Annotated in this window: 45 protein-coding genes and 2 pseudogenes (2 of these 47 running past the window's edge); 27 read left to right on the top strand and 20 right to left on the bottom strand. The window is 71.0% G+C overall.

The window, feature by feature from the left end; genetic code table 11:
* Window positions 1–88, bottom strand: the start of a protein-coding gene (locus tag OHS82_RS03770; protein WP_328433265.1) for an APC family permease. The gene continues 1,184 nt to the left of window position 1, outside the view; the window shows 88 of its 1,272 coding nt (coding positions 1–88); its start codon is at window positions 86–88; its stop codon lies off the left edge, out of view.
* 84 nt (window positions 89–172) lie between these two features.
* Between OHS82_RS03770 and OHS82_RS03765 the strand changes: the two genes are divergently transcribed.
* The 8 genes from OHS82_RS03765 (at window position 173) to OHS82_RS03730 (ending at window position 7,085) form a co-directional block, all read left to right on the top strand.
* Window positions 173–964 (top strand): arsenate reductase/protein-tyrosine-phosphatase family protein, encoded by a 792-nt coding sequence (locus OHS82_RS03765; RefSeq protein ID WP_328433264.1) that lies wholly within the window; start codon window positions 173–175, stop codon window positions 962–964.
* A complete protein-coding gene (locus tag OHS82_RS03760) occupies window positions 961–1,149 on the top strand; it encodes a hypothetical protein (RefSeq protein WP_328433263.1) in 189 nt (62 codons plus the stop codon). The genes OHS82_RS03765 and OHS82_RS03760 overlap by 4 nt, the downstream gene beginning before the upstream one ends.
* 131 nt (window positions 1,150–1,280) lie before the next feature.
* The gene (locus OHS82_RS03755) at window positions 1,281–2,171 is read left to right on the top strand and encodes an alkaline phosphatase family protein (RefSeq protein ID WP_328433262.1); all 891 of its coding nucleotides are present in this window, start codon (window positions 1,281–1,283) and stop codon (window positions 2,169–2,171) included.
* A 5-nt stretch (window positions 2,172–2,176) separates the two neighbouring features.
* A complete protein-coding gene (locus OHS82_RS03750) occupies window positions 2,177–3,529 on the top strand; it encodes an MFS transporter (RefSeq protein ID WP_328433261.1) in 1,353 nt (450 codons plus the stop codon).
* Entirely contained in the window at window positions 3,526–4,548 is a 1,023-nt protein-coding gene (locus OHS82_RS03745) for a TolB family protein (protein WP_057581959.1), read from the top strand. The genes OHS82_RS03750 and OHS82_RS03745 overlap by 4 nt, the downstream gene beginning before the upstream one ends.
* Window positions 4,549–4,699: 151 nt before the next feature.
* Window positions 4,700–5,632 (top strand): hypothetical protein, encoded by a 933-nt coding sequence (locus OHS82_RS03740; RefSeq protein WP_328433260.1) that lies wholly within the window; start codon window positions 4,700–4,702, stop codon window positions 5,630–5,632.
* 306 nt (window positions 5,633–5,938) lie between these two features.
* Window positions 5,939–6,592, top strand: coding sequence for a DUF4232 domain-containing protein (locus OHS82_RS03735; protein WP_057581957.1), 654 nt, complete (start codon window positions 5,939–5,941; stop codon window positions 6,590–6,592).
* Between the two features lie 115 nt (window positions 6,593–6,707).
* Window positions 6,708–7,085 (top strand): hypothetical protein, encoded by a 378-nt coding sequence (locus OHS82_RS03730; RefSeq protein WP_057581955.1) that lies wholly within the window; start codon window positions 6,708–6,710, stop codon window positions 7,083–7,085.
* Between the two features lie 130 nt (window positions 7,086–7,215).
* On the opposite strand, the gene OHS82_RS03725 is transcribed toward OHS82_RS03730, so the two are convergent.
* Entirely contained in the window at window positions 7,216–8,421 is a 1,206-nt protein-coding gene (locus tag OHS82_RS03725) for a helix-turn-helix domain-containing protein (RefSeq protein ID WP_328433259.1), read from the bottom strand.
* Window positions 8,422–8,670: 249 nt separating this feature from the next.
* Here OHS82_RS03725 and OHS82_RS03720 point away from each other — a divergent pair, with 249 nt between their 5' ends.
* Together OHS82_RS03720 and OHS82_RS03715 are read left to right on the top strand one after the other, a co-directional pair.
* Window positions 8,671–9,021: a VOC family protein gene (locus OHS82_RS03720; protein ID WP_057582055.1), complete on the top strand. Its 351-nt coding sequence runs from the start codon at window positions 8,671–8,673 to the stop codon at window positions 9,019–9,021.
* A 204-nt stretch (window positions 9,022–9,225) separates the two neighbouring features.
* On the top strand, window positions 9,226–9,780 hold the full coding sequence (locus tag OHS82_RS03715) for a hypothetical protein (RefSeq protein ID WP_057581951.1): 555 nt from the start codon (window positions 9,226–9,228) through the stop codon (window positions 9,778–9,780).
* Between the two features lie 182 nt (window positions 9,781–9,962).
* Here the strand turns inward: OHS82_RS03715 and snpA are convergent, their stop codons facing one another.
* Window positions 9,963–10,643: a snapalysin gene (gene snpA, locus OHS82_RS03710; protein ID WP_057581949.1), complete on the bottom strand. Its 681-nt coding sequence runs from the start codon at window positions 10,641–10,643 to the stop codon at window positions 9,963–9,965.
* Between the two features lie 183 nt (window positions 10,644–10,826).
* Here snpA and OHS82_RS03705 point away from each other — a divergent pair, with 183 nt between their 5' ends.
* Window positions 10,827–11,798 carry a LysR family transcriptional regulator gene (locus tag OHS82_RS03705; RefSeq protein WP_057581946.1) on the top strand — a complete coding sequence of 324 codons (972 nt, stop codon included), beginning with the start codon at window positions 10,827–10,829 and terminating at the stop codon, window positions 11,796–11,798.
* A gap of 105 nt (window positions 11,799–11,903) precedes the next feature.
* On the opposite strand, the gene OHS82_RS03700 is transcribed toward OHS82_RS03705, so the two are convergent.
* Window positions 11,904–12,536 carry a hypothetical protein gene (locus tag OHS82_RS03700; RefSeq protein ID WP_079041471.1) on the bottom strand — a complete coding sequence of 211 codons (633 nt, stop codon included), beginning with the start codon at window positions 12,534–12,536 and terminating at the stop codon, window positions 11,904–11,906.
* 221 nt (window positions 12,537–12,757) lie between these two features.
* Here OHS82_RS03700 and OHS82_RS43415 point away from each other — a divergent pair.
* From OHS82_RS43415 to OHS82_RS03680, 4 genes and pseudogenes are all read left to right on the top strand, one after another.
* Window positions 12,758–12,964 (top strand): annotated as a pseudogene (locus OHS82_RS43415) (TetR family transcriptional regulator C-terminal domain-containing protein); the annotation flags it as partial.
* 297 nt (window positions 12,965–13,261) lie between these two features.
* Window positions 13,262–16,567, top strand: a complete 3,306-nt coding sequence (locus OHS82_RS03690) for an ABC transporter permease (RefSeq protein ID WP_328433257.1) — start codon at window positions 13,262–13,264, stop codon at window positions 16,565–16,567.
* A 1-nt stretch (window position 16,568) separates the two neighbouring features.
* Window positions 16,569–19,328, top strand: coding sequence for an FtsX-like permease family protein (locus tag OHS82_RS03685; RefSeq protein ID WP_328433256.1), 2,760 nt, complete (start codon window positions 16,569–16,571; stop codon window positions 19,326–19,328).
* A gap of 265 nt (window positions 19,329–19,593) precedes the next feature.
* Window positions 19,594–20,550, top strand: coding sequence for an ABC transporter ATP-binding protein (locus tag OHS82_RS03680; protein WP_057581942.1), 957 nt, complete (start codon window positions 19,594–19,596; stop codon window positions 20,548–20,550).
* 96 nt (window positions 20,551–20,646) lie between these two features.
* On the opposite strand, the gene OHS82_RS03675 is transcribed toward OHS82_RS03680, so the two are convergent.
* The 5 genes from OHS82_RS03675 to OHS82_RS03655 all read right to left on the bottom strand — a co-directional run bounded on the left by OHS82_RS03675 (window position 20,647) and on the right by OHS82_RS03655 (window position 29,225).
* Window positions 20,647–21,372, bottom strand: coding sequence for an ABC transporter ATP-binding protein (locus tag OHS82_RS03675; RefSeq protein ID WP_057581940.1), 726 nt, complete (start codon window positions 21,370–21,372; stop codon window positions 20,647–20,649).
* Window positions 21,373–21,518: 146 nt separating this feature from the next.
* A complete protein-coding gene (locus tag OHS82_RS03670) occupies window positions 21,519–23,027 on the bottom strand; it encodes a DUF4246 domain-containing protein (protein ID WP_328433255.1) in 1,509 nt (502 codons plus the stop codon).
* A gap of 255 nt (window positions 23,028–23,282) precedes the next feature.
* Window positions 23,283–26,945 carry a LamG-like jellyroll fold domain-containing protein gene (locus OHS82_RS03665; RefSeq protein WP_328433254.1) on the bottom strand — a complete coding sequence of 1,221 codons (3,663 nt, stop codon included), beginning with the start codon at window positions 26,943–26,945 and terminating at the stop codon, window positions 23,283–23,285.
* Window positions 26,946–27,400: 455 nt separating this feature from the next.
* Entirely contained in the window at window positions 27,401–27,715 is a 315-nt protein-coding gene (locus OHS82_RS03660; RefSeq protein WP_057581934.1) for a hypothetical protein, read from the bottom strand.
* A gap of 163 nt (window positions 27,716–27,878) precedes the next feature.
* Complete coding sequence (locus OHS82_RS03655; RefSeq protein ID WP_328433253.1) at window positions 27,879–29,225, bottom strand: HEAT repeat domain-containing protein; 1,347 nt, start codon at window positions 29,223–29,225, stop codon at window positions 27,879–27,881.
* A gap of 173 nt (window positions 29,226–29,398) precedes the next feature.
* Between OHS82_RS03655 and OHS82_RS43410 the strand changes: the two genes are divergently transcribed.
* A protein-coding gene (locus OHS82_RS43410; RefSeq protein ID WP_443041925.1) for an IS630 family transposase occupies window positions 29,399–30,483 on the top strand; the annotation gives its coding sequence in 2 pieces (ribosomal slippage) (window positions 29,399–29,924 and window positions 29,924–30,483; 1,086 coding nt in all).
* Window positions 30,484–30,781: 298 nt separating this feature from the next.
* On the opposite strand, the gene OHS82_RS03640 is transcribed toward OHS82_RS43410, so the two are convergent.
* Window positions 30,782–32,581 (bottom strand): ABC transporter ATP-binding protein, encoded by a 1,800-nt coding sequence (locus tag OHS82_RS03640; protein WP_328433252.1) that lies wholly within the window; start codon window positions 32,579–32,581, stop codon window positions 30,782–30,784.
* 328 nt (window positions 32,582–32,909) lie between these two features.
* On the opposite strand from OHS82_RS03640, the pseudogene OHS82_RS03635 reads away from it, so the two are divergent.
* The 3 genes and pseudogenes from OHS82_RS03635 to OHS82_RS03625 all read left to right on the top strand — a co-directional run.
* Window positions 32,910–33,321, top strand: a pseudogene (locus tag OHS82_RS03635) (DUF418 domain-containing protein); the annotation flags it as partial.
* 135 nt (window positions 33,322–33,456) lie between these two features.
* Complete coding sequence (locus OHS82_RS03630; RefSeq protein WP_057581926.1) at window positions 33,457–34,107, top strand: DUF7691 family protein; 651 nt, start codon at window positions 33,457–33,459, stop codon at window positions 34,105–34,107.
* Window positions 34,108–34,435: 328 nt separating this feature from the next.
* A complete protein-coding gene (locus OHS82_RS03625; RefSeq protein WP_057581925.1) occupies window positions 34,436–34,849 on the top strand; it encodes a VOC family protein in 414 nt (137 codons plus the stop codon).
* 575 nt (window positions 34,850–35,424) lie between these two features.
* Here OHS82_RS03625 and OHS82_RS03620 read toward each other — a convergent pair.
* On the bottom strand, window positions 35,425–35,844 hold the full coding sequence (locus tag OHS82_RS03620; protein WP_057581923.1) for a winged helix-turn-helix transcriptional regulator: 420 nt from the start codon (window positions 35,842–35,844) through the stop codon (window positions 35,425–35,427).
* 74 nt (window positions 35,845–35,918) lie between these two features.
* On the opposite strand from OHS82_RS03620, the gene OHS82_RS03615 reads away from it, so the two are divergent.
* A complete protein-coding gene (locus OHS82_RS03615; protein WP_057581921.1) occupies window positions 35,919–36,572 on the top strand; it encodes an NADPH-dependent F420 reductase in 654 nt (217 codons plus the stop codon).
* Between the two features lie 181 nt (window positions 36,573–36,753).
* Here the strand turns inward: OHS82_RS03615 and OHS82_RS03610 are convergent, their stop codons facing one another.
* On the bottom strand, window positions 36,754–39,822 hold the full coding sequence (locus OHS82_RS03610) for an FG-GAP-like repeat-containing protein (protein WP_057581920.1): 3,069 nt from the start codon (window positions 39,820–39,822) through the stop codon (window positions 36,754–36,756).
* Between the two features lie 547 nt (window positions 39,823–40,369).
* Here OHS82_RS03610 and OHS82_RS03605 point away from each other — a divergent pair.
* Complete coding sequence (locus OHS82_RS03605; protein WP_079041468.1) at window positions 40,370–41,068, top strand: alpha/beta hydrolase; 699 nt, start codon at window positions 40,370–40,372, stop codon at window positions 41,066–41,068.
* A 202-nt stretch (window positions 41,069–41,270) separates the two neighbouring features.
* Here OHS82_RS03605 and OHS82_RS03600 read toward each other — a convergent pair whose 3' ends face one another.
* Together OHS82_RS03600 and OHS82_RS03595 are read right to left on the bottom strand one after the other, a co-directional pair.
* Complete coding sequence (locus OHS82_RS03600; RefSeq protein ID WP_328433251.1) at window positions 41,271–43,223, bottom strand: RICIN domain-containing protein; 1,953 nt, start codon at window positions 43,221–43,223, stop codon at window positions 41,271–41,273.
* A gap of 485 nt (window positions 43,224–43,708) precedes the next feature.
* On the bottom strand, window positions 43,709–44,170 hold the full coding sequence (locus OHS82_RS03595; protein ID WP_157876416.1) for a hypothetical protein: 462 nt from the start codon (window positions 44,168–44,170) through the stop codon (window positions 43,709–43,711).
* A 585-nt stretch (window positions 44,171–44,755) separates the two neighbouring features.
* Between OHS82_RS03595 and OHS82_RS03590 the strand changes: the two genes are divergently transcribed.
* On the top strand, window positions 44,756–45,175 hold the full coding sequence (locus OHS82_RS03590; RefSeq protein WP_157876415.1) for a hypothetical protein: 420 nt from the start codon (window positions 44,756–44,758) through the stop codon (window positions 45,173–45,175).
* Between the two features lie 465 nt (window positions 45,176–45,640).
* Here the strand turns inward: OHS82_RS03590 and OHS82_RS03585 are convergent, their stop codons facing one another.
* Entirely contained in the window at window positions 45,641–46,249 is a 609-nt protein-coding gene (locus tag OHS82_RS03585; protein ID WP_328433250.1) for a dihydrofolate reductase family protein, read from the bottom strand.
* 437 nt (window positions 46,250–46,686) lie between these two features.
* Here OHS82_RS03585 and OHS82_RS03580 point away from each other — a divergent pair, with 437 nt between their 5' ends.
* Both OHS82_RS03580 and OHS82_RS03575 read left to right on the top strand, forming a co-directional pair.
* Window positions 46,687–47,073, top strand: a complete 387-nt coding sequence (locus OHS82_RS03580) for a hypothetical protein (RefSeq protein ID WP_328433249.1) — start codon at window positions 46,687–46,689, stop codon at window positions 47,071–47,073.
* Between the two features lie 208 nt (window positions 47,074–47,281).
* Window positions 47,282–47,503 carry a DUF7489 domain-containing protein gene (locus OHS82_RS03575; protein WP_063894303.1) on the top strand — a complete coding sequence of 74 codons (222 nt, stop codon included), beginning with the start codon at window positions 47,282–47,284 and terminating at the stop codon, window positions 47,501–47,503.
* Window positions 47,504–47,642: 139 nt separating this feature from the next.
* Here the strand turns inward: OHS82_RS03575 and OHS82_RS03570 are convergent, their stop codons facing one another.
* Window positions 47,643–48,542 carry a LysR family transcriptional regulator gene (locus OHS82_RS03570; RefSeq protein WP_057581913.1) on the bottom strand — a complete coding sequence of 300 codons (900 nt, stop codon included), beginning with the start codon at window positions 48,540–48,542 and terminating at the stop codon, window positions 47,643–47,645.
* A gap of 134 nt (window positions 48,543–48,676) precedes the next feature.
* Between OHS82_RS03570 and OHS82_RS03565 the strand changes: the two genes are divergently transcribed.
* From OHS82_RS03565 to OHS82_RS03555, 3 genes are all read left to right on the top strand, one after another.
* Window positions 48,677–49,510 (top strand): inositol monophosphatase family protein, encoded by an 834-nt coding sequence (locus OHS82_RS03565; RefSeq protein ID WP_057581910.1) that lies wholly within the window; start codon window positions 48,677–48,679, stop codon window positions 49,508–49,510.
* A 40-nt stretch (window positions 49,511–49,550) separates the two neighbouring features.
* Complete coding sequence (locus OHS82_RS03560; protein WP_057581908.1) at window positions 49,551–50,147, top strand: NADPH-dependent F420 reductase; 597 nt, start codon at window positions 49,551–49,553, stop codon at window positions 50,145–50,147.
* 260 nt (window positions 50,148–50,407) lie between these two features.
* Entirely contained in the window at window positions 50,408–52,462 is a 2,055-nt protein-coding gene (locus OHS82_RS03555) for a WD40 repeat domain-containing protein (RefSeq protein WP_328433248.1), read from the top strand.
* Between the two features lie 13 nt (window positions 52,463–52,475).
* On the opposite strand, the gene OHS82_RS03550 is transcribed toward OHS82_RS03555, so the two are convergent.
* From OHS82_RS03550 to OHS82_RS03535, 4 genes are all read right to left on the bottom strand, one after another.
* Window positions 52,476–53,774 carry a hypothetical protein gene (locus OHS82_RS03550; protein WP_328433247.1) on the bottom strand — a complete coding sequence of 433 codons (1,299 nt, stop codon included), beginning with the start codon at window positions 53,772–53,774 and terminating at the stop codon, window positions 52,476–52,478.
* Window positions 53,775–53,858: 84 nt separating this feature from the next.
* A complete protein-coding gene (locus OHS82_RS03545) occupies window positions 53,859–54,875 on the bottom strand; it encodes an aminotransferase class I/II-fold pyridoxal phosphate-dependent enzyme (RefSeq protein ID WP_057581907.1) in 1,017 nt (338 codons plus the stop codon).
* Window positions 54,872–56,212: a radical SAM protein gene (locus OHS82_RS03540; protein WP_242433301.1), complete on the bottom strand. Its 1,341-nt coding sequence runs from the start codon at window positions 56,210–56,212 to the stop codon at window positions 54,872–54,874. The genes OHS82_RS03545 and OHS82_RS03540 overlap by 4 nt, the downstream gene beginning before the upstream one ends.
* 291 nt (window positions 56,213–56,503) lie before the next feature.
* Window positions 56,504–57,671: the 3' portion of a hypothetical protein gene (locus tag OHS82_RS03535; RefSeq protein ID WP_057581903.1), read on the bottom strand. The gene runs 191 nt beyond the window's last position; only the last 1,168 of its 1,359 coding nucleotides appear in the window; the start codon falls outside the window, past its right edge; it ends in the stop codon at window positions 56,504–56,506.

Here is a 57,671-nt window from a genome sequence, read left to right as displayed (position 1 = left end):
TCATCGAGCCCAGTCCGACGAGTACGGCGTCCGCGACGCCGAGTCGCCGCTGCAGCTGCGGTGACGCGGGCTCGGTGGGCTGGTTCATGACGTGCCTCCGTCTTCCGGCGTGGAGGGTCGGGACTCCCGGGCAGCAAGGTACATCAACATGCTTTGATGTATTTTTGGATCCATGAGGCACTCTGGTGCTGCCGCGCCGGCGTTCGTGCGGCTGGCCGCCCACCCGCTGCGGTGGAGGCTGCTGGCCGAACTCGCCGCGAGCGACTACCGGGTCCGCGACCTGGTGCAACGGGTCGGCCGGCCGCAGAACCTGGTCTCCTACCATCTGCGGCTGCTGCGCGGCGCGGGGCTGGTCACCGCACACCGCAGCAGTTACGACGCCCGCGACAGCTACTACCACCTGGACCTGGAGCGATGCGCCCATGCGCTCGCCGACGCGGGTGGCGCCCTGCACCCGGCGTTGGGCTTCGCCCCCACCCCGCCACTGGCACCGCCCTTCCCGACGCGCACGGCCGGCCGACCCGCCGTCCTCTTCGCCTGCACCGGCAACAGCGCCCGCTCACCGATCGCGGAGGCACTGCTGCGTCACCGCACCAGAGGCCAGGTCGAGGTGACCAGCGCCGGCAGCCACCCCAAACCCGGTGTCCATGTCGACGCCGTACGCGTCCTGCGTGAGCAGTACGGCGTCGACATCTCGGGGCAGCGCCCACGACACCTGGACACGCTGCCCGGCCGCCGGTTCGACTACGTGATCAGCCTGTGCGACAAGGTCCGCGAGGTCTGCCCCGACGTCGGCGACGACCGGCCACGGCTGGTCCACTGGAGCATCCCCGACCCGACCGCAGCCAACGGACCGGGCCCCGTCGGCCGCTCCGCGTTCGTCCGCACGGCAGCAGAGATCGACACCCGCATCCGCTACCTGATGCCTGTGCTCGTCCCCACGCCACAAGCGGTCAACCAGTGACGACGACCGGCCGGTTCGCGAATGTCCGCCACCTCGTCGGCGGCCTGCGGGAAGCCGTCGGCTTCTCCACCGGCCACCTCGTCGGCGGCCTGCGGGAAGCCGTCGGCTTCTCCACCGGCCACCTCGGCCTCACCCTCCTGGAAGGGCGGATCGCGGCGCCGCCCATGGACTTTTCCTGTGCGTGACCTGTGCCTGGGGGGATCTTTGCCCGTCGGAGTCCACGGTTCGTCTGGCCTTCACCCGGCGACGGCCCGTTGCCCCTAGTGTTGCGGCGCCGCCCCCTCGAACGTCCGTCGCTTCTGTCCGGAGGACAGTCATGGCCGCCGTCAAGGCTCCCCAGCGCAACCGACGTTGCCTCTCCGCACTCGCCGGAGCCGTCGCCCTCACCGCCGCCTCGATCGGCCTGTGGACCGTCACGTCCACCACCGCCCAGGCCGCCGCTCTCCCGGCCCCCGACCACGTGGTGGTCGTGGTGATGGAGAACCACGCCTACACCCAGGTCATCGGCAGCTCCAGCGCCCCGTACATCAACAACACCCTCAAGGCGGGTGGCGCCAACCTCACCCAGTCCTACGGCCTCACCCACCCCAGTGAGCCGAACTACTACATGCTCTTCTCGGGCTCCAACCAGGGCCGCACCGACGACAGTTGCGTCAGCGTCGGGTCCATGTCCGCACCCAACCTCGGCTCCGAGCTGATCGCCGCGGGCAAGACATGGAAGAGCTACAACGAGTCGCTGCCCAGCCAGGGTTCGACCACCTGCAGCAGCGGCAACTACGCGCAGAAGCACAACCCGTGGTTCGGCTTCTCCAACGTGCCGACCAACACCGCGATGACCATGGCGCAGTTCCCGACCGACTACACGACCCTGCCCAAGGTCTCCTTCGTCGTCCCGAACCTGTGCAGCGACATGCACGACTGCTCGGTCTCCACGGGCGACACCTGGATCAAGAACAACCTGGGCGCCTACGCGACGTGGGCCAAGACCCACAACAGCATCCTCGCCGTCACCTTCGACGAGGACAACAAGCTGTCCGGCAACCGCATCCCCACCGTCTTCTACGGCGAGCACGTCACGGCCGGCAGTTCCACCGCCACCACCTACAACCACTACAACGTGCTGCGCACACTCGAGGACCTGGCCGGCCTGTCCACGCACGCGGGCAACGCCGCGTCGGCGTCCGACATCACCGGCATCTGGAACTGACGCCCGTGTACCTCGCGGACTCCCGCAGTACGGATTCCGGCAGCACCAAGGCCGTCGTCGTCCCGGACACCCGTCCGGGGCGGCGGCCGGCCGCCGTGCCCGCCACCGTGCTGGCCCTGGGCGCGGTCAGCCTCATCACCGACATCTCCTCGGAGATGGTCACCGCGGTGCTGCCCCTCTACGTGGTCGCGGGCCTCGGCCTGTCGCCGCTCGGGTTCGGTCTCCTCGACGGCATCAACAACGGCGTCGGGGCCCTGGTCCGGCTGGCCGGCGGCCACCTCGCCGACCGCGGCGGCCGCCGGCACAAGGTAGTGGCGGGCCTCGGCTACGGCCTCTCGGCGCTGTGCAAGCCGCTGCTGCTGCTCGCGCACACCCTGCCCGTGATCAGCGCCGTCCTCGCGGTCGACCGCACCGGCAAAGGCCTGCGTACCGCCCCCCGGGACGCGATGATCTCGCTGGCCACCGAGCCCGGGCGCCGGGGGCGGGCGTTCGGCGTGCACCGGGCCATGGACACCACCGGCGCGCTCCTCGGCCCGCTCGTCGCCTTCGCCGTGCTGCGGGCCACCGTCGACGGATACGACGCGGTCTTCGCGGTCAGCGGCTGCATCGCCGCGTTCGGCGTCCTGGTGCTGGTGCTTTTCGTGCCCCGCCGGATCTCTGCCCCCGCCGACGCCGTACGGCAGCCGGAGCACCGTGACCCGGTACCTGGCGATGCCCTGCGGCGGCCCGAGCCGACCCGGCCGCCGACGCTGCGGGACGCCATCGGGCTGCTGCGCCGCCCGCAACTGCGCCGGCTCACGGTGTGCGCGGCCCTGCTCGGCCTGACGACCGTCAGCGACGCCTTCCTCTATCTGCTGCTCCAGCGCGAAGGGAACCTTCCCGCCCACCTGTTCCCGCTGCTGCCACTGGGCACCGCCGCCTTCTTCCTGCTGCTCGCCGTGCCGCTCGGCGCGCTCGCCGACCGCGTCACCCGCCGCCGGCTCTTCCTGGCCGGCCACGGCGTCCTCCTGCTCGCCTACGGACTGGTGCTCTCCCCGTGGCACGGCGTTCCGGCCGTGGTGGCCGTCCTCGTCCTGCACGGCACGTTCTACGCGGCCACCGACGGCGTGCTCGCCGCCGCCACCGCGGGGGTGGCGCCGGCCCGGCAACAGGGCGCCGGACAGGCGCTGGTGGCCACCGGGCAGGCGCTGGCCCGGTTCGTCTGCTCGCTCGCCTTCGGCGCCGCGTGGAGCCTGTGGGGCGGCCGGACCGCGCTCGCCGTCACCGCCGCCGCACTGGCCGTCAGCGCCGTCGTCGCCGCGTTTCTCCTCCGTACCGCCGACGAGGCGCCCTTCGCCACTGATGAGGTGCGCGCATGACCCGGACAACCCGCCTGGTGATCCTGCTGGTCGCCGTCGCCCTGCTCGGCGCGGTCGGCACGGGGGCAGTGCTCCACGCCGCCCACCGGTCGGGCATGCGGGACGAGCAGCAGGCGGACGGTCCGACCGTGCGCGCCGGACCCGTCTCGCTGCGGCCGACGGCCGAACGCCGACTGCTGGTACGCAACCTGGCGTGGGGGCCGCACCGCGACGAGATCGCCACCGTGCCCGCCGACGATCCGCAGGGCCCGCGAACCGTGTCGGGCGTGAAGTGTCTGCGCTTCCACGCGGCGGCCGGCACCGGTATCTGCCTCCAGGCCGTGCACGGCCCACTGGAGGACACCTACCGCGCGGTGGTGCTCGACGCCCACCTGCGCGAACGGCACCGCTTCCCGGCGGCCGGCATCCCGACCCGGGCCCGGGTCTCGCCCTCCGGCCATCTGGTCGCCTGGACGGTGTTCGTCAGCGGAGACTCGTACGCCGGGACCGACTTCTCCACCCGCACCGCCATCGTCGACACCCGCACATGGGCGATCGACGACAACCTGGAGACGTTCGACGTCATCCGGGACGGCCGGTCCTTCCACGCGGCGGACGTCAACATCTGGGGCGTCACCTTCGCCGACGACCAGCGCTTCTACGCGACGCTGGCGACCGGCGGCCGTACCTACCTCGTCCGGGGCGACGTCACCGCACGCACGCTCACCACCTTGCACCGCAACGTCGAATGTCCGTCGCTCTCACCCGACGGCACCCGGATCGCCTACAAGAAGCGCGTCGAAGGCGCCTCCCCCGACGCTCCTTGGCGCCTGTACGTCCTGAACCTGCGGACCATGCGGGAGACCGCGACCGCCGAGGGCCGCAACATCGACGACCAGGCCCTGTGGGCCGACGGGGCCACCCTCGTCTACGCCCTGCCCGGCGACTACGGCTCGGACCTGTGGACCGTCCCCGCCGACGGCACCGGCAGAGCCCGTCGTCTGATGAACTCCGCGGTCGCCCCCGCCTATCTGGGGTGACGCCCGCCGCGCCCGCCGTCCCGGCCCGGGAGCGGGTGGGGGGCCAGCGGGTGGGGGGCGAAGTCGACGGTGAGGCAACGCTCCGTGCCCGGATGCCGTCTGGTCAACCGAGATGGCGCTGAGTCGGTGCCCATCAGGAACGGAGCGAATCGTGTTGATCGGCTTGGTGACAGCCGTTGCGGCGTCCGTCTGTTACGGCACGGGCTCGGTCCTGCAAGCCGTCGGGTCCCGCAGGTCCGCGCGGAGCGACGCGGCCACCTCGGCCCGCACCCAGTACGGGGGGCCGAGCCTCTCCTCGACCGCGAAGGCCGCGATGACCTGGGAGTTCGTCGTCGGTACCGTCCTGGACCTCGTGGGCTTCGGGCTCGGCGCACTGGCGGCTCGGCTGCTGCCGCTGTTCCTCTCGCAAACCGTGATCAGCGCCAACCTCATCATCACCGCGGTGCTGAGCGTGCGGCTCCTCGGCGTCCGGCTGACTCGCGCCGAATGGACGTCCATCGGCGTGGTCTGCGCGGCGCTCGTCCTGCTCGCGACGGCGGCGGGGGAGGAGGGCAGTGGACACGGCATCCCGATCGCCACGCACTGGTGGCTTCTCGCGGTCTCGCTCGCTCTGACGGTGGGCGGCACGGTCGCGGTACGCCTCGTCGGTCCCCGCGCGGCGATCCTGGCCGGCCTGCTGTCCGGCCTCAGTTTCGGCGCGCTCGGCGTGGGCGTGCGGATCCTGGGCGGCGTCGCCCCCTTCGACTTGACCGCGCTGCTCACGGATCCCGCCCTGTACGCGATCGTGACGGCGGGCGTAGGGGGGATGTACCTGCACACCGTCGCCTTGCAGATCGGTTCGGTCAACGGCGCCACCGCGGCCCTGGTCGTCGGCGAGACCGTGTTGCCGGGGGCCATCGGCGTGCTGTGGCTCGGCGACGCCTCGCGGGCCGGTCTCGCCTGGATGGCGGTGCTCGGCTTCGTCCTGGCGGTGGCGGGCGCGGTCGCCGTGGCATGGTTCGGCGGGCCCGAGGCGCACGAGACGCAGGAGACGCACGAGGCGGAGCAGCCGGAGCAGGTGCCGGAACCGGCTCCCACGCGCTGAACGCCCCACCTCCGGAGGGGTCCCGCATCCCGGACGGGCATCCCAGGCTGCCTTGTTCGTGCAGGTCGTCGGGGGTGGGATCGTCCCACCGTTGCAGGGTGGCGGTGGCTGTTGTCCCAGGCCCGGAAGGCGTCCGAGGCTGTGTGTGTCGCACCGGCTGAAGCGGTGGACGGCCCGACAGCACCACGACACCCGACCCACCCGGCAAGAGAGACATCCGTCCCTACGGGGGGCCGGGACGCAGGCGGTGTGCCGGGCCGCGGGCAGGTGCGACGACCTCGTACCGATCGGAAATGGAGCATGCAAATGAACGTGAAGTCTTTCGGTGGCCGCCGTGTGGCCGTGGCCGCGGGTCTCGTCCTGGCTCTCGGGTGGGGCGTGTCGGCGCAGGCCTCCGTCGCCGGGCCGCGGACGGTCGGCGGCAAGACCGAAGACGCGGTGGCGCACCGCTCGGACGCCGCCGCCGCGAAGAGCGCCCCCGCCGCGAAGAGCGCCGCCGCCGGGAAGGGCACCGTCGCCGCCTGCTCCCAGGACGTTCTCGGGGTGTCCGCGGTCAAGGAGCCCGCGGACAGCAAGGAGGCCAGGCACCTCCTCCTGATCGTCCAGAACGCCGGCGACAAGAAGTGCAATCTCTACCGCCACCCGCTGGTGCGGCTGGGCGCCGATGCCCGGACCACGGTGCCCGTGATCAAGGAGAGCGACGCGAACCCGGGGGTGCCCGTCACTCTGGCTCCGGGTGAAGAGGCCTACGCCGCCCTGCTCGTCAGCGGTGGCGCCAGGGACGAGTACGAGGCGAAGAGCATCACCCTCGGCCTCCAGGGCCGCAGGCCCGGCAGCAGCGCGGGCCGGCCGATCGACGTCCCCATGCCTGCCCCGACGCTGTACGCGGACGACGGTCAGCTCGTCACCTACTGGACGACCGCTTCCGGTTTCGCCCTGGACTTCATCATGTCGAAGTGACGGAGCTCGACCGGGACCGTTGCCCAGCGGCCGACCAGAACGCCCACCCGTACTGAACGCCCGCCGCACACAGGCGGGACACTTTCGAATGATGACTCGAGTTCTTGGAGGATTGATGAAGTCTGCCATCCGGAAGGCCGTCGGCTCTGCGGGGGTGGGCGTGGCTGTCGCGGCCATGTCCCTGACCGGCGCGTCCGCGGCCCACGCGGAGTCCCCCACCCAGGGCTGCCCGTACCCCTACGTCTGCTTCTACGTGGACAACGACGCCTTGCTCGCGGGCAAGCCGATGTCGAAGTACAAGGACGTCACCACCTCCTTTCAGGCGGTCACGCCCCGGCCGCACTACGGGGTCCTGAACACCCGGAACGACGACGTGGTGTACCTGCGGCTCCAGGGCGGAGGCTCGATCTGCCTTCCGCCGAACAGTTCGACCGTGTTCGCCAACTCCGCGGTCGTCAACGGGATAAAGATCTCCAGCAGCGCGACCTGCTAGATCCGCCGGATCCGGGGGATCGGCCGGCAGGCGTGTGGGACCGCGCCTGCCGCCGGGCCCCGGGCGGAACAGCGAGAGGCACGGCCTGTTGTTCCGTCAGCCACGGGTCCGGACCCTGCCTGACAGATGGTCAGGTCATGGGGACCCAGCCGCGGGGATCGCGGTACCAGTAGTGCGGTAGTCCTTTGATGCTGGTGGTGCGGAACGGACGGCCGTGGTCGTCGATGCGCACTGTGCCGGACCGGCCCTGCGAGGACCAGTCGAGGTCGAGGTACCAGTCGCAGGTGCAGGACTCGGTACGTGCGGCAAGCAGCAGGACCTCCGGATCCCGCAGGGACACCTGGTAGGGGAATCCGATCGCGGGGGCCGGTCGGTCCGGGTCGTTGCCGGGCCTGGACCGTGCCAGGGGCCGGCGTGCGTCGAGGTCCACGGCGAAGTAGCGGGGGACGAGGACGGCGCCGCAGCCTTCGTACATGGAGTAGGCGGACCCCGAGCGGTCGGCGGGGGTGACGCGGTCGACCACGCGCACATGCAGTGCCTCCAGCACCACGGCGGCGGAGCCGCGCCCCTGCACGGAGATCCGCAGATTGGTGGTCTGCCCGTGCACCGCCTTCTGGGACGTGGCCCACACCGAGGCGTCTGCCGGCGTCGGCGGCGGCGGGACCTGCTCCGGAGGCTTGGCGATGACGTAGTCATGGTCGCAATCGAGCTGCCAGAGCTGGGAGTCGGCCGTCCAGGTGAGCGGGGCCGGCGGCGCTGCCTTGCCCGCGTGGTCGTTCTGCGGGCTGCCGCCGCTGGGCGCGGCCGGCGCAGAGGGCTTCGGTGCGGCGCGGGCGGAGGTTGACGACCCACCGTCGTCAAAGGGGGGACCGGCAGCGGATGTGGTGAGGCCGGCGAACGCGAGGGCGAGCGAGGCCGCCAGCACCATCGATCGCACGGGCCGCCGTCGAGGCCCGGCGGACATGGTCTGCTCGGGCGCCTCGTCGGTCCGGTCGCCGTGGTCGACGGGTGCGGAGGAAGGCACAGGGCTCGCGGTGTCGTGGCGCGTCGGCGCCCGTCGGCCGTCGGAAGGGCGTGATCGTCGCCGTGCCGCGACCGCCAGGATCCACCTGCGGTGCAACTCCACGCGTTCCTCGGGGGAGGCTCCGCAGAGTGCGGCGAAGCGCTCGATCCCGCTGAAGTCCAGGGGAACGGCCTCCCCGGCGCAGTAGCGGTGCAGCGTGGAGGCGTTCATGCCCAGACGGCGGCCCAGCGCCGCGTAGCTGCGGTCCGTGCGCTCCTTCAGACGTGTCAGCAGCAGCGCGAACTCCACTACGTCGTCGTGGATTGCATCCATGTGGTCCGTACCCGCATCCATCCGTCGGCCCGTGCAGTCATGTCCCGATCCGGGACGGCATCCCGGGCACTCCCCATACCTGCACGTCGACGAGGCCGGGATGGTTCCAGAGTCGTGCCGCGGCATGTGGACTGCCCGACCGGGGACGAACCTCGTGTCGCCCCGTGCCGACGAAGGCATCTCGCCCCCGGGGCAGCGAGGATGTCGGAGGAACACGACCGCCAGCACGTCCAAGGGCAGGAGCCGGCCATGATCAGTGGTGCGCATGTCATCCTCTACAGCCAGGACGCGGAGGCGGACCGTGCCTTCATCCGTGACGTCCTCGGCTTTCCCGGCGTCGACGCCGGCGGCGGCTGGCTCGTCTTCAAGCTGCCTCCGGCCGAGGCGGCCGTTCACCCGACCGACGGCCCGCCCCGGCACGAGTTCTTCCTGATGTGCGATGACCTTGACGCCCAGCTCAGCGGGTTGCGCGCGCAGGGGGTCGAGATCACCCGGCCGGTCAGTGAGCAGCGCTGGGGCAAACTGGCCGCGATCCGGCTTCCCAGCGGCGCCGAACTCCCGCTGTACGAACCACTCCACCCCACGGCCCACAGCCTGTGACCCCACAACACCGGTCTCGGTGCCGGCCGGTTGAGGTGGGACGGCTCGCGGCGGTCAGGGCGATGCGACCGTCGGCCTCGGAATCCTCCCCGGGTAATCCCTGCGAAGAGCGTCGCCCTGGCTGCTACTCTTCGGCGTCTCGTCGCACATTCGTGCGCACACATCACGCCACTTGTCGCATCAGTCCCGTGGGGGGATCCTGTCATGACCCAGTCAGCGCCGCCGCCGTCCGACGGCAACCCGTTCGCCCAGCAGCCCCCCGTGGGCGCCCCCGGCGCTCCCCAGCCCACCGACGGCAATCCCTTCGCCCAGCAGGCCGGTGGCACTCTGCCGCCCCCGGTCCCGGCCGTGCCTGCCCGCAACAACGTCGCCCTGGGCCTCGTCGTCGCCGTCGTCGTGGCTCTGGTCTCGGCCGGCATCTACGGTGCGATCGTCGGCGCGACGGAGTACGAGATCGGCTACGCGGCCGTCGGCGTGGGTTTCCTCATCGGCTTCGCGGCGGGCAAGATCGGCGGCGCCAACCCGGTGCTGCCCGTGGTCAGCGCCCTGCTGTCGCTGGGCGCGGTCTACCTCGGCCAGCTCATCGGCATCGCGGTGATCGGCGGCGACGAACTCGGCGTCTCCGCGACCTCGCTGTTCACCGAGCACTTCGACGTGCTGACCGAGGGCTGGAGCGAGACGGCCGACGCGATGACCTTCCTCTTCCTCGCCATCGGCGCGTTCGCCGCGTTCTCCGGCGCGAAGAAGGGCGCCCTCTGACACGCGGGCGCCGTATGAACGCGTGACCGGCGCCGGCGAGGTGGCCGGTGCCGGTCATCGCGCTGCACAACCCCTGCGCCGGATGCCACCGCCGCAAGTGCCGGTGGCGCGGCGACGGCGAAGCGGGCCGTGCCGTCGGCGGCACGGCCCGCCTGCGTGACGGGCGAGGAGTCCTCGGGCGGTCAGCGCACCTTGTTCAGCTTGTCGAGGGCCTTGGCGAGACCGTTGGCCCACAACTGGTTGACGCGCGACCGCTCGGTCGTGTTGGGGTAGCGGTTCGTGCACGACGTGCCGGGTCCGCCGCCCGACATCAGTTCACTGCACGGGCCGGTGTAGTGGTCCGGCAGTCCCAGCACGTGACCGGTCTCGTGCGCGGCGACGCGGATCGAGTCGTACTGCCGGTTCTGGGCGTAGTCGAGGAAGATGTAGCCCCTGCCGTGCCCGTTGGTGGAGGCGTACGAGCCCCGGGAGTCGTTGCCCTCGTAGTACGAGAAGTCGCCGGCGCCCGAGGTGGACTGCAGCTTGACGTTGCTCACGGAGCTGTTCCATATCGAGGCCGCGCTCGATATCTGGGAGCGGAAGTTCGGCGCCTGCGAGGCGTTGTAGTAGACGGTCACCGACTGCAGGCCGGGGTTGGCGGCCTGCTTCTGGGCGACCGAGTCGAGGACCGCTTCGAAGAACGCCTTGTTGTTCGCCGACTCCTGCGCCGAACCGGTGTAACCGGCGACCGGGGCGGCGGAGCCGGTGGTCTGGGCGCTCGCCGGGACCGCGCAGCCGAGCGCCGCGAGCGTCACGCCCAGACCGAGCGCCGGCAGTCTCCTGAAGGCCTTCGCGAACGTGGACGACGTACGGGTGGACGTCATGTGGGGGGCTCCTACTCGTTCGTGTGGGGTGGTGAACGATCGGTAGAGCCGAGTGTGGGGCCGCCGGACGGCCGCGGGGATGATGTCAACCGGGGATAGCACACGGCTATCGGAGCGACTCCTGTCGTCATGTCGCTGTTGCCTGTCTGGCGTCTCATCAGGCCCAGCCCTTACGCTCCGCGCATGGAGCTCGAGGTGAGGCACTTACGCGTGCTGTGCGCCATCGCCGACGCCGGCAGTCTGCACAAGGCCGCCCGTGAACTGGGCATGGCCCAGCCTTCGTTGAGCACCCAGCTGCGCCGCATCGAGCAGCTGCTGGGCGGCCGGCTCTTCATCCGGGGCGCCACGGGCAGCCGTCCCACGCCGTTGGGGCAGATCGTGGTCAGCCGGGCCCGGCCACTGGTCGCCGAGTTCGCCGCGATCGTGACCGAGACCCGGGCCGCGGCCGCCCACACGGCGGGCGGTCCGCGGCTGCGCATCGGCGCCACGGCCAGCCGGGCGATCCCGGGGTGGCTCAGCCGACTGCGTGCCCGCCTGCCCGCTGTCGAGCCCAGCCTGCAGATGGACGTGTCCGCGAACGCCCTGCTTCGGCAGGTGGCCGAGGGCACGCTGGACCTGGCGTTCGTGCACGAGGTCGAGGGCAGCCCGCTGCGCGTCCCGAACGGGCTGTGTCTGCGCATCCTGGTGGAGCGCGAACCCCAGTTCGTCACCATGGCCGCCGACCATCCCGCGGCGGCCCACCGCGAGGTACGTCTCGCGGACCTCGCCCACGACCGCTGGATGGTGGACGCCACCGTCGACGGCGAGTGGGACGGGGTGTGCCGGGTACTGCGCGCCGCCGGGATCAAGCCCGACCTGCTGCACGGTGACTACCTCACCGCCTACCTCCTGGCCGCCATCGGTGAGGTCGTCACGGTCAGTCAGCCGACCGCGCTCCCGCCTCGCTCCGACCTGGTCATCCGGCCCCTCCACGGCGACCCGATAGGAGTACGTCTGTTGCTCGCGGCTCGCACGATGGCCGAACTCGACGCCGAATCGGCGGAGTTGGAGGAGGCCTACTGGGAGGCGGCCTGTCAGGCTCCGGCGTACCAGGAGTGGCTGACACGGGGAGCGGCCGGGCGGCCCGCACAGACACTGCGTGCGGTGGGCGCCTGAGCGGCGACGGGGTCCCCGCGGACGCGCAGTCCGGGTCGAGGACCGCGCGGCCGCCCGACGCCCGGTGGGCGGCGGCGCCCCTGGCTCCGGCTCCGTGCGGCGCGCTCAGGGGCAGCTCTCGCCGAACTTGACCGCGGTGAACTCGACGGGCTGCCCGTTCAGTTTCGCTCCGGCGGCAGGCTTTTGCGTGCACACCTGCCAGTTCGACTCGACGAGCACGAACCGGTCCTCGGCGGCGTCCTTCACGGAGATCGACGTACCTGAGTCGAGGGCGACACGGGCGGCCTTCACGCTCTTGCCCGCGAAGTCGGGCATCGTGCCGCCGGCCTCGGCAGGCGTGGTCCGGTCCTTGGCGGGGCAGGTCTCGTCGAGCTTCACCGCGCCGAAGTCGAGCTCGGTGTCCACGGGCACCACTTTTCCGGCGGCGATGTTCTGGCTGCAGACCTTCCAGTTGCGGTCGAACGCCTGCATGCGGTCGCGGCCGAGGGAGTCATGGGAGGAGAGGCTGTGGAAACCGGCCGACTGGGCGCTGTCCTGAGCGGACTGCAGGCCCATGCCGATGAAACCGGGGACGGTCTTCGTCTCCGCCTTGTCGTCCTTGCCGCCCGCGGTCTTCGCCGCGCCGGCGGTGGGTGTCGTGTTCTTGCTGCTGCCCGCGTCGTCGGGACCGCAGGCCGACATGGTGCCGACGATGACGAGCACGCCGATCGCTGCGCCGATGGTGGTCCGGCTGACCATGATTGCCCCCTGGTTGTGCAGACGGTGATCCTGGTCAGCGTAGGACCGGCCGGGGAGCGCGTGCAGGGCGTGACGGCGCTGTGACCCGAATGAGCGGATCCGGGCGTATGTGCGCACGGCTCGGCGCTGCCCGGGATGCCCACGCCGGCGACAGCTTCCCGAACATCGCCCCGTTCGCGAGCGGCGCGCCACGGATGCTGCCTCCTCCGCGCCGCTGGTGGGCCCTCCAGACCCGCCTCGTCCGGCTCATCACGCAGGCTGCCGAGAGCGGCCCGGCCGACGAAGGCGCCACGCCGCCCGACCCGCGGCGCGAAGCCTGCACTCTGCTCGCCCTCGCCGACGGCCTCACCACCCATGTACTCGTAGGCCACTTGACCGCAGAGGAAGCAGAGGAGGTCCTGCACGCGCACCTGGTCGGCCTCTGGGAACGCCTCGGCGCAGGCCGCCCCCCAAGGCCGTCTGACACTCGGAGCGCATATCGCCTCGCGCTTGCCGGGTTGCTTGTCACCTGGTTCGCCGCTCGCCAACGGCACCCCGACCCGGCCTGCAAACGACCGCGGAGTCCGCAGAGTTGTATCCGAGGCCCGGATTCCGGTCAGAGGGTGCCGATTTCCGGTCACAATCCGATCAAGCCCGCTTCACCAGCGCCTACTTCACCACTGCCGGTCTGACAACATCACCTGAGGGTGTGGTCAACGGTGTCAACGGAGGCTTGGGGGAGCCGGGTGGCGGCTTACGGGGGGCGTTTCGCGGTGCGTTCGGGGCGGGCCGCGCTGGTGCTGGCGAGGGCGCGAGCGCATCGGGCGCTGATCACCGCCGCGCTCGTCACCGTCCTGCTGACCACGTCCGTGCTGGCGGCCCTGACCGCCTACTCGACCGCGATCGGCGACGCGGCGCTGCGCCACTCGCTGGCCGAGCCCCGCAACGCCGCCGACGCCGCGCTGGTCGTCAAGGCCGAGGTGGCGGGCGCCGACCGCCGGGTCGCCGACACGGCCGTGCGCGACGGGGCGCGCCGGACCTTCGACGGGTTGCCGGTGACCGTGCGGACGCTGGTGCGATCCGGCCCGTACGCCCTGCCCGCGACCACCCTGGCCGCCACCACCGGGACGGCGGCCACCGGGCCCGGTGACAAGCCCGACCTCACGCACTTCGCGGCGCTCGACTCCTCGCAGGTGCGGTTCAGCCAGGGGCGTGCCCCGTACGCGGGCACACCCGACGTCGAGGTGGCGCTGCCCGAGACCGCCGCACGGCGGCTGAAGTCGACGCCGGGCGCCCGCCTCACCGTCACCGACCGGCTCGGCGGTCCGTCCGTGCGGATCGTCGTCACCGGCGTCTACCGGCCCATCGAACCGGCCGACCCCTACTGGCTGACGGACGAACTGGGCGGTCGGGGCGTACGGCGGACCTCCGACTTCACGACCTACGGCCCCTTGCTGACGGCTCCCTCCGTAGTCACCGGCGGCCGGGTGAGCGAGGGACCGTCAGCGTGGCTCGCCTCCGCAGACTTCACCCACCTCACCGCCGACCGCATCGACGCCCTGCGCGCCTCCGCGCGCACCGGCCCCGCCGCCCTGCTCAAGCTGCGCACCGGGGACGACGGCGAAGGCGGGACGACTGCGAGCACCGCGCTCCCCGAGGTACTCGATCGGGTCGAGCGCTCCCTGCTCGTCTCCCGCTCCACCCTCCTGATCGTCGCCCTCCAGCTCGCCCTGCTCGCGGCCTGCGCGCTGATGCTCGTGGCCCGGCTGCTCGCCGCCCAACGCACCGGCGAGACCCGGCTGCTGCGCGCCCGCGGCGCCTCCCGCGCCGCCCTCGCCCGCCTCGCCGCCCTCGAGGCGCTGCTGCTGGCCGGGCCCGCGCTGCTGATCGCCCCGCTGCTGGCGGGCCCGCTGACCCGGCTGCTCGCCGGGCACGGGGCGCTGGCCCGGATCGGGCTGGAGCTCGAGGCGCCGGCCGGCGGACGGCTCGCGGTGTGGCTGACGGCGGCCGGCGTGGCCCTCGGATGCGCGCTCGCGGTGACCCTGCCGGCGGTCGCGTCGACCGGGTTCCGCACGCTGCGCGCCCGCGCCCTGCCCGCGTCGCTGCGGGCCGGGGCGGATCTGGGTCTCGTCGCGGTGGCCGGCGTCGCCTACTGGCAACTGGACCGCCGTACGTCGGGCGCGGTGAGCGCGGACACGACCGGCGCCCTGGGCGTCGATCCACTGCTGGTCGCCGCGCCCGCCCTCGCGCTGCTGGCCGGCGCCGTCCTGACCCTGCGTCTGCTGCCGCCCGCCGCCCGCCTCGCCGAACGCCGGGCGACGGGCGGTCGGGGCCTGGCCACGGCCCTGGCCGGCTGGCAGCTCAGCCGCCGCCCAGGGCATGGCGCCGGCCCGGTACTGCTGCTCGTCCTGGCCGTCGCGCTCGGCGTACTGGCGATCGGTCAGGGCTCCTCCTGGGGGCGCTCGCAAGACGACCAGGCCGACTTCGCGGCGGGCGCGCCGATCCGCATCCTGGGCACCGGCGGCGGCGAGCTCGGCCTCACCCAGGAGTACGCGGCCGTCCCTCATGTGCGCGAGGCCGCCCCCGCCGTGCGGACGACGCTGCCGCTGTCCGGCGACCGCACGGCGACGGTTCTGGCGCTGGACACCGCGCACGCGGCCGACACCGTCCTGATGCGGCCGGACCTCGCGCCCGCCCCGATGAAGGGGCTCTTGGCGGGGCTCGGGCCGACGGGTGAGTCGGCGGGCGCACGTGTCCCCGCCGGGGCGTCCCGGCTGACGCTGACGGCGACCCTGCGCAGTTCGGCGAGGGACACGCAGAGCGCGGCGACCGTGACCCAGACGCTGGAGGACGACCACGGCGTGCCCTACTCGTTGCCGTCCGGCAGCCTCCCCGCCGACGCGCGCCCGCACACGCTGTCGGTCCGACTACCCAGCGGCCACGGACCGTTGACGCTCACCGGAGTGCAGCTCGTGCTGCCCGTGCCGTCCTCCCGCGCGCAAGAGCACACCCTGACCCTCGACGCCCTGACCGCGACGACCGCCGCCGGCACGGCACAGAGCGTGCCCCTGCCGGCGGAGTCCTGGACGGTGGCCTCCGGCACCGACGCACAGAGCTCGGCCGACGCCGCGACCGAGCCGGCCCGCCCGCGCGTCCGCCCCGCCGCGCACCCGACCGCGGTGTACGGCACGGGGTACGTCCCGTCCGACCAGCCCTGGCTGAGCCCGTCGCTGACGCTGCGCATGCAGGTGGCACAGCCCCGGACCACCGCCGTGGACGCCCTCGCCACCGACCGCTTCCTCGCCTCCACCGGCGCCCGCCCCGGACAGACGATGGACATCGCCTTGGACGGGCAGAACGTGCCCGTGCGGATCGTGCGCGCCGTACGGGAGCTCCCGACGACCCAGGGCGGCGACGGCGGTGCCGTGCTCGTCGATCTGCCTGCCGTGAACCGGGTACTCCAGGCGCGCTACGGGCTCGCCCTGGCTCCCACCGAGTGGTGGCTGCGGCCGGACTCGCCCTCGGCCGGCGCGGACGTCGCCACCGCTCTGCGCGCCCGGCCCGACCTCGATCCCGAACAGATCGTCGTGCGCGACGAGATCGCCGCCGAACTGCGCGACGATCCGTTCGGGGCGGGCCCGGAAGCCGCGTTCACCGCGGCGGCCGCCGCCGCGGCGGTCCTGGCCGCGCTCGGGTTCGCGGTGAGCGCCGCCGGGGCGCTGCGGGAACGGAACGCCGAGTTCGCGATCCTGCGCGCCCTGGGAGCCCCTCGCCGCAGGCTGGCCCGTGCCGTCGCCGGTGAGCAGAGCGTCCTGGTCGTGCTGGCGCTGGCCGTGGGCACCGGCCTCGGTCTCGCCCTGACCCGAGCAGTGCTGCCGCTCATCGTCCTGACCGGCGAAGCCGGCCGACCCGTGCCCGATCTGCTCGTGGTGCTGCCGCCGCTGCGGGTGGCCGCCCTGGTGACGGCCGTGGCCGCCGTCCCGGTCGTCGTCGTGGCGCTGCTGTCGGCGCGACAGGCCGATCCGGTGCAGGTGCTGAGGGAGGGGGAGTGACATGGTGATCCCGTTCAGGCGTGCGGAGCGTGCCGACGCCCCGTGGATCCGCACCCGGCTGCGGTCCGCCCCCGCCGCCGCGCTCGCCCTCGCGCTGCTGGTGGCGGTGACCGCCTGCCTGGCCGCCGCGTTCCCGCGCGCACTGGAGCGGTACGAGGACGCGGGCCTGCGCCACTCCGTCGAACAGGTACCCCACTTCCGCAGCGTCGTCACCCTCACCGCCCCGGCCCCGCTGCCCAACCTGCCCCCGGAGCAGCGCGAGCAGGCACTGCGCCCCGCCACCGTGAAGCGGGACTACGACAGCATCCTCGGCACGGTCCGGCGCCCCTTCGTCCCCGACCCCGGCCAGTCGTCCTACGGCGTGGTCACCTCCGTCAACCAGGCGGTGCCAGAGCCGTGGGTGCCCCGGCCGAGCGGGCTGCCCGCCCGGGTCGCACTCGTCGCACAGGCGGGCCTGGCCGATCACGCCCGGCTGCGCGAGGGCCGTCTGCCCCGCGCGTCCGGCACGGTCACCACGACGACGCCCGAGGTCGAGGCGGCGGTCAGCGCGGAGACCGCCAAGAGCCTGCACATCACCGTGGGGTCGGTCCTGCACGTCCCCGGCGCGGGCCGGGACGCGCTCGCCGTCCGGATCACCGGCCTCGTCGAACCGCGCGACAGGGAGGGCGCCTACTGGGCGACGGACACGCTGATGCGCACGCCCGTGCTGATGCGGGTCGCGCCCGTCGACCCGGAGTCGCCCCGGTACTGGCTCGGCGCCCTGCTGCTTCCGCCCGAGGCCGCCCCCGCGCTGCTGGGCACCGAAGGCCGTCCCTACCGCTACTGGCGGCTGGCCCCCGACCCGGACACCCTGCGCCACCGTGACCTGGCAGCTCTCAAGTCCGCGCTCGCCGCCCTGGTGGCGGGCCCCGACCTGCAGCGGATACGCACGGCCACCGACCCCCTCACGGATGCCGACACCCGCCTCGACGACGTGCTCGACTCCTACTCCGGCCTGCACGCCGGCGTCTCCCCGCTGATCGCGGTCGCGGCGTTCGGCAGCGGTACGGTCGCCGTCGTCGTCCTGGCACTGGCGGCCGGCCTGGCCGCCGACCGCCGCCGCACCGAACTGGCCCTGCTGCGGGCCCGCGGCGCCTCGCTGGCCGGCCTCGCCGCCCGCCTGCTCGCGGAGACGGCGGTGGTCGCCGTCCCGGCCGGGGCACTCGGCCTGGCCGTGGCCCTGTGGGCGCTTCCCGGCGCTCAGGCCCTGCCCGCCGTACTGGCCGCCCTAGCGGTCACGGTGTTCGCCAGCGCCGCCCTGCCCCTGCGCGGGGCGGCCGCCCACCGGCTCGTCCGCGTCCCCGCGCTCCGCCAGGACGTGACGTCCGTACGACCGTCCCGGCGGCGTACGGTCGCGGAGCTGACGCTGGTGGCGGTGGCCGCCGGCGCGGTGGTGACCCTGCGCAGGCAGGGCACGTCCGGCGGGTCCGGCGATCAGCTGATCTCGGCGGCGCCCGTGCTGGTGGGGGTGATCGCCGCGCTGCTCCTGGTCCGCCTCTACCCGCTGCCCCTGCGCGGCCTGGCCGGCCCGGCCGGGCGGCTGCGCGGTGTGGTGAGCCATCTGGCCCTGGCCCGGGCCGGACGCGGTTCCGCGTCCGCGGTGCTGCCGCTGCTCGCCCTGCTCACCGCCCTCACCACGGCCTCGTTCGGCGGCTCGGTCCTGGCGGGCATCGGCGAGACCCGCGACCACTCGGCGCTCCTCGCCGTCGGGGCCGACGCCCGCCTGGAGTCCACCGCGGTCCCCCTGCCCACGGGGCTGGCCGACCGGGTGCGCCGGGTCTCCGGCGTGCGGGACGTGGCCGCGGTGAGCATCGCGTACCGGGCGAAGCCGGACGACGGGCGCCGGTCGGTGCCGGTGGTGGGCGTGGATCCCGCCGGCTATGCGGAGCTGACGCGACGGACGGGCCTCGGCTCCTTCTCCGAAGGAGCGGTGAAGAAGGGCCGGGCCGGATCGGGGACCGGCGCCGTGCTGCCCGCCGTGGCCTCCCCGAGCGTCGCGGACGCCCACGGCTCGTCCCCCTTCCCCGTCACCATGGAGGACGGCAGCACTGTCACCGTCCGCATCGTCCTCGTCCGCGACATCACCCCGGCCGTGCCGGGCGCAGACTTCCTCGTGGTGGACCGCGCCGGCCTCGGCGCCACGGCGGCCAAGCCGACGACGCTGCTGGTGACGGGCCCGGAAGCGGACGGCCGGGCCCTGCGCGAAGCGGCCGCGGACGCGGTGTCGGTCCGCCTCCGCGCGGACGAGAGGGCCCGGTACGTCGACTCACCCCTCCAGTCCGGAGTGGAGCACCTCTACACGGCGGCGGTGGCGGCCGGCGCCGGATACGCCGTGCTCGCCCTGCTCCTCTCCCTCCTGCGCGCCGCTCCCGAGCGCGTCGCGCTGCTCGCCCGCCTCCGCACCATGGGCCTCACCCGTGCGCAGGGCCGCCGCCTGCTCGTCCTGGAGTCCCTGCCCCAGGCCGTCCTCGCCGCGGCAGGCGGCGTCCTGACCGGCTGGTGCGCGATCCGCCTGCTCGCCCCCGGCATGGATCTGACCGCGGTGGCCCTGCCGTCCTCGGTCGCTGCCACGAAGCAGACCCTGCTCTCCCCCGACCCCTGGTCGCTGACCGTGCCGACGCTGGCCGTGGTGGCGATGACGGTGGGAATCGCCGCCGTGCAGGCGTGGTGGGCGGGGAGGAGGGGAGCGGTGCGGGAGTTGAGAGCGGGTGACGACAGGTGAGAAGGGCAGCCCACCCCGCCCCTGGTGGCCACGGCGACAGCCCCCGGCGGCCCCGGTGCCGGACTTTGCGGGTCCCGCCCCCGGCACGTGGCCCAGGTCGGGCCCCGCGGCCCCGGCCCCCGCGTCCGGCCCGGATCCCCGGGGCCCCGGCTTCCCGCCCCGGCGGCTTCGGCGGCCCGGGCACCCACCCTGGCAGCCCTCGCCCGCACGCGGCAGCCCGGCTCGCGCACCCGGCCGACCGCGGCCCCGTCGACCAAGGAGCCCGATGACGACCGATCCCACGCTCGCCGAACTGACCGACCACGCGACCGCCACCCGCGCCCGGCCCGCCTACGGTCATGACGCCCTCATCACCTGCGACCGCCTGGTCCGCATCTTCTCGGCGGACGGCGTGGAGGTGCAGGCCCTCCAGGGCCTCGACCTGCTCGTCCGCGGGGGCGAGCTCATGGCCCTGGTGGGCGCCTCCGGCAGCGGCAAGTCCACCCTGATGAACATCCTGGCCGGCCTGGACACCCCCACCGCCGGGGTGGCCCGGGTGGCCGGTCACGACCTGCTGGCCATGACCGCGAAGGACCGCCTGCACTACCGGCGCAAGGTCGTCGGCTTCATCTGGCAGCAGACCTCCCGCAACCTGCTTCCGTATCTCACCGCGGCCCAGAACGTCGCCCTGCCCCTCCAGCTGGCGGGCGGCCGGAGCCGCTCCCGGGCCCGCGCCGAACGTGCCCTGGAACTGCTGGAGTTGCTCCAGGTCGCCGACTGCCGGGACCGCCGCCCGCAGGAGATGTCCGGCGGTCAGCAGCAGCGGGTCGCGATCGCCGTGGCCCTCGCCTGCGACCCGGCGGTGCTGCTCGCCGACGAACCCACCGGCGAGCTGGACTCCCACACCGCCCAGCAGATCTTCGCCGCGTTCCGCACGGCGAACGAGGAGCTGGGCACCACCATCGTCATCGTCACCCATGACCGCACCGTGGCCACCGAGGTCCGCCGCACGGTCGCCATCCGCGACGGCCGCACCTCCACGGAGGTCCTGCGCCGCAGCGAGGTCGACGAGACCACCGGCCACGAGACCGTGGTGGCCCGCGAATACGCGATGCTCGACCGGGCCGGCCGCCTACAGCTGCCCGCCGAGTACACGAGGGCCCTGGGCATGCGCGACCGGGTGGCGCTGGATCTGGAGGAGGACCACATCACCGTGTGGCCGGACGACAGCGGGCACAGCTGATCGCCGGCCACGACCGAACGGCGGGCGCGCCCGGGGCGGCTCGCCACCTCACCTCACCTCACCTCGCCGTGGCGGCCAGGTCGAGCGGACGATCCGTCACGCGACGGGCGACGCCTCGGCCTGCTCCCTCGTCTCGTCCCGTATCTCCCCGTCGCGCAGTTCCAGCACCCGGTCGGCCAGATCGAGCAGCGTCGCGTCATGTGTGGCCACCAGGGCGGTGACGTTCTCACTGCGCACGACCGCCCGCAGCAGTTGCATCACCGCATGACCGGTCTCCGCGTCCAGCTGGCCGGTGGGCTCGTCGGCGATCAGCAACGAGGGGTTGTTGGCCAGGGCCCGGGCGATGGCGACCCGCTGCTGCTGGCCGCCGGAGAGCTCGCCGGGCCGCTGGGCCGCGTGATCGGCGAGGCCCACCAGGGACAGCAGCAGCTCGACCCGCTCCTCACGCTCCCGTACGTCGGCCCGGCGCATGCGCATCGGCACACCCACGTTCTCCGCGGCCGTCAGGATCGGGATGAGGCCGAAGGACTGGAAGACGAAGCCGATCCGGTCCCGGCGCAGCGCCAGCAGGCCGTCCTCGCCGAGCTCCGACAGATCGAGGCCGTCCACGGTGACCCGCCCCCGGTCCGGCGCGTCGAGCCCACCGACGATGTTCAGCAGGGTGGTCTTCCCCGAGCCCGAGCGCCCCTTGAGCGCGACGATCTCGCCCCGGGGGATGTCGAACGACACGCCGCGCAGGGCATGGACGGCGGCGGCTCCCTGGCCGTACGACTTGTGCACGTTCTCCACGCGCACCATGGTCCCGGTGACGACCTGGCTCATCTGTTCTCCCTTGATCCCCTGTCGGCCGGGGCCAGTATTGCGGCCTTCCGCCCGGCCCTCAACGCCTCTCCGGCTCTTCAGCCCTCGGTCGCCGCGCTCCCTGCGGTGCGCGGGGAGCGGGGCGGCAGAGACGGACGCGGACGCGGTCAGTGCTCGCAGAGGGAGAACTCCCGTTCGTAGATCTGCTCGTTGTGCTCGTCGACGAAGAACTTGCGTTCCTGCATGAGTTGTTCGCGGAAGTCCTTGGCCTCGTCGAGCGTCATGGTCGAGGTCTCGGACCACGGTTGTTGCGGTGGCACATCGGATGTCGAGACGATCCGCTGTGACGGGTCGACCAGGAAGAACGCGAGGATCTTGCGGTGCCCCGGGAGGGTGGGGTCCGTGAGGCGGAACGAGCCGACGCGGTGTTGCAGGATGTTCGGGAACGCCAGGCAGCGGCCCGCCGGGGTCGAAGCCGATCCCAGCACCTGGTTCAGTGCGTCTTCGTCCTCGAGGCCGAACACCTCGCGCAGGCCGTTGTCGTCGTTCTGCTCGTAGTGCGGATCGTCGAGTGCCGACCGGAAACTCAGCCGGCTTTCGGTGATGTTGTGGCTGTCCCAGTAGTAGATGCCGGTCGAGACGATCCGCTCGTTCACCATCCCCTCGACATGCCAGGAACCGCCCGGGTACTCGGGCCTGTCCGGGGTGAGATGAATGGCGGCGAGCTTGACGATGACCTGGAGACGCCGGCCGCGCAGGTCGACCCGGGCGGATTCGTCGGGAGCCGCGGGCGGGGTGAAAGCCGCGGCGTCCGGGACGACGGGGCGGCGGGTTTCCCACCATGCGTCATGGGCCTCCGCCCATGCCTGGCGGGCCTCCTGGTACAACCCGGCATCGCCGTAGGAGGCCTGGTCCGGGTATTCCGGCTCCGAGTCGTACCACCCGAAGGGATCGACAGCGATCCGCGGGGGACGTGGATGACGTAGATCGGTGAGCACGTTCTCGAAGAGCGGGCGCAAGCGCGCGAACAAGTCAGGCAGGACGGCGGCCAGTTCGCGATGAGTCTCGGGATGCACGTTGTTGACGTAGGAACGGAAGGCTACGTCGCCGTCGTCACTGACGTCCACGTCCGTGGGCAGCCACTGGAACCTCTCCGAGAACTCGTACTTCGAGTAGCGGTCCGTCGGGTTCTGCCAGGCCGTCTCCGGCGCCCCGCTCACCTCGTTGACCAGGCAGAACATCGAGGGATGCACCAGATCCAGTACCTGCCCGTCGGATCCGGGATGCCAGTCCTGTTCTGCCTCGGGGACCTGCTCCAGAACCCGGACCGCCTCGCGCAGCCGGGACCCGAGCCCGTCGTCGATCAGCGCGTCCGACTGCCACACCCCGTCGACGGCCGACACCTCGACGCCGGTTCGTCCGTCCCGCAGTGCCGCGTAATGCCGGAGTTCGGCGAGCACATAGTCAACCTGCGCTTCGGTGAGCCCCTGGGCTACCGCTTCCTGCGTCCATCTGGCGACGATGCCGGCGTCGTTCATCTTGTCGAACCAGTCCGGCTTGGCCCGAATGAGCGAGCTGCACTGCATCAACTGAAGTTCCCGCAGCGTTCGGGGATTCGCGAAGGACAGGGAACCGGAGGCACGAAAGGGCAGCGGGAACGCAGACAGGCCGGACAACTCTTTTGATCCTCCTGGTCGGTGGGCAGTGGCGGGAAGAGTACTTCAGCGCACTGACACCCCGGCCGTGGCCCTGTCCTTGCCGGTCCGGAGGCCGACGGCGAAGCGCCCGGAGCCGTCGGTACGACGGTTCCCCGGGCGCCTGCCGGCGGCATCGGTGACGTGGCGGGCGTGATCCCGCGGGCGGTGGGGCGGGAGGCGTCGCCCCGTTACCCGGCGATCGCGCGGGTCGCCTCGCCGCTGAAACGGCTCGTCTCAGCGCACCTCCTTCGCGTACGGCGCCACGGCGATCCGGTCGATCAACGGCGCGTACCGGGAGCGGAGCAGCACGCCGGGGAAGGTGTCCGAGGCGTAGGTGGTGCCGTCGAAGTTCGGGAGTTCCTCGGAGCGGAAGGTGAGTGTGTTCCGGCCCTTCTCGAGCTGGACGGGGACGGTCAGCTCCCAGAAGTCGTTCTGGTGGAAGGTGTGCGGGAAGAAGACCCGCCGGGTCTCGCCGCCGTTGACGGTGACGTCGGCGTGGCGGGTGAGCGGGTCCGGGTTGTAGTGGGTGGCCGGGGACTGTTCGGGGTTGGAGTAGCGGATGCGCAGTGCGTGCAGGCCGGACCTGTCCGCGGTGACGGTGAACGTGGCGGTGTTGCCGTTGCCGGGTTCGCCGCCGATGCCGCTGATCGCGGTGCCGTCGGTGGCCAGGGAGAGGGAGCTGAGGGTGGCCGAGCCGGTGAGCTCGGCGTCCCGGGCCTCGTACGTGCGCGTCCTGAGTGCGCCCTCGGTCGGGGTGACCGTGAGGCGGTCGACGAGGGTGACGCCCGAGCCGCCGGTCACCGTCACCTTGTTGACGCCGCCGGAGAGGGAGACGGCGGCGCTGTGCGCCCGCTTGCCCAGACGCAGGACGTCGTGGCCGTTGACGGAGACTCGGGCGTCCGTGCCGGCGAGGGTGTCGATCCTGAGGGTCGCCTCGCGGTCGGCGGGGGAGTAGACCCAGAACGTGGCGGTTCCCTTCTCCGGGAGCCGGGCCGCGCCCGACCCGGTCGCCGGCCGCTCGGGCAGGTCGTAGACGGGGCGCGACCCGCTGCCGAGCCAGGCCAGTTCGCCCTCGTACACCTGCGTGCGGGCCGAGGCGTCCGGCAGGGACAGGGTCAGTCGGTCCACGATGGCGTCGCCCTTGGTGGCGCGCCTGCCGTCGAGGCTGTTCGCGGCGAGCGTCAGGGTGTGCTTGCCCTTGGTGAGCCTGACCTGGGTGTCGCTGTGGTCCCACACCACCCACTTGTAGCCGAGCGGCAGGTGCAGCTCCTGCTCGCTGTCCGCCGTGCCGTCCACCCGCAGGAACACGTTGGTGGGGCCCTGCTCGCGGACCTTGTCGAAGGTGTTGAGGGAGTTGGCGAAGACGCTCAGGTCGTAGGTGCCGTCTTCGGGCACGTCCACGGCGAAGTCGAGTGTGACGTCGGAGCCGGTCCGCAGGCCGCCCACGTCGTAGCCGCCGGACGTGTAGAACTTCGACACGTCGCTCGTGGAGCCCTCGGGGCCGTTCTTCGAGTAGCCGGAGCCGGTGTGGGCGGCGTCCTCGGCCTCGTACGAGCCCTGCCAGCGCACGGGCGCGGACTGCGTGGCCTTCGCCTTCCCGGCCGGGCTGAGGACGATCTCGTACGCCGAGGACTCCTTGAGCGTCGGCAGTGCGCCGTCGCCGAAGTCGGCGGACACGGTGCCGTCGGCGCCGACCTTCAGATTCGTCTCCGCGAGCAGCTTCGGGCCGGGGTTGTCACCGATCTGCCCGCTCCACTCGATCTCGCGGATCCAGGCGTGGACGCTCGTCCCGAAGATCTTCTTCGGGACGCCGGCGAAGGTGATGTGCCCCTTGCCGGTGGAGCCGCCGAAGAGCAGCCGCGCCTGCTTCTTCTTCTCGTCGAGGGTGGCGACGCCCTGCATCGTGTAGTTGCGGCCGGGGAAGGGCGGGTCGACCCTGACGGTGTGGCCGCTCATGGAGGCGTAGGAATGCAGCAGCCACCACTGGCCGTTGCCGCGGTTGGACTGGACGGCGGAGTCGGAGAGGTTGCCGTCGATGTTCCAGTACGCGATGTCGGCGTCCACCTTGGACTCCTCGATCGCGGAGACCCACTGGATCATCTGGCCGGGCACGGAGGTGTGGTAGTTGAAGGCGTACTCGTTGATGTTGACGGGGAGTCGGGTGCCCTCTCGGTCGGTTCCCTCGAACAGGGCCTTCTCCCATGCCCGGTAGGTGGTGACGCTGGCGCGTACGGCCTCCGGGTGGCTCAGCTCGTGCCAGGTGATCACGTCCGGGAGGGTGCCGGCGGCGAGGGTGTGCGTGAGGAAGCCCTTCACCTGGTCGTACAGGATGCTGGTGTTGGGGCCGGCGATGCGGGCATCGGGCATCTTGCCCTTGATGAGCCTGTAGGCCGAGTCCCAGGCGGAGAGGAAGGCGTCCGGCGAGTTCAGCCAGCTGGTCCCGTCGTAGCTCCACTCGCCGGTGCCGAACATGTTGCCCTCGGGCTCGTTGAACGGCACGAAGACGATGTTGCCCTGGTATCGCTTCGGCAGGCGCAGCACCTGGTCGACCTGCTTGGCGATCTTCTCCTCGTACAGCTTGACCTTCTCCGCGGGGGTGCCGCCCGGCCACTCGTAGGGGAACCCGCGGTGGATGTCGGTCATGTAGATGTACACGTCACCGTCGGTGGAGTCGGCCAGTGGCCTGACCACCTCCAGGGCGTCGGCTCCCGGATGCTGGGGGCCGTCCTGCGCCTTGGTGGAGACCGTGCGCAGCCCCATGCCCTCGATGAGGTTGTTGGTGGGGACGTCGGGTCCGTACACGCCGTACAGGGTGCCGGAGGCGCCGCCGTGGAAGGCCCCGGTGTCCGAGCCGAGGTCGACGGTGAGTTCACCTTCGCGGACGACGGTGACGGTCGCCGTCACTCGTCGCCCGGCCGCGGTGCCTGCCAACGAGAACGTGCCCGGGCGGGCGTACTTGTCCGCCGGTACGGAGTCCCAGGCGATGGGTGTGTCGCGGTCGTAGCCGTCGGAGAAGGTGGAGCGGACCGCCGGGGGCAGGGCCGGGGCTGTTCCGGCGGTGGTCCGGACTTCGAAGGACGTCTGCGACAGCGCCTGGAGCGTGGGGACGTCGCCGACGACACCCGCCACCTGCTCGGCGGTGAGCGCCGAGTGCCAGACCGTGAAGTCGTCGATCGCGCCCTTCAGGAGCGGATCCGGGTAGAAGGACTTTCCGATGTAGCCGGCGGACGTGGCCGAACCGTCCAGCAGGTCCTTGGCCTTGACGGTCGTCGTGGAGGAGGAGACCGCGACGCCGTCGAGGTAGGTGGTGACCTTGCCGGCGCTGGTGTCGAGGGTGACCGTGACCGTGCGCCAGGCGTCGGCGGGGAGCGCCGCGTACCCGGAGACCTGGGACTCCGCGCCACCTCCGCCGGTGGTCACGGCGGTTCGCAGCACACCGCCGTTGTTGGACGGGGTGGTGAAGAGGTACTTCGTGGTGCCGGCGCCCAGGTCGAAGATCCGCTGCCAGGACGAGGCGTCGCTGCCCCACTTCACGCGGGCGGACACCGTCAGGTCGGTCGCGTCGCCGATCACCCCCCGGGGCAGGCGCACGTAGGCGCCGTCGGAGGTGGGCGCCCCGCCGGGCAGGGCGAGCGCCCTGCCGCCGTCCGTGCCTTCGACGGCCTGTGCGCTGGTGCCGTTGACCAGGCTCGCCGTCAGGCCGTTGCCGGAACTGTCGGTGATCTCTCCGGACGTGAGGTCGTCCTCGTCGAACGTGTAGCGGGCCGTGGGCTGGGGTGCCCCTGCCGCGTGTGCGGGGACGGCCGGCGAGGCCAGCAGGCCCGCGCCGAGGGCCAGGGCCGCGGCGGCGGAGGCCCGGCGGCGGCCTGAACTGTCAGCGGATGACGCGGATGACATGGACTGCGTCCTCAATCCTGTGAGTTGCGGGTCTCGGGCGGCCGGGCCGGCCCGTGGCAGCCGGCCGTATGCCGGGGCGGTGGAGCGCATCCGTCGGCACGTGCGGTATCGAATCGGTTCGATTCCGCGCGGGCCGACGGCGGAGGGCTTCACCGGATGAACGGGTTCGGTGCCCGGCATGGCATCGGGTCGTGGGGGGATGGACTCGGGTCGTCGGAAGGATCACTCCATCGAATCGGTTCGCAGGAAGCTAACACCGGGGAAATCCCGCAGCAATACCCCTGACGCAAGGAGAGTCGGCGAGGGCCCCGGATCGTGCGCATTGCCCTGATGTCGGGACGGGCGCCCCGATTCAGGTGCGGACGATTTCTCCTCGGGCGACATCGAACCGGTTCGCGCAAGTTGGTCTCAGCGACCGTCGCCCGCCCGTCGACTCAGCGTCTGCGGGCCCGCCTTCAGAAGGCGTGGGCCTCGACGGTGCGGCCGTCCGGGTCGGTCAGCAGGTGGTGACCCGGGGTCAGCGGCGGGGTGGCCGACCGGCCGTCGACGGCCAGGCCCAGACGCAGCACATCGGTCTGCCGGCCCGCACGAGACGGATACAGCTCGAAGACCGCGCCGTCGGCCAGGACGGCAGCGTAGTGCTCGGGGCCCTGACCGTGCCGCTCCGCCGTGAAGACCAGCCCGAGGTCCTCGTAGAAGCGCCGGCATTCCTCGAGCTCGGGCGAGTAGAGCACCAGCAAGGTCACGCGAGCCGGGTTCGTGTCGGTCATGGGCTCCGGTCCTCAGTGGGGATGACGCCCCCACGGTAACGCCGAGCCCTGACTGCCCGCCGTCCGTCTACCCCCGCTCGTCGTCGCAGCGGTCGCGGGCGTCCGCGTCTGGTCGATCCGGTGAGGGAGACGACCCGGCGGGCGGCAGTCGGGCGGGAGCCAGTCAGGCGGGGAAGAGCCCGGCGGGGGACGGCGGATCGGTGGGCGCGAGGATCGCCCGGCGGGTGCTCAGGGCGGAGGCCAGGAGGCTTTCGTCGATTCTCATCTCCGCGTCGCGGGTGGAGTCGTTGACGGGGATGCGGGTACGTCTGTCGATCAGGGCCGTCACGGCCGGCAGCGCGAGGCGTGCGTGGCCGCCCATCCGGGCGAGACCCGCCAGGTAGTGCTCGCCGACCGCGTAGTCGGCCAGGTGCGGGGTCATCAGGGCGAGCACCCGGGACAGTGCGCGAGGACCGGCGTGCCGCAGCCACAGCGGGGCGCAATCCGCCTGCGAGCGGCCGGGGCGACTGAACGTCAGGTTGTACAGCTGGGCCGCCTGTCGGAAGGTCAGCGGGCCGGCGTCCAGCAGGGCCCCGAAGATGTCGGGGGCGCGCGCGAGGCGGGTGATGCCCACGGGCCTGGCGGCGAGGAGAGCGGCGGCGGACGCGCTGTCGTACGCCGTCGCGGTGGACGTGACCCGGCGGGCCCTCGTCGTCGGCGTGACGGGGACTGCGGCCAGGAGAGCTCCATGGATCCGCATCGCCGCCTCGGAGATCATCGCTGTCGTGAGGGCCCTGCCGAGAGCCGGTGTGGCCTTCTGGCTGTGGCGCCGGACGAGCAGCGGCAGCAGCCTGACCGGGGCGATCCGCCAGTCGTGGCACGCCTCGCGGGCCAAGTCGGCGCCGATGTCCCGGGTGCCGGGGTCGTCGAGGAGACGGGCCACGAGGGTGTACGTGTCGTGCTCGCGCCCGAGTCCGTACAGGGCCTCGCCCCAGATGCGCCCGGTGTCCTCCAGGTGGTGAGCGGCTTCCCGGGCGTCGTCGAGGAGTGCGTCGTCCAGGGATTGCCATCGTGCGGGTGGTGCGGCCCTCAGCGTCTCCACGTGGGCGAGGAAGCGGACCGACGCGAGGCCGTCGCCGGTCAGGTGGGCGGCGGTCGGGCCGAGCGCCCCGGCCAGGACGGTGCGCACGACCGGATCGGCGAGTTCGCCGAGGGAGGAGAGAACCAGGTCGGGCCGTCCGCGGTGGCCGACGAGCCACGCTGCTCGGCGTCGCACTTCCTCGTCGGGGTCATCGAACCGGGCCACAGCGGCGTCGACGGCCTCCGGCCAGGGCTGTTCGTGGCTCAGGCTCTGGAGGAGGTCCAAAGCCGCTCGGCGTACGACGGGGGAGTCTGCGTGGGCGAGCCCGAGCAGCCGGGTGGCGACGGGGCCGGTGCGGTCGGCGCGTACCGCCTCGAAGAGCGCGATACGGGAAGGGTGGGCGGGTGTCATGGCGCTGCCGTCGGCCACGGCCTCGTCCGGCCACGTCATCGCGCGGGGCGGAAGTCGCCCTTCCGCGCTGGAGTTTCGATCATGGGTCGGATCATCCCAGATCCTCCACGGCACCCTGGAGTCGGGCCCGACCGCGGAGTGCGGCTACTGACCTTTGTGGCGTGATGTCGTTGGGGGCTGACGATGTGTGATCGTTGCGGTATGCCGGTGGTGTGAGGTATCCGCAGGGTGGTGGGCTGACGCCGGAACGGCAGGCGTTTCGTGAGCGGATCCGGCTGGAGGCCGCGGAGCGATTCGCTGCGGGCGCCTCCAACGCCGAGGTCGCCAAGGACTTACGGGTGAGTGTGCGCTCGGTGCAGCGCTGGCGCCGAGACTGGCACGACGCCGGCACCGAGGGGCTGCGTTCTGCTGGGCCTGCGTCACGGCCCAAACTGAGTGAGGCCCTGTTCACCGTGCTCGAGCAGGAGCTTGCCAAGGGGCCGGTCGCGCACGGCTGGCCGGACCAGACGTGGACGCTGTCGCGGATCAAGACGGTGATCGGGCGCCGGTTCCACAAGAGCATGACGCTGTCGGCGATCGCGCGGATGCTGCACCGGCACGGCTTCAGCCACCAGGTCCCGGCCCGCCGGGCGGTCGAGCGTGACGAGCAGGCCGTGGCGGGCTGGGTGAAGGAGACCTGGCCGCAGGTGGAAGGTCCGTGGCGGCGCTCGACGCCTGGCTGTGCTTCGAAGACGAAGCCGGTTTCTCGATGACGCCGCCCACCACCCGCACCTGGGCCCGACGCGGACTTACACCCCTCATCCGGGTGCGGGGACGCTCCCAGCGCCGCTTCTCCATCGCCGCTCTGGCCTGCTACAAGCAGGGTGAACGCTCACGGCTGATCTACCGGCCGAAGCGGCATGTCGATCACAAGCAGGGCGGCAGACGCAGCTTCACCTGGACCGACTACCGCGACCTGCTCATCGCCGCACACCAGCAGCTCGGCGCACCCATCGTGCTCGTGTGGGACAACCTCAACGTCCACAAGGACCGCCGATTACGGGAGTTCATCGACACCCACGACTGGATCACCTGCTACTTCCTGCCGGCCTACGCACCCGACCTCAACCCCGTCGAGGGCATCTGGTCCCTGTTGCGGCGCAGCAGCCAGGCCAACACCGCCTTCACCGACCCCGAAAACCTCATCAGCACGATCCGACGCGGTCTCCGCCAAATCCAGTACCGCAGCAACCTCATCAACGGATGCCTCACCGAAACCGGACTCACCTCGACGACATCACGGCGACAACGTCAGTAACGGGTGCGGCTGCGGATTCCCCTCAGCGCGGACCGACCGACCAGGGACCAGGGAACCAGGGACCGAGCAGGCGGGCGGCACGGCAACGGGCCGGCTGCCGGCCACGGCACGAGGGGCCGATGCGCGGCCGGCGACATCGGGCAGTCGGCTGCGCCGGCCAGGCGGACCGAGTGTGCGTGCACGGCCTCTCGCGGCCTCTCGCGGTCTTGCGCGGTCTTGACTGCTGTCGGCGTCGACGCGTGGGGTCGCCCGGCTGGGAATGCGGCAGGGGCCACCGGACGACCCGGCGCGTGGTGGGTCATCGGCCGGGAGTCAGGAGCTGGGTGGCCGCCAGTTGCGCGTACAGCCGGTCCTGGGCCACCAGTTCCTCATGGGTGCCCACGGCCCGGACCCGTCCGGCGTCCATGACGACGATCCGGTCGGCGCCGGTCACCGTCGACAGGCGGTGGGCCACCACCAGCACGGTGGTCTTTTGGGCCACCTCCGTGACGACGTCACGCAGCGCCAGCTCGTTGACGGCGTCGAGCTGCGAGGTCGCCTCGTCCAACAGCAGCAGCCGAGGCCGCCGCAGCAGTGCGCGTGCGACGGCGACGCGCTGCCGCTCGCCGCCCGAGAGCTTCGAGCCGCGGTGCCCGACCGGGGTGTCCAGGCCGTGGGGCAGGCGCTCGACGAGGGTGTCGAGCTTCGTCCGGGCCAGGACGTCGCGGAGGTCGTCGTCCGTCGCCCCGGGAGCGGCGAAGACGAGGTTCTCGCGGAGCGTGCCCGCCAGCACCGGAGCGTCCTGCTCCACGTATCCGATGGCGGACCGCAGCTCGGACAGGGACCAGTCCTGCACGTCCTTGCCGTCGACCAGGACCCGGCCGCCGGTGACCTCGTGGAACCGCTCGATGAGCGCGAAGACCGTCGACTTGCCCGCACCGGACGGGCCCACGAAGGCGGTCGTCCCGGCGCCCGGCACCTCGAAACTCACCTGCTCGTGGACGTACGGCAGGCCCGGGCGGTAGCGGAAGGACACGCCGTCGAAGCGGACCGACGCCGGCCCCGGCACCGCCGCCCCCTGCCGGGGCAGGACGTCCTTCCGTCCGGCGGTCGGCTCCGTCGCCAGGCGTTCGACCTGCGCGATACGTGAGATCGCGGCAGCCCCCTCCTGGTACTGGGACACGGCGTCGACCAGCCTGGACACCGGATCGATCAGATAGAAGAGGTACAGCAGGAAGGCGATGAGGGTGGAGACGGGGATCTCCCCGGACGCCACCCGCGCCCCGCCGACCGCGAGCACCGCGAGGAAGGCCAGCTGTACGGCGAGTTCGTCGGCCGAGCCGGCCACGGACTCCCACTTGGCGCTCTTCACGCCGTGCCGCCACGCTCTCCGTGCCGCCGCCTCCACCCGGACGGTCTCCCGCTCCTCGGCCCCGGACGCCTTCACCGTTCGGAACGCCCCGAAGGCCCGCTCCAGCGCGACGGAGATCTCCCCGACCGCCTGCTGAGAACGCTCGGTGGCCCGGGCGATCCTCGGCATCACCAGTGCGACGGCCCCGCCGACCAGCAGGACCACCCCGAGCGTCACACCGAGCAGTACGACGTCCAGGACCGCCATCATCACGATCGCCGCCGCGAAGGCCACCGCGCCGGTGGCCGCAGAGACGACCGCCTGCGTGCTGACCGCCCGCAGCAGCGTCGTGTCCGAGGTGACCCTGGACATCAGGTCACCCGGCGGGATCCGCTCCCATTCCGCGATCCGCAGCCGCAGCAACCGCCCCACCACGGTGCGCCGCGCGGCCAGGACCACCGACTCCGCCGTCCGCTCCAGCACGTACGCGCCGAACGCCTCGACCGCCGCGCCCAGCATCACCAGCACGGTGAGCCCGATCAGGATCCCGGCGATGGTCCCACCGGACGCCATCCGGTCCACCAGCGCCTTCGTCGCCAGCGGCTGCAACAGTCCCCCGGCGGCCCCGACCAGGGCGCACAGCAGGCCGAGGGCGACGGCCCACCGGTGCGGCCGGACGTACACGTACAGTGCCTTGACCGTCTCCCGGGCGGACAGGGAACGCTCATCCGTGGCCGTGGCCGTGGCGGAGGCGGATGCGGTGTTCACGAAAATCCTTTCTTCTGCGATGCCGCGGCGTCACAGTCCGCTACGCAGACCGAAGTGCCGAGGCAGTCCCCGCGCTCCTGGTGCCGGCGCGGTGTTCCATGCCTCAGCCTGAAAGCCCGGCCACCTCGTGCCCATCCGGCGACCGTCGGGTCCACCCCCGCCAAGTGGCTGAACCACACCGTCGCCCGGTCGCACCGGACCCGCCGGTCAGGACGAGTCTCCGCCGGTCGGCAGGGCGGTACCCGCCGATCGGCGGGGGAGTTCCCGAAGCCTGCCGGGTGGTCCGCCCCCGGGCGTCCACGCGAGGTTCGCCGTACGACACAGACGCGACCCGCTCCGCCACCTCGGCGAGGTCGGCGTCCTCGATCTGCTGCTCACCGGCTTCTATCCGGCACTCACGTGGATGTCGTTCGTGATCGCGGGCATGGCGCTGGGCCGCCTCGACCTGTCCTCCAGCACGGTCCAGAAGCGCCTCGCCGCGCTCGGCGCCACCCTCACCGTGACCGCATACGGGCATGTCCCTGCCGCTCGCCGGCAAGGGCGCGTTGCGGAGCCTCGCGGAAGACGGGCCGTCGTCCAGCGGCTCCGGGTCGATGCCCGCCGGCAGCGGATCGATGCCCCCCGACGCAGGGTCGTTGCCCGAGTTGTCCGCGTCGTTCCTCCTGAAGGCCGGTCCGCACAGCGGCACCTCGTTCGATATCATCGGCAGCGTCGGAGTCGCGATCCTCGTGATCGTGGGCGTCAGGAGATAACCCCTGCGCAGCGTGAGCCGGGCCTGGCTGGCACCGCGCCGTTCCACCTGTCCGGCTGGGCACGGGGCGCAGTTCCACCGGCCGCTGCCCCGCGTGTCAGTGGCGTTTGGCACGATGGCGATCATGAGTCACAACATCGCGTACTCCACCGCGGACAAGGCGGATGTCCTGGCCTTTCTGCGCGGCGACGGCAATCTGACTGCAGATCAACTGCGCCGCCTCGAGTCGATGCGCCGGGCCGCGCAGGCCGCCCAGGACGACCTTGACCGCCAGGGTGTCGACTGGGGCCTGTCCGTCCCCGTGGCACTCGATCACCTCATCGCCGGGCGGGCCGACTCGGATGCGCAGTGCGCGGGCAACGCCTACCACTGCGCTGTGCAGCTGATCATCGACCACAACGCGTCCGATCCGATGCACTTGGGCACCTACTCGAAGCCCTCGACGTTCTTCGGCCTGGTCGACGACGAGATGCGACGCCTGGGCGTACCCGCCGACCTGCTGCCCCATGGCTACCTCTACGGCGGGCTGCCCGACGGCTTCCCGTTCATCCCGCACTCGATCGACGGCTACCCCGCCATCGGCCATCTGCCGCTCGCCAGGGCCAAGCCCGCCGCCGAGGGCTACCGCGCGGTCCTGGACCGGATGCCTGCCGACTTCCAGTACGACGTGCAGGAGCTGATCGAAAAGCTCGAGACCGAGCACAAGGAGTGGGAGTACGCCACGAAGAACATCGGCTGGTACACCCAGGACACGCTCTTCTTCAAGCTCACCTGATCGACCGCACTGGGGGACGGCCTGCGCCGTTCCGCGCCGCGCTCGGAGCGGGGCGCGCCCCCTCTCGTGGCCATCGAGCCCGGCCGGGCGATCGGCCTTCGGCCACCTGCACCGAGACGTAGGCCCGAGACACTTCCTGCCCGGCTGGTTCAAGGTCGGCACGGGGTACGGGCAGGGTTACATGATCGCCACCCAGGTCTCGAACCAGACGTCGGTCGGCCACTGCTGACGGGGGCCTCGCCCGACCCGGGCCGGTCGCCTCGTCACCGGGAGCCCAGGACAGTGCCGCGGCGGCTCGATCCGGCATCTCTTGTGGCAAGATCACGGGATGCTACGACTAACCGACTTCATCATCGACTGCCCGGACACGATGAAGCTGGCAGCCTTCTACTCCGAGGTGACGGGGCTTCCGGTCAAGGCCGACAGTAACGAGAACTGGGCCGGTATCCGGTTCGGCGAGATCGAACTGGCCTTCATCCACGTGGAGGACTACCGCGCCCCGCGGTGGCCCGACAGCGAACACCCCAAGCAGTTCCACCTCGACTTCGAAGTCGACGACGTCGAGGCCGAACAGCGACGCGTCCTGGCCCTCGGCGCGACACTGCTGCGGGACTGTATCGGCCCCAACGGCTACGGCTTCCGCGTCTACGCCGACCCCGTCGGCCACCCCTTCTGCCTCTGCCGCAACAAGGGTGTCATCTGGACCGATCAGGGCCCCGTCTGGCCCAAGCGCGACCAGTAGGCGTCGCGAATCGGGGCGAAGGCGGGCAGCCGGCCACCACGGCTGCCGCGCCTGCGCCGGTGACCGGCAGACCGGCATGGGCAGCAGGCGCGGGAGGAACACGCCTTCTCGGCGCGGACCCGCTGCGGCCGGGTCCGATGTGCTCCCGCCGGGCGGCTCGCGCCGGGCATCCGGCAGCCGACGGGCACCGGCGGATGCCGGCGATGAGTTGCCGCCTGGTCGCCTGAACTTGCGCCGACGCTTCGGGCCAGGTTCTCGCAACGGCTCACCGACGCCGAGGCGCACAAGGGGAGCAGGGCCGTCGCGGGCGGTGCGCGGCCCGGGTCGAGCAGTGCCGCGGCCTCGCGATGCGGACGCACCGGCTTGCCGTCGCCTGCCAGGCCGCGCTTCCGTCACGATCAGCACGAAGCAGCTGATCACCCGTCGGGGATCCGAGCACGTCTACGACCCTTCGGGCGTCCAACGTCTGTTCCTGCAGCGTGCGTTCGCCCACCTGCCGGTTCCGCAGGCCTCCGGGATCTTGTAGGAGATCCGCGACGCATCCTCGAAGCCTTGCTCGCCCCGGCCTGTGCGGCTCAGCTGTCGACGACGTCCGCGCTCGCCTGTTCACCTGTCTGGCAACTTGGACGAGGGGAGCGCGGGGCGGGAGTGCATGCTGCTTCCTGGGCGGCCATGACCTCGTCGCCGTACTCGAAGGCCCAGGCGCCGACGGCGTCGATGGGCGCCAGCAAGGTCCCTCCCAGAGCGGTGAGTCGGTACTCGACCCGTGATGGTGCGCCGGGGGCCGGCAGTCGGTCGACGAGTCCGTTGAACTGCAGCCGGCGCAGAGTCTCGGTGAGGACCTTGGAGCTGATGCCCCCGATCCGCTCCCGCAGTTCGACCGGGCGCCTCGGACCGTCGCGAAGTGCCCAAAGCACCACGGCGTTCCAGGTGTTGGAGAGCAGGTCGAAGGCGAGGCGGGCACGGCAGTCGGCGAGGAAGGCGTCGTTCGTCACGAACCAAATGGTGCCCGAACGGCCTTCTAGCGTCGGTGTGAACGGTCGAAGCAGGCATGGAGAGGGTCCACGGGATGAGAATCGGCGTACTGGGCACGGGCAGCATGGCCGACGCGCTCGCCACCCACTGGGTGCGGGCCGGGCACGAGGTGATCATCGGAGGACGGGACGCACACAAGGCGGAGCGGCTCGCGAGAGGCATAGGGGGCGGCGCGAAGCCTGCCGGTCTGCGCTCGGCGGCCGAAGCCGGCCAGGCGGTGCTGGCCGCGCTGCCCTTCGGGGCCGGAGCAGACGTGGCACGGGACCTTCGCGCGGCCCTGGAGGGCAAGGTGCTGCTGGACTGCTCCAACCCGGTCGGGCCGGGCTTCCGGCTGCTGACCGAAGGCGGTCCCTCAGCTGCGCAGCAACTCGCAGCGGCGGCACCGGGGGCCCGTGTGGTCAAGGCTTTCAACCTCTGCCACGAGGGCGTGTGGCGCATGCGGCCACCCGTCTTCGACGGGCGTCCGCTGGCCGTTCCGGTCTGCGGGGACGACGAGACGGCCCTCGTGCGTGTGCGCGAGTTGGTGCAGGACGTGGGCTGCGAGCCCGTGGCCGCCGGAGGTCTCGAACGTGCGGGACTTCTGGAGGCGACCGCCGCTCTCTTCATCGCCCTGTGGGTCGGGGAAGGAGCGGACGCGCAGGCGATCGCACCTCCGCTGGCATTCGCGGCCGGACCGAGCCGCCCATAGGCAGAAGCAGGTGCGACCACGGCCGGCCTGCCGCGCACGGCCAGGGCGTGGCACACGACCAGCATGTCGGAGGTTGCGGACCCGTCCTCGACCAACGGTTCCCGATGCAAGGCCCGCACCCAGCTGACCACCGAAACGCTGCCGAAAGTGCGAAACGGACATCAACTCACGTGCCGCCCCCTCAAAAGACGCCCTTGAAGGCCCCCCATCCCGTGGCGCTCTTCACACGGGCGCCGAACGATCCCCGGCCGTTGCCTGCGTAGCGCCAGACGTTGCCCGAGGTGTCGCGGGCGATGATGTCGGCCTTGCCGTCGCCGGTGATGTCGCCGACGCCGGCAAGGACGTTGTACGACGCTCCCCAGGCGGCGGCCACCTTCACCCGGGCGTTGAAGCCTCCGGCCCCGTTGCCGGAGTAGCGCCACAGTGTGTTGGTCCTGTCCTGGACGAGGAGGTCGCCGCGGCCGTCGCCGTCGAAGTCGCCGACCCCCGCGATCTTCTTGTACGTCGACCAGTTCGTCGCGATGCGGACAGGCCCGGACAGCTTCCCCGTGCTGGTGCCCTTGTAGAGGAACACCTCACCTGTCGACGCCTTGCGGGCGATCAGGTCCGCCAGTCCGTCGCCGGTGATGTCGCCGGGCGAGGTCAGCACGTTGTACTGGTTCCAGCCGGTGCCGAGAGAGGTGTGCGGCGTGCCGGGGATGAAGGGCAGGCCGCGCAGCGTCCGGTACACGCGCAACTCGCCGGTGGCGAACCGGACGAGGATGTCGCCGCGGCGATCGCCGTTCAGGTCGCCGAAGGGAACGAGGGCGACCGTGGACGGCCAACCGGAGCCGGATACAGCCGCGTTGAAGCCTCCCGCCCCGTTGCCCGGCCGATAGCCGATCACTCCGGCGGAGGAAAGGGTCAGGGCGTCGCCGATGCCGTCGGGCGCCGGCGAGCCGCTGCTGGTGAAGTCGTGACCCATGACGGACCCGGTGGACACGGTCACCGTGCGGGACACGGTCAGCGGTGGACCGGAGCCGTCTGCAGGCGGGGCGGTGAGCTTGAAGATGTAGGTGCCGTTGGGCACGAGCGCGCCCGCCGCGTCCCGAAGGGTCCATCGCGCGGTGAGGGTGCCGTCCACCTCGCCGCCGGTGAACGTACGGACCACCCGACCCGAGGCCTTGGCTGTGAGCGTGGCCGTCCAGGAGGCGGCGGGCTTGGAGAGCAGCCCACGCCACTGCCACCACGGGTCCGTGGCCGCACTGGTCTCGTCGGCGTTGTCGGTCGTGTCGGACTCGATGACGCCGAGCGGCTGGGTTGCGGCCCCGCTGGGCACCAGGTGGATGCGGCGGGCGGCATCCACGTAAGCCGCAGGTCCGCCGAACTTGTCCACCGTCCAGGTGACCCCGCGCAGGCCGGATTCGCCCCCCGCGAGGTCGCCGATCTTCCGTGTGGCGGCCGTGCCGTCCGCGAAGGCGGTGAGCAGGAGCGCCTCGGCCGGGATGTCGTGACGTACGAGGTAGCCGTCGCCGAGCAGCGCCTCGCCGGACGGCACGGGGATGTTCTTCTTCGACGTCCGGTCCCAGACGCCCGCCGAGGCCGTGGTGCCGCACGACCAGTAGATCCACCGGCCCACGACCTGGAGCTCCTGTGGGACGCACGGGGCGCCGGTGCTCACCGTGGCGGTCGCCTTGCCGGTTTTGAGGTCCTTGGCGGTGACCGTGCCGGCGGTGGCGCCCGGTGTCCACAGCTCGGTTCCCCACACCGAGGCGGCCGTGACGGCGCGCGTGAGGATGGGGCGAAGGTCGGTGTACACGCCCAGGTCGCCCACGTACTGCCGGGCGGGGGAGGAGCCGTTGACGATCGCGTAGCGGCCGGTGACGTCCAGGATGCTACCGGAGGCCGACGGATAGTAGAAGAAGCCCGCAGGGTCGGAGCGGTCGACCGAGCCCAGCCACGAACCGACGTCGGATCCGGGGGAGGCGACCGATTCCACCACGCGGCCGTCGCCGGTGGCGTACGGGCCGACCGGCTTGTTCTTCCAGGTCTGCCACACGGGTGTGCCCGGTGTTCCGTCGGCGGAGACCGGGCGGGTGTAGTAGGCGCTCATGAAACTGCTGTCGGCCTCGTCGGTGGCGAGGGTGCCGTTCTGCAGGGAGAGACGGTCGATCCTGGCGGCCACCGGCGGCACGGCGGTCACCTCCGTCAGGGTCGGTGTGTCCGCGCCCATGTCGGTGACCTTGCGCACCGCCCAGTGACCGGAGTCCGCGCCGCCCACGGCCAGCAGGCCTCCGTCCGGGGTCGGCGTGAGCGAGGTGCTCGCATGCCGGAGGAGGGTCACCGGATCGCCCCCGGAGAGCGGGACGGCGCTCAGCGGCTCGCCGGACATGTCGACGAAGTTGCCGGGCTGCGCCGGCACGGAACGGGCGACCACGAGCCAGCGGCCTGCGATGCCCAACTGCGGGGTGCCCTCGGTGCCGGGCAGCGTGACCGTGGTCTCGGTGGCGGCGAGGTCGGCCCGGTTCAGGACGTGCACTGTGGTGCCGTACCCGTACCAGACCAGTCGGTCGACGCTCAGCGCTACCGTGGTCGGCGCGGCAGCCACCCTCACGTCCGCGGTGACCTTCGCCGCGGCCAGGTCGACCAGAGCCAGGTGACGCGTGCTGCCGAGGGCGTAGCTGACGACGGCCGTGGCACTGTCACCGCCCAGGACGGAGAAGCTGGTGGTGATGCCGGTCGGCCAGCCGTCGACCAGCGTGCCGTCGGCCGGGCCGCCGGAGCCGTACACCCACATCACACGGTTTCCGTCGGCATCCCGCGCCTGGGTCAGTACATGGGCGCCGTAGGTGGCCCAGTACGTGCCGTGGGTGATCGCGACGTCCGTGGTGGTGCCGGCGGCCATGTCCCTGAGGACGACCTTTCCGGTACGGGAGACGACCTCGGTCACGATGTCGGACGACGATCCCAGATACGCGGGGATCGCGGCCTGGGAGAGGGCGCCCAACTCGGTCGTCGTACCGGTGCCGTACGACGTCCACAGCAAGCCGGAACGGCCCTCCTGGGAGTGCAGGTATCCGTTCGGGCCGGCGGAATGGGTGACATCCCGGCGCGGAACGTAGCGGTCCGACTGGAAGACCTTCTCCGCCGCGAGCGGGGCGCCCGTACTGCCGTCCGCGACCGCCGGTGAGGCGATCGGGAGGGGACCGGTCGTCACGGCGAGGACCGCGAGCGCGGTGGCGACGAGACGGGCGGGGGGACGGCGGACCACATGGCCTCCAATGTGAGGAGAGGGCATCGGAATCACTTCGTTGGGGTCGGCCGCGCACTGCCCTCGGACGCCGGGTGCACGCCGGCCGGGGCCGTCGGTGACGCACATGCCACGGGAAGCAGCGCCGCGCCGCAGACGATCGACGTCAGCACGGGACACTTCCTTCGCACGGCGGACAGAGCAGATGCGAGATCTGCGACCACCCGTGCCCGAAGCGGTCCGCGGCCGGACGACGGTCAGCACGTCGGCGGCAGACATACGGCGGTGATGTTCGCTCCCCCTGCACAGAACGTACACAGCGAAAGTCGAAAAGGTCCACGAGATTGTCATGTCGTTCGCAAAAGACTGCGGGAGTCGAGCAGTTCGTCTCTCGGTTCACCCCGCCGCCCACCCACCGGGGCGCACCCGGGCCGCGGCGCAGGAAGCGCGCTCAGGGTCGGTGGGCGGGCGCCGACCGGGGCGTCGTCGCGGCGGCACAGGGCGGCCGGCGGGACTGTCCGGCCGTCCTGGATCACTCGTCCGCCACCGACCCGAGGAGGCGTACGCATTGGCCGCCGTGGTGCTCGTGCATGGCCTGTATCACCGTCCCGAACACTTCGCCCTGGTGGCGGAACGCATGCGGGCCGCGGGAACCGAGGTCCTCGTTCCCGAACTCCACCGGGGCTCGTTGCCCGCTGACACAGCCGCGGTGCAGGCTGTCGTCGACTCGTTCCAGGAGCCTCCCGCCGTGCTCGGTCACTCCTACGGAGGGTCAGTGATCACTGGGCTGCGCGGGGCGGGACACCTGGTCTGTCTGGCGGCCTTCGTCCCGGACGTCGGTGAGAGCGCGGCAGGTCTGGGCGGCGCGTCCCCGGGACTCCAGGCCGCGATCGGCCCTGAGCACGACGGCTGGACCGGTCTGCGTCCCGACCGGGCCGCCGGGACCCTCTACGGCGACTGTCCCGAACCCCTCGCGGCCTGGGCCGTCGGCTTGTTGCGTGCGCAGGCCCCCGGCTGCGGGCGAGGCATTCCAGAGCACCACGGCTGGAAGCGCACGCCCTCCACCTATGTCGTCTGCGCGCAGGACCGGGCCGTCGACCCGGTCCTGCAGCGGCAGATGGCCTCGCGCTGTACCGACGCGCGCGAGTGGCAGACGGGCCACTCCCCGTTCATCGGACGGCCCGATCTCGTCGTCGGACTTCTGCGGGAACTGCTCACCGCCAACGCCGCGCGTCAGCCCAACGGAGGAGCGCCAACCGGCCGTTGATGTCGAGGGGCATCGCAGCGCCTTCCAGGGCATCGTCGTGCTGGGCGTGCGCGTGCTCGGGCCGGTGGCTGCCTGCGGTGGCTCCCGGACCCGCTCCGCCGTTGTGGGGGCGGTCCTCGCCACGGGGCCCCGGCGCCCGCCCGCCCCTTCAGGTACCGGATCGGCGCCACTCCTCGCGGCGCCGTCAGGATCGTCGGGAGCATCAGACGGCGATGATCTGCCACTGCTCCTCAGGCGCGCGGTTGTACGTGAACTGGTTGATGTTGGCCCCGTCGGCGGTCGAGCCCGCGTCGACGTTGAGGGACAGTCCGCTGAACCGGTTGGTGAGGTAGTAGTAGCCGTCGCCGGTGGGCGTGATTGCCCAGTGCTGCTGGGGAACGTTGCTGTCCCCGTAGATGGCGACGTTTCCGCCGTCCGCCCTCGAGAGGCCGGCCACCTCCATCAGCTTGCCGCTGTTCACGTTCTTGATCTCGTAGTAGCCGTCTCCGGTGGAGGCGAAGGTCCACTTCTGGGCGGTGTTGTTCAGCCACGGCCACTGCTGGATGTTGGTGCCGTTGGCGGTGCCGAAGTTGAACACGTCGGCGACCTTGCCGCTCTTGCGGTTGACGATGCGGTAGACCGTTCCGTCGCCCGGGAGGACGGTCGACACCAGGGCCGGCTTCGCCGTCCGGCCGCCGATGTGGACGCCGCCCATGTTGGCGTAGCCGCCGGTGCCCGCGTTGGCCTGGATCCGTACGAAGCCCACGTTCCGGGCGGGCCATTCGGCCACCTTGGTGGCGCGGTCGCCGGCCCAGGCGCCGGTGGCGACCTGGGTGAAGTTCGTGCCGTCGGTGCTGGTGGAGATGGTGTACGAGGTGATGTCGCCGTCGGTCGAGTTGTCGCGGTTCCACTGCTTGGGCAGGTACTCCAAGGTGGAGACGTTGCTCCACACTCCGCCCAGGTCGATCGTGATCGAGTGGGGCAGGGCCGGGGACAGTCCCCACGTCGACCAGCAGGTCTGGTAGCCCTTGTCGCTCAGCCCGTCGATGGCGTTGAGCGGTCCCTCGCCGGTGTGGAATCCGGTGGCGTAGGCGCTGACGGGGGTCACTGGGTGTTCCGCGCGGAGCATCTGGGCGGGCAGCGGCGGCCGGGAGGCGTTCGGGCTCCACGCCGCCCCGACTTCGGCGAGTCGGCTGACGATGTTGGTGTCCAGCTTTCCGTTGCGGTTGGGCGGGCAGTTGAGGATGAACGAGGTGTACTTCGGTTCCAGGTCGGCGAGGTGCGAGAGGATCGCGTCCTTGCTCATCAGGCCCTCGGTGGGCGTGGAGGGATGCCAGAACCACCCGTTGCTGATCGTCTGTCCCTGCGTGGCGGCGTAGGTGTTTCCGGTCGGCGCGGAGACGCCCAGCGGCTCCTCGAAGTAGATCGCGTCACCGAGCCACGGTACCGACAGCCCGCCGTGGTCGATCATGACGATGTCCGGCTGCAGCGACTTCACGTGCTCGCGGATCCGCTGGTAGGAGACGGCCTGCTGGCCCATCTGCCATGCGTAGCCGTCGGTGACGAACAGGTCGATGGTGCCGTAGTCGGTGAGCAGTTCGGTGATCTGGCCGAGGATGAAGGTCATGTCGCTGGGCTGGATGGCGTCGGTGATCTCGAGACCGGACACCTTGTGCCGGCTCTCCCACGCCTCGACGCCGAAGGTGCGGTCCCATATCGAGTAGTAGAGGCCGACCTTCAGTCCCTTCGCCCGGAAGGCGTCGCAGTACGCCTTCACGACGTCGTGCTTGTAGGAGCTGTTCGCGACGTTCTGGGTGCCGTAGGCGCTCGGCCACAGGGCGAAGCCGTCGTGGTGCTTGGTCGTCAGGATGCCGTAACTCATCTTCGCCGCCGTGGCGGCGGCCGCCCACTGGGCACAGTCCACGGCTGTGGGCGCGAACAGGGCTGGGTTCTGATTGGGGGCTGCCCACTCCTCGTTGGTGAACGTGCCCAGGTTGAAGTGGTTGAACATGCCGAAGCGCATGTTCACCAGTTTTTCCAGGTCGGTCTGCGGGTCCGCGGCGGCAGCCTTCGTCAGCAGGGGTGACAGTGCGGGGATCACGGGCAGCGCGGTCGCGGCCAACGCGGTGCCGGCGGCACCCAGCAGCGTGCGACGGGACAGCTTTCCTGACGGCATGGGTCTACTCCCGTTTCGGGGCGGCTCGGACGTTCGGGGAGAGGCGGTTGGATCGGCAGCCCGAAGGATGCGCTCCCAGGCCTTCAAGGGCGACCCTCCCTCTGGGTTCCAAGGCGCCGGGTGTTACGCATGAAGTTCGGCTATGCAACCCGTCCATGTCAACGGGCGTGAAGGGATGAACCACCATCAGTGGAAGGCTATTTGACCCGCTAGAGGAGTAATAGAGCGATATGTCATTCGCTAGACATCGCATGTCTGGCGTACGCGACCGCCCGGAAGGCGGGCACCGATCTTTGCGGGAACGCCAAGGTGTGGGGCGTTCGCGAACCGAGGCCGGCCCTTCTAACCGTGATCGCCACCCGACATCACGAGCGTGCCCAGACGGCCCGCAAGGCCGCCGCCCGTCCACAGGGGGAGGGGTGACGGCCTTGCATGCTGCGGTGACACGGCAGGGCACCGCTTCGGCGCCCCGCCGCCGGGACACGTCAGTCCACGTACCACTTTCCGCACTTGGTGATGCCCTCGATCTCGGCACAGGCGCGTGCGGCGAAGTTGGAATTGAAGACGGACTGCGTGCGGCTGCCGGTGTAGGGGCCGCACATCTTCCAGCCCTCGCTCTTCGCCTGCTGGTCGGTGACGATGCCCTTGGTGTTGGGGAACGAATGGAAGCTGCGGTCGACCCACAGCCGGTCGCCGGCCTTGCGGCCGGACTTGATCTCCGCGCGGCTGTAGCGGTCGAGCGCCGACTCGTTCTGCAGCTCGACGCGGCGGCCCCTGAAGTCGAACGAGGCTCCGGACTCGACGGCCCTGAAGCGGCCGATGACGGCGATGCCGTCGCAGTCGGCCTCGGTGGCCGAGGCCACCGACGCGGGGATGAAGACTACGGCGCCGCTGCTGATCAGCACGGCCGAGGCCGCGACGACGCGGCCCATACGGGGCTTCTTCACAAGGGTTCCTTCTGTGGGTGACATGTGCGGGTGGGGGCCTACCGCTGCGCCGGACAGGCCGAGACCGGCGGCATGACGTGCATCGCCGCCTCGGTTCCGCTCAGCGGCATTCCGTGTTGCCCACCCGAATAGTGCGCCACGGACCTTGTGGAAACCTTGCGAACCAGCCGTGACCTGGGTATTCGGACAGCGCCCGCCTCTGCCGCCGAGCCCATCACGGGCCGTCTACTTGCTTCGTCCCCCAAACCGCCTCTCTCGGGCGAACCTCCCCCGTCCCCGCCCCGTTCGCGGTCTGTCGCCTCCTGCCGCCTCCTGCTGGGTCGTCGCAAAGGCGGCCGAGTACGGTCATGGACGTCCGGGGTGGACGCAGCGCCAACGAGGTGTGGACCGTCCGCCAATGACACCGGACGTCACGTGGTGCATTCTTGGTCGGGCGTCAGCCGGGAGACCCGGTCACGCAGTGGTCTCGCAGAGCGGGCCCATGAAGCCCCTGCCCCTCATGGGCCCTCTGACCAAGGCACCCATCATCACGGGAGATTCTCCGAAGTGCGGAAACTCAAACGATTCCTGGGTACGTCCGTCGCCGTGTTCGGCCTGGCCGGTACCGCGGTCATCACAGGGGCCGGAAATGCCTCGGCCGACCCGAACTTCACGTTCAGCGTGGACAGAGTGGGCAAAAGCTTCAGTATCGAGGTCTACAACAACCACGTGCGCGCGGGATTCGCGGACTGGAACGCCGACCCCGACCACACCGTCGACCCGCCCATCCCGGGAGACGCTCTTCAGGTCCGCGACATCCTGGGCGACGGCTGGGGCATCGAAGCCGAGGCGGCGACGCAGGACGGCGCCCAGGGCTACCGCATGGCGACCTCGCGCGGCCACGCGGCGATCTACATATCCCCTTGGAAGACCGGCAACATCGCGGAGGGTACGCCGATCGTCGTCTCGGTCTGCGCCGTGAAGGGCGACAAGGCCCAATGCGGCTCCGCCTACGGCCTGGCGTGATCACTGCCGCTCCCACCGCGGGCACCTGATAAGCACGCGGTCGGTCGTGGTGGCGCCGTAGGCCCTTCCATTGGGGTGGGAGGGCCGACGGCACCGCGTCGAATCCCGTCACGGGACAGATGCTTCGCCGGGTCGTGTCCCCAAGATGGTTGGGGCGCGCCGGCAAGTTCGTTGTGCGTCGTCATGAACCGACCGGTGAATCGCGGGCGGTGATCGAGTCGTTGCCGGCCCCTCGGCGGAGGGGCCGGCAACGACTCGGTCACCGCCCGCACCCGGTTCGATCGGTTCAACCGGTCCGTCTGCCGGTGCCACAACGTCGTCGAGCGATGCCGCAACAAGCTCAAGCACAACCAGGCCCTGGCCGTCCGCTACGGCCGACACGCCCGCCGCTGCCGAACCCTGGTCATCTCGGCTCGCCTCCGGCTCCGGCCGCCCCTGACGTTGCGGGCATGACCTGACAGAGCGCTACTGGTAGCTGTCGTAGCTGGGCTTGCCGTTCGGCCGGTAGACGCCGACGACGGTGCCGCCCTTCGTCGTCGTCACGCTGACCGGCTCCAGCGCACTGGGGATCGCACCGTCGGCGAACAGCCGCTTGCCGGTGCCGATGATCACCGGGTGGACGGTCAGCCGGTACTCGTCGACGAGGTCGTGCCGCATGAGCGTCTGGGCGAGGTCGCCGCTGCCGACGACGTTGAGGCTGCCGCCGTCGGACGCCTTCAGCTTGCGTACGGCGTCGACGGTGTCTCCCCGGAGCAGCGTGGAGTTCTGCCACTCGACGGACGTCAGGGTCCGAGACGCCACGTATTTGTGCATGCTGTTCATCCGGTGCGTGAACGGGTTGTCGGGATCGGCGGTCGGCCAGTACGACGCGAAGATCTCGTACGTCTTGCGGCCGAGCAGCATCGCGTCGGAGTGTTCATACCAACCGGAGACGGCCGCGCCGACCTCGTCGTCGGTCACCGGCTTCTGCCAGCCGCCGTACTCGAAGCCGCTCTCGGCGTCCTCGTCCGGACCACCCGGCGCCTGCATGACGCCGTCCAGCGTCAGGAACGTGCAAACAATGATCTTGCGCATGGTGCGCTCCCTTCGTTGACGGGTAGACCGCACAACCGCCGGAAACTCATCGGCGGACCGTTCGCAGGGCAGCACCGGCCGTCGATGCGGTGGCGCGCCCTTGTCTCGGCGGTTCAGCGGCAGCTGCAGACGCGCACATCGCCGATCGGGTCCGCACCCCGGCGGGAGGCCCCGGGCGTACGCCTGTGTCCACGTGAGTGGCATGAAGAGGGGACTTGAGAGAGTGTCAGGTCCATCATGCCTGTTCGGAGGTGGTTTCGGTAGGACCCAGCGCACGTCCGTTCGACCTTGCCGCGGCCGATTTCGCGCGCGAAACTCGTCGTCATCCACTCTCCGGTCAACGTGTCGGCAGCCCTACTCGGCTGTCGGGGCGATCGCCGTGCTGTCGCGCCGTGTGACGTGCGCCGGCCGGGGGGTGGCGGGACGAAGGGGGAACAATGGATCAGAACATGGTGGTGCTGGCGAGGGTCAGGCTGCTCAGCGCCAACCGGCGGGTGGTGCGCGGTGTCGAGGGACTGTGGATCTACCGCCTCCTGACGCAGGTCGAGCCGGAGGTGTACGGGTCGAAGCTGGCGTACGTCCTGGTGGAGGCGAGCGCGTCGCCGCTGGTGGGGGAGGAGCCCGAGCGGCGGTTGGCGCTGTTGGACGAGGCAGTGGAGGTGGCGAAGGCTCTCAGTACGGCGAATCCCTACCGGGCGAAGATGCTCGCGAGGGCCCTGGCCGCGAGGCGGCGGGAGCTGGAGGGTCGCCCGACGGAGCCGCTCGCGTCCGAGGGCCGGGAGCATCGGGCGGCCCTTCAGGAGGAGCCGCAGCAACGCGCATGACCGTGTCGGGTGTCGGGTGTCTGCTCGTCAGGCAGTGCAGGAAGGGGAGGATCCGGTCGCGCTGTCTGTATCGAGCGGCACCTGACTTCGACCGCGAGCACGGAGTGGGGTTCTCGACGTATGCGAGCCCGGTCGCAGGACATATGTACTGAAGTGTTCGTGCCTGATGACACTGCACCACGTCAGTCGACCTCCGTAGGCTTGCGGCATGTTCACATCCCGCAAACCAGGATCGGACGACGCCTGGGAAGGCATTGTCGAGGAGAAATCACGGGGCATGCTCGATGGCGCGAACATGTACCACTTCATCGAACTGAGGCGTGAGGACGGCCAGTTCATGAAGGTGCGCCTCGCCCGTGGGCTGTGGAAGTCGATCGCGGTCGGCGATCGCATCGTGAAGGAGCCGGGGAGCGACCCAGCCAAGGCTTAGCGGCTGTCTCATGTGGCAGGTTCCTCCGATGCGTCCGAGGCGTCCGAGGCGTCCGACGCAGCCGTCGGCGTCCGAGGGGCGCGGGCAATGGCGCGGCCCTTCAGGAGGACAGGAAGAGCTGCACGAACGAGCACATGGGTTACGTCGAGGCCGTCAACGCGTTCCGCGCCAGATCGCGTAGCCAGACGTGTGCGGGGTCGGTGTCATAGCGCTGATGCCATGACAGGTACACCGCAGCCGGCGGCAGTTCCAGCGGCAGTGGGAGCTGAGTCAGCCCGAGAACCGCGGCGGCTGAACGCGTCGTCACTTCGGGGGCTGTGACGAGCAGGTCTGAGCCGCGCACGAACTCGAACGCGGCCCCTTCGGTCGGCGCGGACGCCACCACACGTCGGGTGAGGCCGAGTCGCGCGAGAGCGTCGTCGAGGGCGTTGCCGAGCCTCCCGCGCCGCGAGACGGTGATGTGCTCGGCCGCGGCGTACCTCACGGCGGTGACAGCCTTGACTCGGGTGAGCGGGTGTCCCCGCCGCACGACGATGACGTGCCGGGTCTCCGCCACCCGTTCGGCGCGGATGTCGGGTGCGGTCGGGCGGTTCGCGTTCGCCTCCAGGTCGACCTCGCCGCGCCGCAACCCGGGGGTGTCAGTGCTCGATTCCGCGATGAAGCGCACACGCACGCCGGGTGCGTGCTCCCGTACGGCCGTGAGAAGCGCCGGGCCGCCGAGGGCGACGAGCGAATCGTGCCAGCGGAGTGTGAAGGTGCGCTCGAGCGTCGTGAGGTCGAGGTCGCGACTCGGCGCCAGCACGCCCCGGACCTGCTGCAGCAGCTCGTGCACCTGTTCCCGGACGGCGATCGCGTAAGGCGTCGGTGTCATCGTGCGCCCGGTACGCACCAGGATCTGATCCCCCGTCGTGCGCCGGATCCGGCCGAGGCTTCGACTCATCGCGGGGGCGGTGACGTGCAGGCGCTCAGCGGCCCCGGCCACGCTGCCTTCCTCCAGGAGTGCATCGAGCGCGGCGAGCAGGTTCAAGTCCAATTGCATGAGAGTCATCCTAGGCGTGCTTTACATGCACTTGTAGTTAATGATGCGCTCTCCTACCTTCGAGATGCGGACGCGAAAGAACACGGGTCTCGCCCGGTCCGCCTCACCACGCCCTTTCAGATGGGAGCACCGCCATGCCCGATTCGACTCAGACCACCGGGATTGCTGCAACCGCCGGTACCGCGTCGGACGCCGACCTGCTCGCCCAGACGGCGATCGCCGTGCGCGCTGCGGGTTCCGCGCTGCGGGAGCGATTCGGCGACGTGGTCCGCTACCGGACCCGCGAAGAGCTGATGCGGGCGCTCGCCGCCAACGACGACCTGGCCCTCGAGATCCTGCGCCCCCGCCTCGAACTCCTGCGCCCGGAGGCCCGCTTCGTGGAGGACGAACTCGCGGGCGGGGCCCTGCCTTCCGGCGAATGGTGGGTCCTGGATCCGGCCGAAGGCAACGTCAACCACCTGCACGCCCTGCCGGAATGGGCGGTGACCGCCACTCTCGTGCGCGACAACCAGCCGGTGCTCACCGCAGTGCACCTGCCGTTGAGCGGTGAGACCTACACCGCACTCGCCGGAGGGGGAGCCCACCTCGACGGCCGCCCGCTGCACGTGTCCCGGACCACGGACCTCGGACTGAGCCTCGTTGCCACGAGCCAGGCCAGGCCGGACGAGGACGAGAAGGTCGTACGGCGTATCGGTTCCTCGATCACCGCGATGCTCTTCGACGCGCTCGTGGTGCGGACCTCCGTGCCCGCCACCCTGCACCTGCTGCACGTGGCCGCCGGCCGGATCGACGCCTTCTGGCAGTTCGCGGGAGCCCGCGCGGACCTGCTTCCCGGGGCGCTGCTCGTCGCCGAGGCCGGCGGGCGGACAACCGACGCCGACGGACGCCCCTGGACCCCGCAGAGCGAGAGCTTCCTGGCCGCCGCGCCCGGCGTGCACGCCGAAGCCGTCACCACCCTCTCTCGCTGACCCCTGCGACAACGACAAGCACCGGAAGGATCACATCAACATGACCATGATCGCCGTTCTCGGAAACGGCCGCGTCGGCGGCAGCCTCGCCCTGGCCCTCACCCAGGCCGGGCACGAGGTGACGGTGGCGGACCGCTCACCGGGCTCTGCGGCCGAGGCCGCCCGGGCAGCGCAGATCGTCATCAACGCCACCCCGGGCGCCGGCTCGCTGGAGCGACTCCTCGCGCTGCGCGAGGAACTGCAGGGCAAGATTCTCGTAGACGTCTCCAACGCCACCGTCGACGGACCGGACGGATTGCCGGCCGGCCTGCTCTACCCCGGCTCGAGCCTCGCGGAGCACCTTCAAGAAGCCCTCCCCGGCACGCGCGTCGTCAAGACGCTCAACACGATGCTCTACACGGTGATGACCGCGCCCGCCGCGCTCGGCCAGACGCCGACCGCCTTCCTCTCCGGCAAGGACCCGGAGGCCAAGCAGGTCGTACGCGGGCTTCTCGTCGACCTCGGCTGGCGGCAGGAGTGGATGACGGACCTCGGCGGCATCGAGACCGCGAGGGCCACCGAGGCCGCGATCCTCTTCGTGCCACACGTGATCCGGTCCAGCGGATTCGCGCCCTTCGCGGTCTCGATCACCCGCTGAAGGCCCGACGCGACTCCTCCCGAGGACGTGGCCTGCTGTTCACGGCGGAGGCCACCGGCGGCCTGCTGGGTGCAGGCATCGCCTCCCGCCCCGGCCTACGAGGGTCGGTGCAGAGCAGGCCGGGCAGGTTGGTTGTCGCGAGTCCGGCGGTGACCAGGAAGGGCGCCGAGGGCAGGTCTTTGCATGCGTGCTCGATCTGCGGGGTGACCTGTCTGAGACGATGCCCCTTGCCTGTCACCGCTGACTGAGAGACTCACTCCATGGTTCCGAAGCTGCCCCTGCAAAGCCCTCGTTGGCGTGACCTCCGCGGTGTGACGGCGGCCGACGTGGGAGCGCTCGCGGAGCAGATGACGTCCGCGGCTGCCACCGGGACCGGCGACGCATGGCGGCAGACCTGGACGTACATGACCGACGGCCTGATAGATGACGGAACCGTGTTCGACGGGGCCTATGCGGCCCTTCCGTACATCGTCGACGCGGCCGCCGCCCTGCCTCCGGCGCAGTCCGTGGATTTCTGGGTCGACTTGGGATTCATCGTGACCGCGGAGGACAGGCACCCCGTCCCCGGTGATCTCGAGGCGGGGTTCGACGCCGCACTGCGTCTGGCCGAGCGGGCGGCCGTCCGAAGCCTCCTCGCCGCGGGGTCCGCAGAGAGCGTCACCGCGCAGGTCCTCGCCCACCTGGCACTGTCCTGTGCGGCCTTCGCCGGTCACCACACCGCCGAGGCGTTGTGGCAGCTTGTCGCCCCACGGGAGAACGGCCTCCTGCTGGTGTGCCCCGGGTGCGAGAGCGATACCGAGTTCCCCGAGTTCTTCGTGGACCCGGTGCGTCCGCCTTTCGAGGCTCCGGCCCTGCCCGCTCCCGCTCCTGTCCGCCAGGGGGAGCATCCGTGGGGCGGGATCGCCGCCGCGTTGCAGGAGGAGGCGTTGGGGGAGGGGTGGGAGCCCTTTCTGCGGGTGGCACGTCGGGTCGCGGCGGCGGGAGTACCCCCCGAAACGCCGGGGCAGGCCGTCCTGTGCCTGGTTGCCGGCGTGGTCGCGGTCGTGGGCGCCCCGCATCGGGCCGAGAAGGAGTGGGCCCGCGAACTGATGTTGCTCACCGGGTACTTCCGCTGCTGGGACTGCGAACGGACGTGGTCGATCGCTGACGGGTTGGCGGAGAACCCTGACGGTGCGCGCCCCCAGCAGCCTACGACGGAGGTGGGGACGTACGCCGACGGGTCGACCGCCCCGGGGGAGCCGCCGGCCGGCCGCTCAGGTGAGACAGCGACCCGCTTGCGGCAGGAGGGGGACGCCCTGCTCGCGGGCCAGGGCACACCCTGGGGCCGCATCACGGTGTTCTCGGATTCCGCGCCCGACTCATCCGGGGGTGTGGAATCCCTGGCGGTGGTATCCCGCCCCGGCCGGCCGACGCTTGTGGCCGGTGCCTGCGCCGGCTCCGGCGCCAAGGGCGTGGTGTGCCTGTGGGACATGGCCGACGGTCGACTCGTCCATGCGCCCCTTCCCGGGCACCCTGACCGCATCCGCTCGATGACGACCCTGCTCCTGCCCGACGGCCGCATCCTGCTGGCGAGCGGAGGCGACACCGGAACCATCGCCCTGTGGAATCCGGTCACGGGGCAGTCGGTCCGTGAACCGGCGGGCAACTGGCTCGGCGGGGTGACCGGAATGTGTGCCGCGACCGTCCCTGACGGTCGGACCCTGCTCGTCACCGCCACCCCCCGAGGCGCGGTCCGGTTGTGGGACCCACTCACCGGTGAGTCCGTCGGGCGCCTCAACCCCTATGGCAGTCCCATCCAGTCCATCGCCGCCGTCCCGATCTCCGCCGACCACACACTGATCGCGGCCTCGGACACCGCGGGCCGCCTTCATGTGTGGGATCCGGCCGTCGACGACCCCTGGGAAGAGGGCGCGGCCGTCCAGCTGAGCGCACGTGCGCTCGCCGATGCCGACCACCGTGTGGCATCTGTCGCTGCTGTGCCCGCATACGGCCGAACGGTGCTGGCCACCGGGGACAACGGTGGTGTGGTCATGCTGTGGGACCCCGCCACCGGCGCCCCGATCGGCGACAGCCTGCCCTTCTCGACGGGGACCGCCGGTCTGCCGGTCATCACCGGCGCCACCCTGCACGGCGGTCGTGCCGTCCTGGTCGCGGGCAGCCGTCAGGGTCGCAGACTGCGGGTCTGGGAACCGGAGACCGGCGCGCTGCAACACATCGCCCTGGACGTGGCGGTCACCTGCCTGGCCACCGCAGGACCGGAGCTGATCGTCGGACACGACCGCGGAGTCCTCAAACTCCCGCTCCCAGGACGCTGACCGCGTCCGCCGACTATTCGGGTGCGCGTTGTTCCTCGTCCTGGACGTGCATGTCGTTGATGGCGGCTGCGAGCTGCAGCCAGGAGGGATCAGCTGCGGCTGCGGTCGTCACCGCATTCAGATCGCCAGGCTCCCAGGTACGAGCTCCGTCGGTGACGACGAGGTGCGTCTCGAGGTCGCCGTCGTCAGGGATGCCGGAGGTGGCCGCCAAGAAAGCGGCAACTGCTGCCGTCGACGTCTCGGCACCCGTGTCCAGGGGCTCTGCGCAGGCGACACGCGCGGACACGAGTACGAGGTCGCCTGTCCCGCCGGCGACGACGAGCTCGCCCGTCGCAGTGGTGCCGAGCGCGGTGACCGGGGAGCCGGCGAGCACATCGTGCTCGACCGCCTGCAGCGTTGGGAGGTTGACTTCGATCAGAGACCCGGTCGGAGTTCCGACCCAGAGCACAGCAGCATGGGACGCGAACGCGATGTTGTGCCGCGACCAGGCCCGCATTTGGTCGAGCCACTCCTGCGGGTATGGGTAGCCGGGGCTTGGGTCGCCGAGAGTGGTCGCCAGAACGCTGTGAAGTGAGGGGAACTCGAATACCTGCAGGCAGTTTCCGTATGCGTTGCCCCGGATCGCGAGATGACGTCCGTCCGTGCTGAAGATCGGCGTCTCGTAGCCGTCGGCATCGAGGATCAACGCCCGGCGAAGGACTCGCATCGCGGCGGACCCGTTCTCGGCATCCTGATCGACCCGAGCGAAGAGTCCGAACGTCGCGCCTTGATCGCTGGCCAGCGTGGCCACCAGCCCCCCGGCGGGATGCTCTGCCACCCCTGTGTCCCAGCGCGGTCCGGTGCTGACGGTTGCGGACGCGAGGTCGAGTACGTCGGAGCTCTCCCATGCACTGTCCGCGTCAGCGCTTGAGGACGGCGATGCCCACAACGTCCGACCGTCAGGGCTGAATGCCAGACTGTGATAGCGGGCGGCGCCGGGAATGCCGTCCGGTTCGCTGAGCCCGGCAGGAGTCCACTGCACCACGTGGTCCTCGTCGGCCACGACGAGCAGTGGCAGGTCGGGATGCCATGCCGCAGTGGGTGTTCGTCGCTCGCGATCCGAGCCGAAGGCATCACCGTAGGCACGCGACTCGGCGCCGATGGAGGCGATTTCGTGCAGCCGGCTCGCCTCGTGCGCCCAGACGTGCACCCCAGGGCGCTCCGAGTCCCAGCCGGCCACCAGGGGAAGCCGCGGATGACAGGCCAACCGCTCGACCGGATGTCCGCTACTGACCCGCACCTGGGACATGACCTCGATCTGCGCAGCGTTCACCCCTGCACCGTAGTCGGCCGTGGCTCGCAGAACTCCTGATCGTCGGAGTCCGCATCGTCGTGCAGGGCCGCGTCTTTCAGCGATTCAACGTGCCCCCGTCCGAGTCGGGGCGAAAGCATCAGCGAGGCTGGTCAGGACGGACCCGGACCAGCTGTTCTCCCCGAACACGCTGACCGGCATCGCGAGCACCCCGCGCTCGCGCCGGAGCGTTTCCGCTGGAATGCCGACCGGGAAGAAGTAGTTGCCCGGACAAGACCGGCTCGCCGTGGGGATCGCCCCGAGCACATCGTCCGGCAGCCGCTCGAACAGCCGCTCAGCCCGTGCGGCCAGTTCATCGACGACCTGCCGGGGCACGTCACCGTGCTCGGTCAGCAGACGGTCGGCGAGCCTCAGTTGGGCCGACGTCGGCGGCTCCGCCCGGAACGCCGCGGCCAGTTCGGTTTGCGCCGGCCCGAGCAGAACCACGCCGAACGTGCGTGGCCACAGCCACCCCTTGGTGACCGAATGCAGGAGGACCGCAGCACCCGTGTCCAGCAATCGCCGTGTGCCGGCAGCGAACGGGACTCCCAGGTCGTAGACGCTGTCGATCAGCACGCGGCGCCGCGGTGACTCCCGCAGCCACGACATCACCGCGGCGCACTCGGCATCGGACAGGTATCGGCCGAGCGGCTTGCTGGGGTTGGCGATCAGCAGGTATTCGGGGCGGTTGTCCGCCGGCGGCGCCGGCAGGGCCGGAACCGGCAGCGTCGGGTAGGACGCCGGCTCCAGTCCCGCAGCGCGGGCCAGCTCGAAGTAGACCGGATACACGTCACTGGGCAGCCACAACCGCGCCTGCACGGCGTGCAGCCGACGGAACACCACACCGAGCCCGTGCCGGACCCCTCGACAGACCATGGCCCGGCCGGACCACTCCTCCGGCAGCTCGAAGCGCCGCAGCCAGGCACGGGCGAGATCGCACCGGTGCACCGTACTCATGTCGGTCGGCGGTTCCGGTCGCATCGGGGCGAGCGCCCGGTACACGTTGGTCTCGGCGGCGTCCAGAAGCGACGAGGAAGCACCGAGTTGCCGCTGCCGGAAGTCCTGGAACTCCTCGAACCTCATGCCGCTGCACCTTCCGGCACGATCTCGCTGGCCCGGTCTTCCAGGGAGGCGTAGCAGCGTCCGTCGGCCATGACGTTCCAGCTGCGGGCGATTCCGTTGGTGCGTTCCCAGAGCAGGCTGGGCTCGGTGTACGCGGCGATCCGCATCGGCCGTCCGTCCCAGCTGCCGTGATAGACCGGCGCGCCCCAGGGCAGACGGCTCTCCGCTGCGAAGCCGTGCTGCTCGGCGAACCGGGTGACGATGGACAGCGAAACCTGGTGCTCCCGGCTCCAGACGTTGGCGGTGCGGTCGAAGTAGAGCGACTCCGTACTGGTGGATACGTAGAGCTCTTTGAAGCAGACCTCCTCGACACCGAGAGCCGCGGCCCACGAGAGGTAGTCGGCGACCGCGGCCGCGTCGGCGACGCCGCCGTGCTGGAGCACGCAGATCAGCCTCATCCGCAGCCCCGGCCAGCGGTCATGTTCCACACGCCAGGTGTCGATCACGGAGCTCACCGGCGTGCGCAGCATCATCAGCCGCTCGTTGACGGCGTCGTCGTGATGGTGCCGGGAGACCGCCAGCACGCTCAGACCCGCGGTGTTCAGGGCTGCGAGCCGGTCGGCCCGGTCGGTGTGCGGGCCTTTCGCCAGGGTGTGCGCGTTGGTGATCAGGACGACCTTCGGGAAGGCCGCCGAGCAGGCGGACACCAGTCGCACCTGCTGGTCGAACGGTATGAGCGTGGGTTCCCCGCCGCCGGTGATCACTGCGCGCTCGGCGCCCGCCGTACGGGCGCGCTCCAGCCAGTGGGCGACCGTGTCCCACGGGACCCTTGCCGGTGCTTGGTCGCTGGAGATCGAGGCCGAGGAGAAGCAGAACGAGCACCTGGCTTGGCACGCGGAGGCGACCGGCAGAATCGACACCGAGCGCGGTCGTGTGTCGGAGTAGCGACGCAGCGCCGATCCGTGCAGCTGCAGGGACGCCGCCATCGCGTCCTCGACGGTCGTCGGACGCAGAGCGAACTCGTCGCCCGCTCGGTCGAGCTCGTGGACTGCCGACAACCGGATGCGAGCCTCGTGCAGTTCCATGCCGAGGCCGGTCGACACGTTGGGCACCAGCTTGCCAGGGTCCACCACGGTTTCCAGCACCAGCAGCCGGTCGCCCGGAATGGCCAGACGGTCCAGCAGACGTCCTGCCTTGCCTATGCCGATTCCCAACTCCGCACGGGTCAGCAGATGGAACCGGTCGGGATAGGTGCTCTCCGGAATCCCCGCCTTGCCGTATGCGTACGCGTACTTGTCGAATCCCTTCGCGAAGTTCGACAGCACGATGACGTGGAAGCGCTGGTCGCCATGGTTCATCCCGTCATGATGCATGAACGGGCCTCCGATGACATGGGCCGCACTGTAGATGGAACAGGCTGCTCCGGGTGCTCCGATCCGATCCGCCGGCAACGACACGCCCGCCCTGTCGCGGGCCGGACCGCGACGCCCGCGCGCAGACCCCAGCGGGAACCTGCTGAGGTTCCCGCTGAGGTACCGATCAACGTCTGCGGCGACACGGTCGAGTCGTCGCCCTGTCGAACCAGGCGTTCGGCGACACCTGCGTCGAGGAAGTGACCCGTGCACCGGGTGCACGGGGTGCATTCACTGTCAGCTGAGGGATGCGTCTATCGAAGAGAGTGGCACGGAGAACAGTACGCGCTGTGGAATCGCCGAATCGGTGCCGGACCAGTGTCCCGAGCTGTCTGCCGCCCATTCGGTGAGTGTCCATACCTGACCCGTACTCCACCAGTAGGACATGCTCTCGGTGTGCTGGCCCCAGCAGGCATACGTGATGTCCTGCCCGCAGTTGGCGGCCGCCTTGGCTCCGCTGGCGTTCTGCCGCCACAGGATGCCGTGCTGGCCGACACCACCGCGCGCGTCGTCGAGGTAGAAGTTCGGTGTGCCGCCGCTGGTGGCGCTGTGTGACAGCACTCCCTGGAGTCCGACCGCTTTCGTCTCGTACGCCTGCGTGGCGTTCACACGGCTGCTGCTGTCCGTGGCGAGATAGCCGGGGTCGGAACCGAAGTTGTACCGCCAGATACGGGCGGGCTGCGAGCTGCCGGAGGAGAACCACTCGGTGGCGACCAGACTGTCCGGCACGCTGCTGCGGTCCAGCGAGATGGATCCGAAGCACGGCAGGGAGTCGTCGTCGGCGGAGGTGCAGCTCCCGCCGGCGAGGCTGTACGAGCCGACGGCGGGCATCACGTACTGGTAGCCTCCGGCCGACCATCCGCCGCTCACCTTGCCGACTGTCGAGCTGTTGACGGTCGCCTGGAGGATGCGCTTCATGTCGAAGACGTACATCACGTTCTGGTCGTCGTCCTTCTCCCACGACGTGACGATCAGCTTGTCCTGGTACCAGACCATGCCGCCCATGTGGGACTTGAGGGCGCGGTAGTCGGTGCCGCCGTTGAGCGGGACGACCGGCAGTACCCAGCGGTATTTGAAGGCACTGGGGTTGTTGGCGTCGATGAAGGCGATACGGCCCATGTGGTCGGTGGTGGTGGTGCCGTTCTGCCCCCAACCGGACAGGATGACCTTGTTGTTGCCCCACACGCCGTCGTTGTCCGCGTCTCCTGAAGAAGTCACGGACTGCGGCAGCCAGTCCTGGGTCACCGCGTCACCGGTGTCCCAGCAGTAGGCGACCTGAGCGGTCGGCTTCACCGGCAGCGCGGCGGTCTCCGTGGCGGAGCAGCTCGCCCCGTTGCGCATCGTGTGGTTGGCACTGGCGAGTACTTGGTCGACCCCGCGGGACGTGCCCATCTCGTTCGCCAGG

It is taken from the genome of Streptomyces sp. NBC_00425, from assembly GCF_036030735.1.
Lineage (GTDB): Bacteria > Actinomycetota > Actinomycetes > Streptomycetales > Streptomycetaceae > Streptomyces.
The sequence above is the reverse complement of the archived record's forward strand: the minus strand, read 5'-3'. Positions and strand labels throughout refer to the sequence as shown.

Bases quoted from the DNA above. Each gene is read 5' to 3' on its own strand.
- OHS82_RS03580 (WP_328433249.1), top strand. From the start codon at position 46,687: ATGGATCAGAACATGGTGGTGCTGGCGAGGGTCAGGCTGCTCAGCGCC.
- OHS82_RS03655 (WP_328433253.1), bottom strand. From the start codon at position 29,225: ATGACGTGGCCGGACGAGGCCGTGGCCGACGGCAGCGCCATGACACCC.
- OHS82_RS03730 (WP_057581955.1), top strand. From the start codon at position 6,708: ATGAAGTCTGCCATCCGGAAGGCCGTCGGCTCTGCGGGGGTGGGCGTG.
- OHS82_RS03570 (WP_057581913.1), bottom strand. From the start codon at position 48,542: ATGCAATTGGACTTGAACCTGCTCGCCGCGCTCGATGCACTCCTGGAG.
- OHS82_RS03565 (WP_057581910.1), top strand. From the start codon at position 48,677: ATGCCCGATTCGACTCAGACCACCGGGATTGCTGCAACCGCCGGTACC.
- OHS82_RS03575 (WP_063894303.1), top strand. From the start codon at position 47,282: ATGTTCACATCCCGCAAACCAGGATCGGACGACGCCTGGGAAGGCATT.
- OHS82_RS03725 (WP_328433259.1), bottom strand. From the start codon at position 8,421: ATGGATGCAATCCACGACGACGTAGTGGAGTTCGCGCTGCTGCTGACA.
- OHS82_RS03560 (WP_057581908.1), top strand. From the start codon at position 49,551: ATGACCATGATCGCCGTTCTCGGAAACGGCCGCGTCGGCGGCAGCCTC.
- OHS82_RS03765 (WP_328433264.1), top strand. From the start codon at position 173: ATGAGGCACTCTGGTGCTGCCGCGCCGGCGTTCGTGCGGCTGGCCGCC.
- OHS82_RS03625 (WP_057581925.1), top strand. From the start codon at position 34,436: ATGCTACGACTAACCGACTTCATCATCGACTGCCCGGACACGATGAAG.
- OHS82_RS03585 (WP_328433250.1), bottom strand. From the start codon at position 46,249: ATGCGCAAGATCATTGTTTGCACGTTCCTGACGCTGGACGGCGTCATG.
- OHS82_RS03665 (WP_328433254.1), bottom strand. From the start codon at position 26,945: ATGTCATCCGCGTCATCCGCTGACAGTTCAGGCCGCCGCCGGGCCTCC.
- OHS82_RS03685 (WP_328433256.1), top strand. From the start codon at position 16,569: ATGGTGATCCCGTTCAGGCGTGCGGAGCGTGCCGACGCCCCGTGGATC.
- OHS82_RS03675 (WP_057581940.1), bottom strand. From the start codon at position 21,372: ATGAGCCAGGTCGTCACCGGGACCATGGTGCGCGTGGAGAACGTGCAC.
- OHS82_RS03700 (WP_079041471.1), bottom strand. From the start codon at position 12,536: ATGGTCAGCCGGACCACCATCGGCGCAGCGATCGGCGTGCTCGTCATC.
- OHS82_RS03660 (WP_057581934.1), bottom strand. From the start codon at position 27,715: ATGACCGACACGAACCCGGCTCGCGTGACCTTGCTGGTGCTCTACTCG.
- OHS82_RS03540 (WP_242433301.1), bottom strand. From the start codon at position 56,212: ATGAACCATGGCGACCAGCGCTTCCACGTCATCGTGCTGTCGAACTTC.
- OHS82_RS03545 (WP_057581907.1), bottom strand. From the start codon at position 54,875: ATGAGGTTCGAGGAGTTCCAGGACTTCCGGCAGCGGCAACTCGGTGCT.
- snpA (WP_057581949.1), bottom strand. From the start codon at position 10,643: ATGACGTCCACCCGTACGTCGTCCACGTTCGCGAAGGCCTTCAGGAGA.
- OHS82_RS03720 (WP_057582055.1), top strand. From the start codon at position 8,671: ATGATCAGTGGTGCGCATGTCATCCTCTACAGCCAGGACGCGGAGGCG.
- OHS82_RS03745 (WP_057581959.1), top strand. From the start codon at position 3,526: ATGACCCGGACAACCCGCCTGGTGATCCTGCTGGTCGCCGTCGCCCTG.
- OHS82_RS03705 (WP_057581946.1), top strand. From the start codon at position 10,827: ATGGAGCTCGAGGTGAGGCACTTACGCGTGCTGTGCGCCATCGCCGAC.
- OHS82_RS03755 (WP_328433262.1), top strand. From the start codon at position 1,281: ATGGCCGCCGTCAAGGCTCCCCAGCGCAACCGACGTTGCCTCTCCGCA.
- OHS82_RS03735 (WP_057581957.1), top strand. From the start codon at position 5,939: ATGAACGTGAAGTCTTTCGGTGGCCGCCGTGTGGCCGTGGCCGCGGGT.
- OHS82_RS03615 (WP_057581921.1), top strand. From the start codon at position 35,919: ATGAGAATCGGCGTACTGGGCACGGGCAGCATGGCCGACGCGCTCGCC.
- OHS82_RS03630 (WP_057581926.1), top strand. From the start codon at position 33,457: ATGAGTCACAACATCGCGTACTCCACCGCGGACAAGGCGGATGTCCTG.
- OHS82_RS03600 (WP_328433251.1), bottom strand. From the start codon at position 43,223: ATGCCGTCAGGAAAGCTGTCCCGTCGCACGCTGCTGGGTGCCGCCGGC.
- OHS82_RS03715 (WP_057581951.1), top strand. From the start codon at position 9,226: ATGACCCAGTCAGCGCCGCCGCCGTCCGACGGCAACCCGTTCGCCCAG.
- OHS82_RS03680 (WP_057581942.1), top strand. From the start codon at position 19,594: ATGACGACCGATCCCACGCTCGCCGAACTGACCGACCACGCGACCGCC.
- OHS82_RS03555 (WP_328433248.1), top strand. From the start codon at position 50,408: ATGGTTCCGAAGCTGCCCCTGCAAAGCCCTCGTTGGCGTGACCTCCGC.